Genomic DNA, 56,740 nt, shown 5'->3' on the forward strand with positions numbered 1-56,740 from the left:
GCTCTTGTGCCACGGGGGCCGTCCACATATGGGTCCCGGCTCTGCGCAGCAACGCAAGAGCGTTGCAGCGCGTCCGGGACACGACACCGCCCGGTCACTCCACCGGCTTCGGCGAGCGCTCCAGCAGCACGGTCTGGATGCCGCATGTCCCGCTGCGCACGGTCATGATGCGTGTGCCGGGCTTGCGGCCGTTGCGGACTTCGGTGACATCGAGGCCGGCCGCAATCAGGCGGGCGCGGGTGGCGTCGATGTCGGCGACGCGCCAGCTCAGGCCCCAGAGACGATCGTGCTGGGAATCGCCGCCCGCCACGGGACGGCGCACCACCTCGACGATGAGGTCGCCGCAGCGGAAGAACATCAGCTGGCCCCAATCCTGGTGCGAGCGGTCGAGCGCGAGGTCGAGCCCGAGCCGCGCGCCATAGAGCGCGGCGGCGCGATCGGAATCCTCGGTGGTGATGACGACATGATCGAGCCCGTCGATCGGCGCGATGTCGGTCGCGACGGATTTGGGGCGCTCCTCGGCGAGTTCGAGGAAGAACATGCGCACGCCGCGCGTCAGCTCGGTCGCGGCACGCGTGCGTTTCCAGTGCAGGACAGCGTCGGTCGCGGCATCGCTGCTTTCGACCTCCGCGACCGGATCGGGCCTCAAGGCCACCCGCTCCAGCCGACGGTGCATCTTGCCCATGTCTGCGACACGAAAGCACAGGCTGGCGAGCACGCCCTCCTGATCGTCGAGCAGCGCGCGCATCCGGTCGGCGGTCACGCTGAAACCACTCGGCGCCATCAGCTCGATGGTCATGTTGTCGAGGGTGAACAGCACCCGGTCGGCGCCCTCGCCCGAATTCTGCCAGGCCGGCGCGCGTCCGAGCAGCGTCTGATAGGCCGCCTTCGCCGCGCCGATATCCTTGACCAGAGCAACGACGTGATCGAGGCCGGTGATCATGTTCCCTCCCTCCGATGGGCCGGAACCAGGACGCCCCTAGCGCCCTTGGCTCTGCCCGGGCACTGCCGGCCCTGCCACGGTCGTAATCCGGCCCCCGACCTTCCTCAAGCGCCTATCGCCATGGCTTTGCGATATTTTTGGCGTTGCATGCGCCGAAGCGGTGCTAAGGTAAGTGCGCCGGCCGGGACCATCCAGCGCATCACGGACAACCAATGCAGGCTCTCTTTATCGGACAGACCTATATCGACGTCGTCTTCATCACCGACCATATGCCGACCGGCGACGAGAAGCACGTGGCGACGGACTACGCGGTCTCTTTTGGCGGCAATGCGGTGACGGCGGCGTTCTGCTGCGCCAAGCTCGGCATCGTGCCGGACCTGATCGCCACCGCGGCCAACGACTGGCTGGGCCGCATGTTCCAGGACATGTGCGCTAAATACGCGATCTCGCTGCATGCGCGAAAGGTGAACCAGTCCTCGCTGTCCTTCATCATGCCCAAGGACGGCAAGCGCGCCATCGTCCGCTGTCGCGACGATTCCCACATCCATCCGTTCCCGATCCTCAATCTCGGCAATTGCCGCGCGCTGCATATCGACGGCCATCAGCCGGATGCGGCGATGCACTACGCAAAAGTGTGCCGCGAGGCCGGCATCCTGACTTCGCTCGACGGCGGCGGCCTGCGCACCAACACGCATGAGCTGCTGGAGTTCATCGACGTCGCCATCGTTGCCGAGCGGCTGTGCGAGCAGATGGACCTCACGCCGCCGCAGATGTTGGAATATCTCAAGAGCCGCGGCTGCAAGATCGGCGGCGTCACCATGGGTGAGAAGGGCCTGCTCTGGTACAACGAGACCGGTACGGTCGAGACCATGCCGGCGATGCCGATCCCGCGCGAGCGCGTGATCGACACCAATGGTGCCGGCGACGTGTTCCACGGCGCCTATGTCTATTCGTACCTCGCCCATCCCGGCAAAAGCTGGCGCGAGCATTTCGATTTCGCCCGGGCCGCCTCGACGTTCAAGATCCAGCGGCTCGGCAACGAGGCCGGCCTGCCGACGCTGGTCGACATCGCCAAGGTCAGGCACGAGTTCGAGGTCAGGGTGTAGCTTCGGATGGGGCGCGTCTTCGTCGCCGGCAGCATCAATATGGATGTGGTGGCGACGGCCGATCGCCACCCAAAAGTCGGCGAGACCGTCGCGGGCAAAGAGGTGCTGTATTTTCCGGGCGGCAAGGGCGCGAACCAGGCGGTCGCCGCGGCGCGACTGGGGGCGCGGACCACGCTGATCGGGCGGCTCGGAACGGATGCGTTCGGGGCCGAGTTGCGGACGTTCCTGGGCGCGCAAGGCATCGATCTCGGCTCCGTCCGCGACGCCGACACGCATAGCGGCACCGCGATCATTACAGTCGCGGAATCGGACAACACCATCATCGTCATCCCCGGCAGCAATGCGCTGGTCAGCTTGGAGGATGTCGCGGACGCACCGTTGGCGAAGGGGGATGTCGCCGTCAGCCAGTTCGAGATCCCGCTGCCGACGATTGCTGCGTTCTTTGCGCGGGCGCGCAAGGCTGGCGCTATGACTCTGCTCAACCCGGCACCGGCGCAGAAGATGTCGAGCGAGCTGCTCGCGCTCGTTGATATTCTCGTGCTGAACGAGACCGAGCTCGGCTTCCTCGCCGGTGTGGAGCTCTCCGAGGGCGATAGTGCAGCGCGGATCATCGATGTTGCGCGAAAACTTCAGGCCCGTGCGGACCAGACCATCTGCGTCACCCTCGGCAAGCGCGGCGTGCTGGCGCTCGCGGCCAGCGAGGAGCTTTCCGTCGCCGGCCGCGCGGTGAAGGCGATCGACACCACCGGCGCCGGCGATTGTTTTGTGGGCGCGCTCGCATCGCAACTGGCTGGCGGCGCAGCCTTGCGCACCGCCCTCACCTTCGCCAACGCAGCCGCCTCGATCAGCGTGCAGCGCATGGGCGCGGGGCCATCGATGCCGACGGCCGCGGAGGTTGAGGCTGTTCTCAGCGCCGGTTGATCACGCCAGCGCGCTCTTCAGGTCAAAGCTTTCGTCCGCTGCCTGCTCCGGCGTGATCTGACGGTCCATCGCCTGCAAGCGGCGACCGAACATGTGATCGCCGGCGCGGTTGATCGACTCGATGCCGAGCAGCCTGTCGCCGTGATAGCAGAACGCGGAGAACGCCCGCTTGGCGGGATCGCCGCGCAGCACGACGCGGTCGTAGCCGGTGGTGAGGCCCGAGATCTGGAGCTTGTCGTCGCCCTGGTCGCTCCAGAACCAGGGATGGCTGTCATACGGCTTTTTGTCGCCAGTCAGCCGCGCGGCGAGGCAGCGGGCGTGGTCGGTGGCGTTCTGCACCGATTCCAGCCGCAGCGATCCGCCGAAGCGGGGGCTGGCAAACAGCGCGCAATCGCCGATCGCGGAAATGTCCGGGTCGGCCGTCGCAAGATATTCGTCGACGATGATGCCAGCGGCGACCGGCAGCCCGGCCTCCGCCGCAAGCTCGATATTCGGCAGCACGCCGACGCCGACCACGACGAGATCGGCAGGCAGATGCCTTCCGTCGCTGAGACTGACGCCGGTCACCTTGCCGCCTTCGGCCTCGATCGAGGTCGCCTGCACGCCGAGGTGAATGCGGATGCCGGCCTCGCGATGCCGCGCCTGAAAATAGTCCGAGACCTCCGCCGTCACCGCGCGCGCCATCACGCGCGGAGCGAGCTCAAGCACGTCGACCTCGAGGCCCTTGATCCGCGCGGTCGCCGCGAATTCGAGGCCGATGAAGCCGGCGCCGATCACCACGACGCGCGTTTTCGTCGGCATGACCTTTCGCAGCGCCTCGCTGTCGTCGAGGATGCGTAAGTATTTCACGTCGGGCAGATTGGCATTGGGCAGGTCGAGCAGCCGGTTGCGTGCGCCGGTCGCGAGCACGAGGTGGCCGTAAGGCAGCTTGTCGCCTGAGGCAAGAAGCACCGTGCGCGCCGCGCGGTCGATCGAAACGGCGCGGCCCGCGATCAGCTCGATGGCCTGGTCCTGGTAGAATTTTTCGGGGCGGAACATCAGGCTGTCCGGCCCGGCGGAGCCCTTGATGTAGGCCTTGGACAGCGGCGGGCGCTGATAGGGCAGATGCGCCTCGTCATTGATCAGGCAGACGCGGCCGGCAAAACCAGCCTGGCGCAGGGATGCCGCGACCTGGTAGCCGCCATGGCCGGCCCCGATGATGATGACCACCGGACCGTCGCTCATCGGACAGCCCATTTCTGCAAGACACGAGCGTGACCCATGTCGTCTCCTCTCACTGATATGGCTTGGCTTGCCCAGGAGGAGCCGGCGCTCGTGTCCGTCCCTTCGGCGAAGGTGGCCTATTTGAACCGATCATTCCGCGCGACGCAAGGCCCGTAGGCGGGGATTGTCACCCCTCGCCTTCTGCGATTTAGTTGCAGCAACGAACCTCTAGCCGGGGATTTCAAAGATGCTGCCAGCGCCCGTCTCAAAACCCGACGATCCCGCCCTGCTGCGGATCGACGGCCCGATCGCGACCATCACGCTCAACCGTCCCGCCGCGTTCAATTCGATCAATCTCGCGATCGCGCAAAAGCTCGAACAGCTCGCGGCTTACATCGAGGGCGACGATTCCATCAGGGTCGTGGTGATCGAGGGCGAAGGCCGTGCCTTCTCGGCCGGCGGCGACCTCCAGACCATTGGCGCTGCGGCGGAGGCCAACACTGTGACGCCCATCGTCGGCGAACTCTTGAAGCACTACCACGCCTTCATCGAGATCCTCAGGCGCATGCCAAAGATCTCGCTGTCGAGCGTGCACGGCTCGGCGGCCGGCGCCGGCATGGGCCTCGCCTTCGTCACCGATCTCTGCATCGCCGCCGATGACGCCAAGTTCACGCCGGCTTACGCCAAGATCGGGGTGTCGCCGGACGGCGGCTCGACGGTCGGAATCGTAGGCACGGTCGGCGCCCGCCGCGCGCTGCAGATTTTCCTGTCCGAGGACAATTTCACCGCACAGCAGGCCTGTGAATGGGGCCTCGTCGCCAAAACCGTTCCGGCGACCGAGCTGAAGGCAGCGACGCGGCAGCTCGCCGAACGCCTCGCGCAGAACCCGCCGGCGGCGATATCAGGCACCAAGTCGCTGGTCTATGCGGCCGCCACCACGCCGGTAAAACAGCAGCTCGATGCCGAGGAGCACAAGATCATCATGGCGATGAACACGGAGGAGTTTCGCCTCGCCGTGAAGAAGTTCACGAGCAAGTCGAAGTGACGCCCGCGCGCAGCTTCTACGGCCTGCGCCACGGCGCGACCGACTGGAATCGCAAGGGGCTGTTCCAGGGCCGCACCGACAATCCGCTGAACGAGGACGGACTGCGACAGGCGCACGAAGCCGCCCGCATGCTGCGCGGCGTCGGCATCAGCCGCATCGTCGCAAGCCCGCTGGTGCGCGCGCTGAAGACGGCCGAGATCATCGCGGACGTCATTGCGGTGCCGCTGACGATCGATGCCGGCATCATCGAGTTCGACTTCGGTAGTTTCGAGGGGCGGCCGGTCCGCGACCTCATGATCAAGCATAACGTCAATTCGGCGACGGGCCTCGTCTCGATCCTGCCCGCCGACGGCGAGAACTGGGAGGCCATGACCGAGCGCTCGCTGGCCTGCGTGTCCGCCTGGATCGATCGCTATCCCGGCGACGATCTGCTGTTCGTCTGCCATGACGCGGTGATGCAGGGCATGGCGAAGGCGCTGTCCGGCAGCTATTTCAAGAACAGCCACGGCACGCCGTTCCGCTACGTGTGCGGCGATCCGCAATGGCGGATCGAGCAGGTCGTCATTTAGGGCAGATGTAGCCCGTCCCCGCCGGCGATTTGAAGCAGCCGACCGACTCGGGGAGCACCTTCTGCGGCAGCCACAGCACGACGCTCGGGAAGTAGATCGCGAACGCGATGGTGGCGAAGAACACGACATAGATCGGCAGCGCCGCCCGTAATGCCTTCGCAAAGCTGATGCCGACGAATTTCGACGCCATCAGGAGCACGAGTCCGTAGGGCGGCGTGATCAGGCCGAAGGCAAGGGTTGCGATCAGCACCACGCCCATATGCACCGCATTGATGTCGCCGGCTTCCGTCAGCGTGTTGACCAGCGGCATGAAGATGATGATGGTCGGCACCGGCTCGATGAAATCGCCAACCACGGTGAACAGCAGCACCATCAACAGCATGATCAGATGCGGATCGTTGCCGGCGATCGAGGTGATCATGTCGGCGATGTAGCTGGCGCCGCGCAAGTACGCCAGCATCCAGCCGAAGGCATTGGCGGCGCCGATGGTGATCAGCGGCAGCGAGAAGATGAGGCCCGCGAGGCAAAAATCGTAGGGGATCTTTCGGAAGTGGCCGCGGTTCAGCGCGGGAATCACGACCAGGATGATCCAGACCACGGCGACGACGCCGGCTTCCGTCGGCGTGAACCAGCCGGTGAGGATGCCACCTAACAGGATGACCGGGATCATCAGCGGCAGGGCTGCATCTCCTGCCGCGAACACCACCTGCCGCAGCGGCGCGCGCGGCTTGCGCAGGCCGGACGGGCCGAAGAAGTAACAATAGATCATCAGGCCGAAGCCGATCATCAGCCCGGGCACGACGCCCGCCATGAACAGGCCGGCGATGGAGACATTGCCGACCGCGCCATAAACGACCGCCGTGATGCTCGGCGGCACCAGCGCGGCGATGGTCGAGGCGGAGGCGATGATCGCGGCGATGAAGGCGGGCTCGTAGCCCTCGCGCTTCATCGGACCGCCGAGTGCACGGCTCATCACGGCGACGTCGGCGGTGGTCGAGCCCGACATTTCCGAGAAGAACATGCTGAAGACCACCACGACCTGCGACAGCCCGCCCCTGATGTGCCCGACCAGCGACACCGAGAGATTTGCTATGCGCACCACCACGTTGGCCGAGCTCATGAGCTCGCCGACCAGGAGGAAGAACGGGATCGCCAGCAGCGCTTCGGAATCGACGCCGTCAAAGATCTTCTGGATGATCGCGGCCAGTGAAACGTCGGACAGCAGCGCGCCGATGAAGACGCCGGCCATCAGCGAGAACGGCACGGGCACGCCAAGATAGCCGAACGACAGGAAGCAGATCGACATCAACGCCAGGACAATGGGTGCGCTCACGGCTGCGCCCTCACCTGGGTTTCGGTGACGACGGGCGCTGAGTCCTCCTCCGGCGGCTCGGGATGGTCAAAGCCGTTGCGCAGGCCGTTGACAAGCTGCTCGATGGTGAAGAGGCCGATCAGCACGCCCGAGAGCGGGATGATCGCATAGAGCGAGGCGATCGGCGTGCCCGACGGAAGACGAAAACTGCCGAAGCCGCGCAGGTAATTCTGGTAGCCGTACCAGATCAGGCAGAAGGCGACGCCGAGCACGACGAGGCGGATGATCGATTCGACCACCAGCCGCGAGGTGCCGTGCATCGCCTCAGAGATCGCGGTCAGATAAAGATGGTCATTGCGGCGCGTTGCCGCCGCCGTGCCGACGAAGATCGCATAGATGAACAGCGTCGATGTCACCTCCTGCAGCCACAGCCAGGGATGGCCGATGGTGCGGGTGACGATGTCGGCGGTGACCGACAGCGAGAAACCGAAGCAGAGTACGCCGCACAGGATCATCAGCGCAAGCTCGAGCCAGTCGAGCCAGCGCCATTTGAGGTGGCGCTGACGCTGAACCAGCAGTTTGTCGGCGATGGGCATGGGTGCTCCCGGCTGCAGTTTTCCGTCATGGCCGGGCTTGTCCCGGCCATCCACGCACTTTGGCGCGGGCTCGAAGAACGTGGATGCCCGGGACAAGCCCGGGCATGACGGCTTCGATGGGGGCTAATTCACCGCCCGGATCAAATTCTTGATCTTCTCGGCATGCGGGCCGAGGTCCTTGGCGAGCTTGTCGAGATAGGGATCGGCGATCGCCGTGAAGCTCTTCTTGTCGACGTTATCGACGATCTTCACGCCCATCTTCTTCAGCTTCTCGGCGGCGCTGCGCTCAAGCTCGAACGCCTTGGCCGGCTCCTTCTGGCTGATCTCGTTGGCTGCTGTCTGCACCCAGCCCTTCTGCTCGGCCGACAGGCTCTGCCAGAGCTTGTCGGAGATGAACACCAGCGCGTTGTTAGCCTCGTGCTCGGTGATGTTCAGCACGGGGGCGACCTCGTAATGCTTGTTGACGAGGTAGACATTGATGCTGTTCTCGGCGACGTCGACGACGCCGGTCTGAAGCGAGGTGTAGACGCTGCCGAACGGCATGTGCACGGTCTGGGCGCCATAGGCCGGGAACATGGTATCCTCGGTGGCCGTCGCCTGCACGCGGACCTTCAGGCCCTTGATGTCACCGACATTGTGGATCTCCCGCTTGGAGTACATGTGGCGTACGCCCTGCGAGCCGGTCGCGATCACATGCAGGCCCTGCGTGGTCTCGTCGATCAGGGTCTTGAGCGCTTCGAACACTTTTGGATCGGCGAGCCCCTTGATGACGTGGTTCTCGTCGCGGAACAGGAAGTGCAGCGACATCACGCCGGCTTGCGGCGAGATCGTCGCGGTGTTCGCAGACGAGATGATGGCGAACTCGACGTCGCCGGCCTTAACGAGCTGGAGCACCTGCGGCTCTTGGCCCAGCTGCGCGCCGGGATATTGGTCGATGATCATGGTGCCTTTGCTCAATTCCTTGAGCTTGTCGGCAAAGAGGTCGCCGGCGATGGAATAGCCGGTGTTGCGGGGCTGGTCATAGGCGAAGCGGTAATGCTTGACCTCCTGTGCCCCGGCGCCCGTGACGAACAGCGTGGCGGCCGCAGCCACCAACACACGCATGGATCGTGCCATCATCGTCTCCCCCTGTTTTATCGCCCGCCGCTTATGCGGTCTGAGCGTTCATTGGTTGTCAGCCCTTACTCAGTCTTCTTCCCAGTCCTCTGCATGAAATCGAAATCGCAGCCCTCGTCGGCCTGCATGATGGCCTCGTTGAACAGCCAGGCATAGCCCCGCCGCGTCTCCTCGGGCGCAGCCACCGGCTTGAAGGCGGCACGCCGGCGCTCCAGCTCGGCGGCATCGACCAGCAGCTCGATGCTGCGCTTGGCCACATCCAGCCGGATCATGTCGCCGTTCTTCACCAGCGCCAGCGGCCCGCCGACGGCGGATTCCGGCGTGATGTGGAGAACGATGGTGCCGAACGCGGTGCCGCTCATGCGCGCATCCGAAATGCGCACCATGTCCTTGGTGCCGCCGCGCGCGAGTTTCTTCGGGATCGGCAGGTACCCCGCCTCGGGCATGCCCGGCGCGCCCTTCGGGCCGGCGTTGCGCAGCACCAGCACGTCGTCGGCGGTGACATCGAGCTCGGGGTCGTCGACGCGCAGCGTCATGTCCTCGACGGATTCGAACACCACCGCGCGCCCGGTGTGCTGCAACAGCTTCGGGCTCGCCGCCGACTGCTTGATGACCGCGCCGCGCGGCGCGAGATTGCCGTGCAGGACGGCAAGACCGCCTTCCTTCTTGATCGGATTGTCGCGCGACCGGATCGCGTCTTGGCCGGGCACGTCCTCGGCGTTGGCGACGACATCGCGCAAGGTCTGGCCGCTGACGGTCTTCGCATCGAGGTCGACGAGATCGCCGAGCTGTTTCAGCAATTTCGGCACGCCGCCGGCGTGATGGAAATGCTCCATGTAATGCTCGCCGGACGGCTTGAGGTCGACCAGCACCGGCACCTCGCGGCCGATCTGGTCGAACACCGAGAGATCGAGCCGGTGCGGCGAGCGATGCGCCATCGCGGTGAGATGGATCAGGCCGTTGGTCGAGCCGCCGATCGCCTGCAGCACGACCTGCGCGTTCTTGAACGACGACGGCGTCAAAACCTCGCTCGGCTTCGGTCCCTTGGCCTTGGCCATCTCGGCGGCCACCTTGCCGCTGGCTTCGGCCAGACGAAAACGCTCGGCATGCGGCGCCGGAATCGTCGCGCTCATCGGCAGCGACAGGCCCATCGCTTCGATCATGCAGGCCATGGTCGAGGCCGTACCCATCACCATGCAGGTGCCGACCGACGGGGCGAGACGGCCGTTCACCGCCTCGATCTCGGCATCGTCCATCTCGCCGGCGCGATACTTGCCCCAGAGACGGCGGCAATCGGTGCACGCGCCCAGGACCTCGCCCTTGTGATGGCCGACCACCATGGGGCCGACGGGAATGACCACGGTCGGCAGGTCGGCGCTGATCGCGGCCATCACCTGCGCGGGAAGAGTCTTGTCGCAGCCGCCGATCACGATCACCGAATCCATCGGCTGCGCCCGGATCATCTCCTCGGTGTCCATCGCCATCAGATTGCGCAGATACATCGAGGTCGGATGCGCAAAGCTCTCGGCGATCGAGATGGTCGGGAACACGAACGGCATCGCGCCCGACAGCATCACGCCGCGCTTGGCGGCCTCGATGATCTGGGGGACGTTGCCGTGACAGGGATTGTAGTCGCTATAGGTGTTGGTGATGCCGACGATCGGGCGCTCCAGCGCATCGTCGGAATACCCCATGGCCTTGATGAACGCCTTGCGCAGGAACAGCGAGAAGCCGGCATCGCCATAGCTCGTCAGCCCCTTGCGCAAACCACTCGTCATCATGCCGCTCCTTCTCACTTGCCATTGTGCTACAGCCTGCCCCCTGATTGTCAATAAGATTGGGCTGGACTTGCACCCTTTCTGGGTCCAGACACCGCCGGCGGACACAAATTATTGACAATCGCACCTCGCCCTGCTCCACAAGGCAGGACCGGCAAGGCGGCCGGAGGCCGAGGGCATGTCCGACATTCGCAGCGCAGATGCCGTGGCGATCAGGCGCGACGATCCTGATGACGTCGTCGCGCGGCTGGAGGAGGACATCATCTTCGGCCGCCTCGCGCCCGGCGCGCGGCTCACCGAAGACGCGCTGATGTCGGCCTACGGCACCTCGCGGCATTTCGTGCGGCAGGCGCTGGTGGATGCCGAGCGCCGCGGCATCGTCCGCCGCGAGAAGAATGTCGGCGCCACCGTGCGGTTCTACTCGGCCGAGGAAGTCCGGCAGATCTATGAGGTCCGGGAGATGCTGACGCGGCAGGCCGCGCTGATGATCCCCCTGCCCGCGCCGCAAGCCCTGATCGACGAGTTAACTGCGTTACAACGCGACTATTGCGCGAAGGCCGACATCCGCGATTTGCGCGGCATCCACGAGGCCAACGACGCCTTCCACGTTGCGCTGTTCGCCGCCTGCGGCAATCCCTATCTGGTGCGCTCGCTGCAGGACTACATGAACCTGACGCTGCCGATGCGCGCGAAAAATCTCGCCGACCGCGACGGGCTCGCGCAATCGCGGCGCCAGCACGAATTGATGATCGAGCTCCTGAAAGGCCGTGACAGCTGGGCGCTGGCGCAGCTGTGTGTGGATCACATGCAGTTCAGCAAGGAGGATTATCTGGCGCGGATCGGCGGCGAGACCGCACGCTAGTCCACGCGCGCCAAGACTTCGATGCGATCGCTGTAGCCGCCGTCATCACTTCACGCAGGTGACTTTTCGCCGCGCGAGCAATCGGGTACACGGACCCGGTACTCCCGCTGTGCACATGCGGAAGCTCATAAGGCCTGATGGATGACGGACGCTGAAAAACTCCAACCGGGTGCGCCGGCCTTGGAGAAGGGGCTCGACCTCCTGGAGGCGCTGGCCGCCGAAGCGCGCGGCCTCAACCAGAAGCAGCTTGCCGAGCGCGTCGGCCGCTCCGTCGGCGAGATCTTCCGGATGCTCGTGGCGCTGGAGCGCCGCGGCTATGTCGCGCGCGATCCGGCGACCGGCGAATATACCTTGACGCTGAAGTTGTTCCGGATTGCCTCGCAATTCCCGCCGACCGAGCGGCTGCTCAAGGCCGCGCTGCCGGTGATGGAGCAGCTCGCCTCGCGAGTGCAGCTGTCGTGTCACCTCACCGTGTTGCACGGCGAGCAGTTCATGGTGGTTGCCCGCATCGAGCCGGAATGGCTGATGGGCTGGTCGGTCAAGGTCGGCGCGGTGTTCCCGCTCACCCAGCAATATGCGTCCGCCAAGGTTCTGGCGGCATTTCAGCTGGAAGGCCGGCGGCAGGAGCTCGCGCAGGTCATCGCTGAACATGACCGCGTCAGCGGCAAGAAGGCGCTTGCCGCGCTCGATCGCATCTCCTCGGAAGGAGGAAACTTCTCCAATGACGATGGCTACACGCGCATCCTGGCCTACAGCTGTCCAATCATCGAAGCTTCGGGCCGCGCGGTGGCGGCATTGACGGTGCCGCTGGTCAGGCAGGATCGGATCCCGGAGAAGGAGGCCGGCATGATCGCCACCGAGCTGCGCAGCGCCGCCAGGATTGTGTCCGAAAAGATCGGAGGCGCTTCCTAAAGCGCGACGAGATTTGGATGATTCGTCAACGCGCCTTGGATTTCTGTTTGGTCATAATCTTACCGGAGAGCCGCTTCGCACTTTTCCGGATCATGGCTTCAGCCAACAGTTATTCCGCCGTCAACGACCCAAGCCGCGCCGTTGACATGTGCAGCCTCGTCGGACGCAAGGAAGGCCACGATACTGGCAACATCCTTCGGCTGCCCGCGAGCAACTTCGCCGCTTCGCCGTAGCGCAATGGCGTTATCGCGTGCCTGCCCTTCCAGCTCCCGGATCATGCGGGACTCGACCGGGCCTGGCAGAACCGCATTGACCCGGATCCTCGTGCCACCCACCTCGAGCGCCGCCGTGCGCGTCAGTCCAAGCACTGCGTGCTTGGACGCAACATAGCCGGAAAGCCCAGCCCGTCCGCGGATCGCCGACGTCGATGCGGTATTGACGATCGCCCCCGTTCCACGTTGCCGCATCTTTGCAAGCACATGCTTGAGGCCGAGGAAGACGCCCTTCACATTGACGCCCATCACGCGGTCGAATGTCTCGTCCGGATATTCGTGCAAGGGAGCGACGACGCCTTCGACACCCGCGTTGTTCGCGAAGATACCGATCGGACCCAACCGATCTTCGACCGTTTGGACGAAGGCAGCCGTGTCGAGAGCACTCGAGACGTCGGCACGGACCGCGAGCGCCCTGCGCCCGGCTGCCTCGACGAGGCGTGCAGTTTCCCTGGCTGCGGTCTCGTCGCGATCGACGATCGCGACCGCTTCGCTCATCTGCGCCAACCTCAGTGCGATGGCGCGTCCGATATCGCCCCCGCCGCCGGTGACGAGCGCCACCGGCCGCCGCTCCGTCACGGTCATGACTTCAGGAACTCGCAGCCGCCTTCCTCGACCGGCCGCCATGCCTCGGCGGGAGGAATGGTCTTGATCGTCTTGTAATAATCCCAGGGATATTTGGAGTCGGCCGGCGTCTTCACCTCGAACAGATACATGTTGTGCAGTTTGCGACCGTCGGCGCGCACGCTGCCTTTACCGAACAACGGATCGTCGGTCGGCAGCTTCTTCATCTGCTCGACGACCGCCTTGCCATCGCTGGAGGCGCCGAGCGCGTCGACCGCCTTGAGATAATGCAGGGTCGTCGAATAGGCGCCGGCATGCAGTGCGGTCGGGTAGCGGCCGTTGTTGCGCGGCGCAAATCGCTTGGTCCAGGCGCGGGTATCGTCGTTCAAGTCCCAATAGAAGGCTTCGGTGAACTGCAGCCCTTGCGCGATCTTCAGGCCGAGCGAATGCACGTCGCTCAGATAGAGGACCGTCGCGACGACGCGCTGCCCGCCCTGCGGGATGCCGAATTCGACCGCCTGCTTGATGGAATTGATGGTGTCGCCGCCGGCATTGACGAGCGCGATGATCTCCGCCTTCGACGACTGCGCCTGCAGCAGGAAGGAGGAGAAGTCCTGGGTATTGATCGGCGTGCGAACACCGCCGAGGACTTTTCCGCCGAACTTCTGCACGACGTTCTTGATGTCCCCTTCCATGGCATGGCCGAACGCGTAGTCGGCCGTGAGCAGGAACCAGCTTTTGCCGCCGCTCTCGACAACGGCTCGCGCGACGCCCGACGAAAGGGCATAGGTGTCGTACGTCCAGTGAACCAGGTTGGGCGAGCAAGACTTGCCTGTCAGGTCCGATGATGAAGCGCCAGAAACCAGCAGCGTCTTGTTGTTCTGCTGCACGATGTTGCGTACCGCAAGCGCCACAGCCGAATTCGGCGCATCGACGATCACGTCGACACTTTGGCGATCGATCCATTCGCGTGCGATGTTGGCCCCCACATCGGCCTTGTTCATGTGGTCGCCACTGATGACCTCGATCGGCCTGGTCATCCGGTGGGGCGAGGCCTGAAAATCCTCGACCGCCATTTTGGCTGCCAGCAGCGAGCCCGCGCCGGTGACGTCGGCATAGAGGCTGGACATGTCCGTAAGCACACCGATCCGAAGCGGTTTGGCGTCCTGCGCCTGCGCCCCGAGGCCAGTCATGCCCAGCGCAATTCCGCCGGCACCCGCCAGCAGCCGGCGACGGCTCACCCGATATTGCCCGACCATCTTCAACCTCCCTTGCTTGCCCGTGCTTTTGCGCACGGTGCTTTGCCGCCCGCGCCTGTCTTGCGCGTGGCTGATCGTTTCGTTACGGACTCAGCCGCTCGATCAGCCGCCGGTCCTCAACCTCGAACCCGCCGCCATAGACGTCCGACACCATGAAGTGAGCGCCGAGGATTTCCGGATCAAGCTCGGCGATCGGGTCGTACTCGCTGGCATGCAGCGTCATGGCAGCGCGGCCCGGCAACGGCGCAGAGTATTTCAAGGGCGTGCGGCGGTAGGCGATGTCCGCGTAGGCCGTTCCGAGATGTTCGGGATGCGGCAGGCGGCGCACGTGGATTTCACCGGCCGGTAGCTCATCGCCATCGACGATCCGGACGACCGGTGCGGATGCATCCGGCGTGAAAGCGAAATCAGCCAGCGGAATGCCGCGGCGGCGGACCCATCCGGTGATCGATCCATCCGGGCGCTCGTCGAATGCGTAATCGGTGTCCTTCTTGGTGTAGCCGAACACCTCGCGTCCGGCGCAGATTCCCATGGGATCGCTGCAATACATGAAGATGTGCGTCTCCGTGAACAGCCCCTTGTAACGAACGGGCACGGAAATCATCAGGTCGAACATCTCGCCCGCGTGCACGGCGAGGGAATGGCCAGGCGAACGCATAAAGCGGAAGGCAACGCGATCGCTCGCGATCTCGAACGGCGTGTCGGCAAGCAGCGCTGCGACCTTGCCCGGCGCAACGCGGGTCATGACCTCGATGGTGCGCAGGGTGCAGCCCCATTCCACCGGATAGGCCGGCGAGTAAGGCGGATTGACCCCGCTGTTGGGCTTGAGCCGGTAGTCGCCAAACATGCGCCGACGCGGATCGTTGGGGTTAGTGATCGCATCAGTCATCGGGCTTGGCTCCGCTTATTTTATATATGATTTCATAATTGCATATATGAAATCACGTCCAAGTCAACCCGCTGCCTAAGGCAGCGCAAACCCGACCGCCGGCAGGTCAGCAGGCCGGATCGCGGGCGATCAAGCGGCCGGACCAGGACCTCCTCGCAAGTCAAGCCCGTGCAAAGCTATGGACATGATCAAAACCGTGAGGGAGAACGCGGCATCGTGCCAATTTCAGGATGCCGCACAATGGAATTTGATGATGTCATTCTCGGCCGCCGCAGCATTCGCGGCTACAAGCCCGACCCTGTCCCGCCGGAATTGATCAAGGAAATCCTGGCGCTGGCGATGCGCGCGCCATCGTCGATGAATACTCAGCCGTGGAATTTCTACGTCATCACCGGAGAACCGCTGGACCGTATCCGTCAGGGCAATACCGAGCGCAACCTGGCGGGCGTTCCGCATTCTCGCGAATTTCGAATCGGCCAGCCGTTCGAGGGCGTGCATCGCGAACGCCAGATCGGCGTTGCCAAGCAATTGTTCAGCGCGATGGGAATTGCGCGAGACGACAAGCAGCAGCGACAAGACTGGGTGCTGCGCGGCTTTCGCCAGTTCGACGCGCCCGTGTGCGTGATCATCACCTACGATCGCGTATTGGCCTCCAGCGACGATACCGCCTTCGACTGTGGCGCCGTGGCGACCGCGCTCGTCAACGCGGCCTGGTCGCGCGGGCTTGGCGCCGTGATCAACAGCCAGGGCATCATGCAATCCCCGGTCGTGCGCGAGCATGCCGGGATCGCGGACGATCAGGTGATCATGAAGAGCATCGCGTTGGGCTGGCCGGATCACAGCTTTCCCGCCAATGCCGTCGTATCCGAACGCAAGTCGGTCGACGAAGCGACGACGTTCGTGGGATTTGCGAGCGGAGCGTAGAGGCAGCCCTCGTCAATCAAAACTTGTCACCCGCTCAGTACCGCCTCAACAGACCGCTATCCACGCCGGCATTGCCATAATCCGCACAGGCCCGTTCCGGGTCCCTGATCAAAGCCGTCCGGACGCGCCTGAACGTCTTGGCGGCTGCGTCGGACACTTCGGGGCGGAATTTGCCGGGATCGTAGCTCTCGCCGTCGCGCGCCTTGATGGCGGCAGCATAGGCGTCGATCATGGCCATCGCGGCTTCGGGGCTGCCGAGCAGCCGGGCGCCGCGTTGGACGCCGCCGGTACCGTCGACCTCGTAGCCGTCGCAGCGTTGTTCGAGCACCACGGATGCGGTGACGAGCTGGTCGAGGAAGGTGGCTTCGGCCTCGCTGAGCGCGGCGGCTTGCGCCGGCGCTGACGCGATCAGCGCGAGGAATGCGACAGCTGACAATTTGAGTCTCATTGTCGTGGCTCTCGAACTGCGTCTGCACGAATTGAGAGCCGGAGATGGCCGGAGTGACGTTGATCTAAGTCAATCGGCAGACGCGGGCCCTTCTTCGCCTCTCCCCGCTTGCGGGGAGAGGCCGGAATTCGCGCTGAAAGCGGGAATTCCGGGTGAGGGGGACTCTCCGCGAGTCGTATGCTCACTGGCAGCAACGCGCCTTCAACACGTCATTGCGAGCGCAGCGAAGCAATCCAGGATCTTTCCGCGGAGGGATTCTGGATTGCTTCGCTACGCTCGCAATGACCGGTGTGGTGAGTGGCAGCGAGTCTAACTTCTATCGTCCTCGCGGCAGCCGCCCCTCACCCCAGCCCTCTCCCCGTAAGAACGGGGCGAGGGAGTGCACCTCCGCTGCCGCAACAGCGTGAGCCACGTTATCGCGCCCTACCGCTTGTTCCAATCGATGATCCGGCTCGGATCGGCATCGAACTCCATGCTGCAGAACGTGCCGCCCTGGAAATAATCGCCGACCGGATCCGGCTTCAGCTTGGCCTGCTCGGCCATGGCGTGCTCGCGGAAATCCTCGGAGCGGCCGGTGGGGCGATAGCCGAATTCATAGGCGCGATGGTTGTCCCACCAGGCGCGGTCGTTGAGGGAGGCGCCGTAGAACACCTCGAAATGGATGTCGGGATGCTCTAACCCGATGCGGCAGAGCTGCACGAGGTCGTCGGGCTTGAGCCAGATCGACATCCGGCGCTGGTCGAGCGGCATGTCGCCGAAATTGCCGATGCGCAGACACGTCACCTTCAGCCCGTGCTTGTCGGCATAGAGCGCGCCGACCGCCTCGCCAAAGACCTTGCTGACGCCGTAGCGCCCGTCCGGGCGCGGGGTGACGTCGGTGCCGATCCTGTGGTGGCGCGGATAGAAGCCGACGGCATGGTTCGACGAGGCGAACACCACGCGCTTGACGCCCTTGCGGTACGCGGCCTCGAACAGATTGTAGCCACCGATGATGTTGGCCTGGAGGATCTGGTCCCAGGTGCCTTCGACCGAATAGCCGCCGAAATGGAGGATGCCGTCGATGCCCTCGCAGATCGCCTCGCATTGCGCGAGGTCGGCGAGGTCCGCCGCCCTGAACTGCTCGTTCGCGCCGAGATCGGCCGGCGGCTTGATGTCGGAGAGCAGGAGATCAGGGTAGATCGGCGGCAGCAGTTTTCGCAGGCGCGTGCCGATTCCGCCCGCAGCTCCCGTCATCAAAATACGCGGCATGTCGTTCCTCGCCGTTGGTGACCAATTTGCGGTCACGTGTCTCTAATGATAGCAGGAATGTCCAGAGGGAACGAAACGAGAGAACCGACATGAATGAGGCATCGTCCCAGGAACGGCCAGGCTGGCGGCCGGCGACCTATTACCCTGATCCCGCGATCAAAGCACTGGATCCCCGCTTCGAAAAATACTGGCTGAAACTGTCGGCGGTGGAGCGGCTGGCGACCGGCCTGCGCTGGGCCGAGGGCCCCGTGTGGTTCGGCGACGGGCGCTATCTGCTGTGCAGCGACATTCCGAACCAGCGCATCATCAAATGGGAGGAAGAGACCGGCGCGGTTTCCGTGTTCCGAAAACCGTCGAATTTCGCCAACGGCAATACGCGCGACCGGCAGGGCCGGCTCGTCACCTGCGAGCACGGCGGGCGCCGCGTGACCCGCACCGAATATGACGGCAGCATCACCGTGCTGATGGATCAATTCAACGGCAAGCGGTTGAATTCGCCGAACGACGTCGTCGTCAAATCGGACGGCTCCATCTGGTTCACCGATCCGACCTTCGGCCTGCTCGGCAATTACGAAGGCTACAAGGCCGAGAGCGAGATCGACATGAACGTCTACAGGCTCGACCCGGAGACCCGCAAAGCCACCATCGTCGCCGAGGGCGTGCTCGGGCCGAACGGGCTCGCCTTCTCGCCGGACGAGAAAATCCTCTACGTCATCGAATCCCGCGGCGTGCCGACCCGCAAAATTCTCGCCTATGATGTTTCGCCTTCCGGCGACGAGCTTTCGAATAAGCGCGTCTTCATCGATGCAGGCCCCGGCACGCCGGACGGATTCCGCGTCGACATCGACGGCAATCTCTGGTGCGGCTGGGGCATGGGCGATCCCGAGCTCGACGGCGTCGTGGTGTTCGCGCCCGATGGCGTCATGATCGGGCGTATCGCATTGCCCGAACGCTGTGCCAATCTCTGCTTCGGCGGCGTCAAGCGCAACCGCCTGTTCATGGCCGCGAGCCAGTCGATCTATGCGCTGTATGTGAATACGCAGGGCGCAGTGGGGGGATAGGGTCTCTCGCCTCCATCGTCATTCCGGGGCGCGCCGTCTTCGGCGCGAGCCCGGAATCCATCGTGCGACAGAGTGTGCAGATAAATGGATTCCGGGCTCGTCGCTTCGCGACGCCCCGGAATGACGGCGGAGCAAAACAAAGAAACGCCGGAGCGGTTTCCCGCTCCGGCGTCATGTCGTCCTCGGCTTAAAACTTACGCCGCGTTGAAACCCGCGACCGCCTTCACTTCGAGGAAATCCTCGAGGCCGTACTTGCCCCACTCGCGGCCGTTGCCCGACTGCTTGTAGCCGCCGAACGGCGCGGTGCGGTCGTTGGGCACGCCCTGGAGGTTGACGTTGCCGGCGCGGATCTGGCGGCCGACGCGCTTGGCATCCTCGACCGAGGGACCGTAGACGTAGCCGGCGAGGCCATACGGCGTGTCGTTGGCGATCTTGACGGCGTCGGCTTCGTCCTTGGCGCCGATGATGGTCAGCACCGGTCCGAAGATCTCCTCGCGCGCGATCGTCATGTCGGGCGTGACGTCGGCGAAGATGGTCGGACGGACATAGAAGCCCTTGTTGACGCCCTCGGGCAGACCCGGGCCGCCGGCGACGAGCGTTGCGCCCTCGTCGATGCCCTTCTTGATCAGGCCCTGGATCTTGTCCCACTGGCCGCGGTTGACCACGGGGCCGATCGTGGTGCCCTCGGCGCGCGGATCGCCCGCCTTGGTCTTGTCGGCGACGGCCTTCGCGATCGCGGCGACTTCCTTCATCTTCGAAGCCGGCACGATCATGCGCGAGGGCGCGTTGCAGGACTGGCCGGAGTTGTTGAACATGTGCATCACGCCGCCGGTCACCGCCTTCTGGAGGTCAGCACCTTCGAGGATGACGTTCGGCGACTTGCCGCCGAGCTCCTGGCTGACGCGCTTGACGGTGGGAGCGGCGCGCTTGGCCACATCGATGCCGGCGCGGGTCGAGCCGGTAAACGAGATCATGTCGATGTCGGGGTGCTCGCTCATGGCGGCGCCGACCTCGGGGCCGAGGCCATTGACGAGGTTGAACACGCCCTTCGGCACGCCGGCTTCATGGAGGATTTCCGCGAAGATCAAAGCCGAGGTCGGGGTGAACTCCGAGGGCTTCAGGATCATGGTGCAGCCGGCGGCGAGCGCGGGCGCGACCTTGCAGGCGATCTGGTTGAGCGGCCAGTTCCAGGGCGTGATCATGCCGACCACACCGATCGGCTCGCGCAGCACCATGGCGGTGCCGATAGGTTCTTCGAAATGATAGTTCTTGAGCACGTCGAGCGTGGTCATGAGATGGCCGAGACCGGCGCCGGCCTGCAGCTTTTCCGCCATCGGCAGCGGCGCGCCCATCTCGTCGGAGACGGCGGCGCCGATCTCCTTGAGACGGGTCTTGTAGACCTCGATCACCTTGGTGAGCAGCGCGACGCGCTCCTCGCGGCTGGTCTGGGAGAACGTCGCAAAGGCGCGCTTGGCGGCGGCGACCGCCTTGTCCACGTCAGCCTTGGAGCCCAGCGCAACCTCGTACATCGCCTCTTCCGTCGCGGGGTTGACCACGGCGGTGGACTTCTTGACGGCAGGATCGACCCAGGCGCCGTCGATGTAGAATTGCATGCGATTGACCATCGTTAACCTCTTCTTGGGGGCATGGTGGGGGCGTTTCGGCCGGCATCCTTGCACGAAAGCGCCGGCAATTGAACCCGCCATATGCGGGGCCAGCGTTGCGGCGGACGGAGGTTATATGAGCCGATGGCGGGAACGTGGCAAGGTGGTGCAGCCGTCATTCCGGAGCGCGCATTATCGCTCCGGTTACCCCGACTACACCGCCATCTTGCGATGCACGATCGGCGCGCCCGTGGTGAGGCTTTCGGCCGCATCGATGATGGCGTTGGCATCGATGCCGTAATGGCGATAGAGGTCAGCGATGCTGCCGGTCTGGCCGAACTGCTCGACGCCGAGTGCCTCGACGCGATGGCCGCGGACGCTGCCGAGCCAACCGAGCGCGGAGGGGTGGCCGTCGATCACGGTCACGAGGCCGCAGTCGCGCGGCAACGGCGCCAGCAGCTTTTCGATGTGGCTGAGATGCTGCACGCCGCGCCGGTCGCGCCGCAATTTCCGTGCGGCGGTCCAGCCCGCATGCAGGCGGTCGGCCGAGGTGATCGCGAGCAGGCCGATGTCGCGGCGGCTCTCGCCGATAAAGCCGGTCGCCTCGATCGCTTCCGGCGCCACCGCGCCGGTGTAGGCGATCACGAGCTCGGCATTCGGGCCCGGCTTGCGCAGCCAATAGGCGCCGTCGGTGATGCCCTGCTGCAGTTCCGGCGTCATGATGCGCTGGGCTTGCTCGATGCTGCGCGTCGAGAGCCGCAAATACACCGAGCCGCCCTCGCCCGGCTCGCGCTGCATGTGCCCAAAGCCCCAGCCCATGATCACGGCGAGCTCGTCGACGAAGGCCGGCTCGAACGAGGCAAGCCCGTCCTGCGCCAAGCCGATCAGCGGCGTTGCGATCGACTGATGCGCGCCGCCTTCGGGCGCGAGCGTGATGCCGGAGGGCGTTGCCGCCACCATGAAGCGGGCATCCTGGTAGCAGGCATAGTTCAGCGCATCGAGCCCGCGCTCGATGAAGGGATCGTAGAGCGTACCGACCGGCAGCAGCCGCGCGCCGTTGATCTGGTGCGACAAGCCGAGCGCCGAGAGCATGATGAACAGGTTCATCTCGGCGATGCCGAGCTCGAGATGCTGACCCTTCGGCGAGGCGTCCCAATTGTAGGTCGATGGAATTTTCTCGCTGCGGAATAAGTCCGCCTTTTCGGCGCGCGCGAACAGGCCGCGGCGGTTCACCCACGGACCGAGATTGGTCGAGACTGTGACGTCGGGCGAGGTCGTGACGATGCGTTTTGCCAGTTCACTGTCGCCGCGCGCGATCTCGTTGAGCACGAGGCCAAAGCCCTGCTGCGTCGACATCTGCGGCGATGGCTTGAAGGTGAGCTGGGCGGGCACCTCGACCACGGGCGCACTCAGACGGCGGCCGTCCTGGTTGAACGGCACGCGCGCGAGGAAGGCATCGAGCTCGGCGGCACTTTGCGCGAGACCTTCGTACTTGTCCCATTCGTGGCCGGGACGAATATTCTGGCTCTCGCGATATTTCTCCATCTGCGCGACCGTCATCAGGCCGGCATGGTTGTCCTTGTGGCCCTGAAACGGCAGGCCGACGCCCTTGATGGTGTAGGCGATGAAGCAGACCGGGCGATCGTGGTCGATGGACTCGAAGGCGTCGACCATGCTCGCCATGTCGTGGCCGCCGAGATTCGACATCAGCGCCAGCAGCTCCTCGTCGCTGCGCTTGTCGATCAGTTTTGTGATTGGCCCCTGGTCGCCGATCTCGTCGTGCAGATGTTTTCTGAAGGCGCCGCCGCCCTGAAAGCACAGCGCGGCGTAGAGCGCGTTCGGGCAATTGTCGATCCAGGTCTTCAGCGCCTCGCCGCCGGGTTCGGCAAAGGCCTCGCGCATCAGCCGGCCGTATTTCACGATGACGACGTCCCAGCCGAAATTGCGGAACATGGTCTCGAACTTTTCCCACAGACCTTCGCGCACGACGGCGTCGAGCGACTGGCGGTTGTAGTCGACCACCCACCAGGTGTTGCGCAGGCCGTGCTTCCAGCCCTCGGCTAGCGCCTCCCAGATATTGCCCTCATCCATCTCGGCGTCGCCGACGAGCGCGATCATCCGCCCTTCGCGGCGGTCCTTCATCCAGCCATGCGCCTTGACGTAGTCCTGCACCAGCGAGGCGAACAGCGTCTGCGCGACGCCGAGACCGACCGAGCCGGTCGAGAAATCGACGTCGTCGACGTCCTTGGTGCGCGAGGGATAGGACTGCGCGCCCTTGAAGCCGCGGAAATTCTCCAGCTTCTCGCGGCTCTGCCGGCCGAACAAATACTGGATGGCGTGGAACACCGGGCTCGCATGCGGCTTCACCGCGACGCGATCCTCCGGCCGCAGCACGTGGAAATACAGCGCCGACATGATGGTGGCGAGCGAGGCGGATGAGGCCTGATGTCCCCCGACCTTGAGCCCGTCCGCATTGGGCCGGATGTGGTTGGCGTGGTGGATGGTCCACGACGACAGCCACAGCGCCTTGCGGGCCAGTGCGGTCAGGGTGTCGAGGCGCGCGGAATCGACGGGCATGGCGATGCTCCGGAAAATAAGGCGGATCATACGCCTGCGGGCGGCACCAAACTTCTCAATTTTTCGCGCCATACCTCTCAATATTGGGATAATTTACCAATCGACCGCTCCAGACACAGGTTTCATCCCAATGCCCGAGCTCGACGCCATCGACCGCAAGATTCTCGCTTTGCTCCAGACCGACAGCCGGCTGACCATGCAGGAGCTCGCCGACAAGGTCGGGCTCTCGGTCTCGCCCTGCCATCGCCGGGTCAAGCTGCTGGAACAGCGCGGCGTCATCTCGCGCTACATCGCGACCGTCGACCAGAAGGCGCTGGGGCTGCATGTCAGCGTCTTCATCTCGATCAAGCTGGCGCGGCAGAAGGAGGAGGACCTCAATCGCTTTGCCCGCGCCATCTCGAAATGGGACGAGGTGCTGGAATGCTATCTGATGACCGGCAACCGGGACTACCTCCTGCGCGTCGTCGCCGCCGACCTCGCCTCCTACGAGACCTTCCTGAAGACCAAACTGACCCGGCTCGACGGCATCGCCTCGATCGAGTCCAGCTTTGCGCTCAGCCAGGTCAAATATTCGATCGCGCTGCCGGTGTGACGACCACCCTGCTACCGTTGTCACAAGGGTGCAATAAACCCCGCCGATGGTCACAGCGACAGGCACGTCTGCCTTGAGAAGGACCCATGACCGCATCCGACCGCACCCCTGAAATGGCCAAACGCGAGCGCATCATCCGGGAGATGACAGACGACCTCGACGAAGAGCTGGAGATGGAGCTGGATGACGCTCGTCTCGACGAGCTGCTGAACGAGACCGATACGCCGAGCCCGACGGTGGATCGCAAGCTGTATTTCCGCGAGCTGCTCCGCCTCCAGGGCGAGCTGGTCAAGCTGCAGGACTGGGTGCAAGCCGAGAAGAAGAAGGTCGTGGTGCTGTTCGAGGGCCGGGATTCCGCCGGCAAGGGCGGCGTGATCAAGCGCATCACCCAGCGCCTCAATCCTCGCATCTGTCGCGTCGCGGCGCTGCCCGCGCCGAGCGAGCGCGAGCGCACGCAATGGTATTTCCAGCGCTACGTGTCGCATTTGCCGGCCGGTGGCGAGATCGTGCTGTTCGACCGCAGCTGGTACAACCGCGCCGGCGTCGAGCGCGTGATGGGCTTCTGCACCGAGGAGCAGTACCAGGAGTTCTTCCAGACCGTGCCGGAGTTCGAGCGGATGCTGATCCGCTCCGGCATCATCCTGGTCAAATACTGGTTCTCGATCACCGACGACGAGCAGCAGTTCCGCTTCACCATGCGCATCAAGGATCCGCTCAAGCAGTGGAAGCTGAGCCCGATGGATGTCGAGGCCCGCAGCCGCTGGGAAGCCTACACCAAGGCCAAGGAAACGATGCTGGAGCACACGCATCTGCCTGATAGCCCGTGGTGGATCGTCGATGCCGTCGACAAGAAGCGCGCACGCCTCAACTGCATCGCGCATCTGCTGACGCAGATCCCGTATCAGGAGGTCGCGCGCGTCCCGGTGGTGCTGCCGGCGCGCGTGCGCAATCCCGACTATCACCGCGGCCCGGTGCCGCCGGAGATGTACGTGCCGGCGAAGTATTGAACGAGATTTCGTAGGGTGGGCAAAGCGTAGCGTGCCCACCACCTGTTTCGATCATGAAGAGATCGTGGGCACGGCGCGATGCGCCTTTGCCCACCCTACGGCACTACGGCACCATCATCGCCACGGCTGCACCATGATCTTGGTATGCGCCTCCGGATTGGCAAGTTCGGCGAACGCCTTCGCAACACCGTCGAGGCCCACATCCGCCGTCACCATCGCCCCGGCATCGACCTGCCCCTCCGCGATCAGGCGCAGCGAGCTTGCGAATTCCTCCGGCGTGTAACCGAGCACATACTGGACGTTGAGCTCCTTCATGATGCCGAGCATGGGCTCGCTCCTGTCGCTCTCCATGCAGACGCCGACTACGACGATTTTTGCGTCGCGCGGAGCGCCTTCGAACACCTGCTGCAGCAGGCCGGGCACGCCGACGCATTCGAAGATGATTGCAGGCTTCAGCGCCGGCAGCATCGCCTGGAGCGGAGGACGCGCCGCCTTCTCGGCGTCCGACATCTGCGCGTGCTCGGCCCAGGTCGCATAGGGCTGCGATACCCTGGGATCGACCACTATGTCGGCGCCGAGCTTGGCCGCGAGTGCGCGGCGCGCCGGGGAATAATCGGCGGCGACGATCGGGTGCAGGCCCTTGATCTTCAGCGCGGCAATGACCGCCAGCCCGACCGGGCCGCAGCCGATCACCAGCGGCACCTCGCCGCCGCAGATGTTCGCCTTGGCCACGGCGTGGACGCCGACCGCGAGCGGCTCTGTCAGCGCGGCATGTTCTGGGGGAAGTCCATTGGGCACCTCGAGCAGCAGCGGCTCGCTCAGCAGCATCTGCTCCGCATAGCCGCCGACAAAATCGTTGGAATAGCCGATGCCCTTGACGCCCTCCGGCGTCAGCAGCGCGGGCAGCGAGCAGACATGCGTCCCCGGTTTGAGCCTGCGTTCGGTGCCGGGGCCGTAATCGAGAATCTCGCAACAGAACTCGTGACCGAACACCACGTCGCGCGACAGATCCATCGGCGTTCGCCCGGTCTTCTTCGCCATCTCCACCATCCGTGGAGCATGCTGCCGCGCGTGCAGGTCGGAGCCGCAGATGCCGCAGGCGAGCGTCTTGACCAGCACCTGGCCGGGACCCGGCTTCGGCGCGGCCATCTCGCCGACGACAATCTCACCGTTCCTGAAAATCGCGGCGCGCATCCGGCTCCTCCCTTTTTGTTGGAGCCGTTGATAGCACAATGCGGAAGCTGCGAACTTGCGTCAGGCGTTCGGGGAACGCTCTTCCAGCACCAAGAGCTGGGCGCGGCGGACGCGCTCGCGATGGGCGATATAGAGACCGCTAGCAACGATGAAGGCCGCGCCGATGACAGTCCAGATGCTCGGCACCTCGCCGAAGATGAAGAAGCCGAGAATGCTGACCCACAACAATTGCGAATAGGAGAACGGTGCCAGCACCGAGGCATCGCCATAGCGATAGGCCAGCACGACGATCCACTGGCCCGCGGTCGAGGCGACGCCGATGAAGATGCCGAGTGCGATCGCGGTCCAAGACGGCGTCACCCAGACGAACGGCACGATCGCGGTGAGAATCGCAAGGCCTGTCAACGCGGAATAGGCCATGGTGGTGACGACCGCCTCACGGCCGCTCATCATGCGCGTCAGGATCAGCGTGCCGGCCCAGCAGGCGGCCGAGACGACCGGGAAGAAAGCTGCGGCATGAAACGCGCCGGTGCCCGGCCGCAGGATGATCAGCACGCCGACGAGGCCGAGCGCGGTCGCGAACCAGCGGCGCACGCCGACCTTCTCGCCGAGGAAGAGGATCGAGAGCGCGGTGACGAACAGCGGCGCGACGAAGCCGGTGGCGGACGCCTCCGCGATCGGCAGGAAGCCCAGGCCCGTGATGAAGAACAGCGAGGAGCCAAGCAGCACCGCACCGCGCATCACATGCATGCCGAGGCGCTCGGTGCGCATCGCGTAATACGGCGAGGACCGCAGCATCACCGGCGTGAACATCAGTGCGAAGGTGAGAAAGCGGATCCACGTGATCTCGATCGACGGCAGGCTCGTCGAGAGATATTTTGCAGTGATGTCGGAGCAGCCGAGAAACACCGTCGACAGCAGGATCAGCGCGATTCCCTTGAAGGGATGATCGACGCGCGCAGGCGCGCGGCGCGTCTTCTGCTTCTTCTCCGGCATGGGCATGGGAATACTGTCGAGCCTTGCGGCTGCGGCGGGCGGCGGTGTCACGGCTGGAACCTGGGAAATACGATTCGGGAACGGTTGTAAAAAACGACAAACGCGCCGCTTTCACAACTTCCGAAAACAGGATGCCGATATGCGCTGAGGTCCGCGCGCGTCAATGCTTCATTAAGAATGCAAGCAAAGCAGCGTTTTGCTGCACTACAGCATCGGCAGGCCACGCGGCTTCGGACCGCGTGGAAACGCCGCATCCAGCGCAGAAATCTCTTCTTTCGTCAGCACGAGATCACCAGCCGCCGCATTTTCGCCGGCATGCTCGGCAGACGACGCCTTCGGGATCGCAAGCACCGTAGTCGCACGGGTGAGAAAGCTCAGCGCGACCTGGCGCGGCGTCGCGCGACGCGCATCGGCAATGCGCGCGAGCACGGCGCCGCCCTTGCTGCGCGCATCCGGAAAATCATCGTGGCCGAACGGCGAATACGCGACCACGGCAACACCGTGCTGCTCGCACCATGGGACCACCGCATGCTCGATCGCGCGCTCCTTGAGATGATAGAGCACCTGGTTGCAGGCAATGCGCCCCTCACCGGCAACGTCGAGAATTTCGTCGAGGTCGTCGGCATCGAAATTGGAGACGCCCCAGGACTTGATCTTGCCTGCCTTCACCAGTTCCTCGAACGCGGCGACCGTGTCCTCGAGCGGATAGGAGCCGCGCCAGTGCAGCAGATAGCAATCGAGCCGATCGGTCTTCAGCCGCTTCAGCGAGCGTTCACACGCCGCGATGGTTCCCTTGCGCGAGGCGTTGCTCGGCAGCACTTTCGAGACGAGAAACACCTCGTCGCGGCGGCCCGCGATCGCGTCCGCAATGACGAGCTCGGCATCGCCATACATCTCGGCGGTGTCGATATGCGTCATGCCGAGATCGAGCCCGCGCTGCAGCGCGGCGATCGCGCGCGTGCGATCGCCATGGTCGAGATACCAGGTGCCCTGCCCGATCACGGAGACGCTGGCGCCGGTCTTGCCGAAGGGCTTTATGTTCATGCTTGGCTCCGATCTTCATCTCGTCCCGGCCCAGTTCGCAATTTGCGCGCGGGAGCCGGGACCCATCACCACCGGAGACGTTGTTGCAGTAGATGGTGGCCGCAGCCCGCCTCGACAACACCGACCGGGGTAATGGATCCCGACTTTCGCCCTGATGACGATAGGCAGAAATAGGAGCCCGACGGCATCCACATCGTCAATGCGAGCGTAGCGAAGCAATCCAGAATCCCTCCGTGGAAAGACTCTGGATTGCGTCGCTGCGCTCGCAATGAGGATGGAGAGAGTCGGGCCTATCCCGCTGCGACCTTCGCCGGCTTCGCTGCCACGACCTCCGTGGTCGCGATCAGGCGCTTCAGCTCGGGGATGCAGGAGCCGCAATTGGTGCCGGCCTTGAGCTTGGCGCCGATCTCGGCGGCGGTGCGCGCACCGGCCGCAATCGTCTCGCAGATGGTGCCGCGGCCGACGCCGAAGCAGGCGCAGACGATCGGGCCGGTCGAGGCGGCGCCTTCGCCGGACTTGCCCGACAGCAGCATGCGGCGCTGGTCGTCGGTGACGTGATCGGCGACGAACAAGCTCTTCACCACCTCCCAGTCGCCGGCATCACGCGCGGGGCCCACGAACAAGCAGGTCTCGATGCGATCTCCGGCAAACGACGCCGCACGATACACACCGCCGCCTAAGTCGCGGTACTCGGCAACGTCCTCGCCGGCAACGCTTTCGAGCCAGGCCGGCCAACGCGACAGATCGGCATTGTCGGCGAAGAGATAGCCGAAGCCGCCCGTCACGGTGACACGGGTCCACATCAGATTGGGCGGCAGATCGAGCTGTTTTCGTGACAGTGCAAAGCCGCGGAAGACGTATTCGTAAGGCGCAATCGCGGCCGGCGTCGCCTTCGATTCCGGCTGGCCCGAGAACGGATCGGTGAACGGTGCGACCAGCGCGCCGACGCGACCGTGCGAGGCGTTCATCGCGCTCCAGTGGATCGGCGCGAACAGCGTGCCGCGCTGCTGGCGGTCGCTGACGACGACCTTCAGGATGCACTGGCCGTAGTCGGTGGTGATGCGGGCGAAACCATCATGAACGATGTTGTACTTGTTGGCGTCGTCCGGATGGATCTCGACGAACGGCTCCGGCAGATGCGCGCCAAGCCGCTGGCTGAGGCCCGTGCGGGTCATGGTGTGCCACTGGTCGCGAATGCGCCCGGTGTTGAGCCGCAGGGGGCGCGACGGCCCGGTCTCGCTGCGCAGCGACGGCACCTCCGGCGCGACGAAGCGGCCCTTGCCGTCATTGGTGAAGAAACCGCCGCCCGCGAAGAAGCGATCGCCGGGCGCCTGTCCCTCGCGCGCCGGCCATTGCACGGGCTGCAAGGCATCGAAGGCTTCGTCGGAGAGCGAGGTCAGCGCGCCGATGTCGAAATCGCGGCTGCCATTGTTCTCGAACGCCGAGAGCGCGGCATGCTCGCGAAAGATGTCTGCGGCGGATTTATAATCGAAACTGTCGCCGAAGCCGAGACGCTTGGCGGTCTCGCTGAGGATCCACCAATCGGGCCGCGCTTCGCCCGGCGCCGGCAGGAAGGAGCGTTGGCGCGAGATGCGGCGTTCGGAATTGGTGACGGTCCCCGACTTCTCGCCCCAGGCCAGCGCCGGCAACAGCACATGCGGGCCGGCCTCGACGGTGTCGTTGGAGAGCACGTTCTCGGAGACCACGAACAGTTCGAGCTTCTTCAGCGCCTCGCGCACGACGTCGGCGTCGGGCAGCGACACCGCGGGGTTGGTGCCCATCACCCACAACGCCTTGACCTCGCCGCGGTTGATCGCTTCGAACAGCTGCACCGCCTTCAGCCCCTCGTGAGTCGCGATGCGCGGCGCCTTCCAGAACCGCCTGACGCGGTCGATGTCCGGCGGCGTGAAGTTCATGTGCGCGGCGAGCTGGTTGGCAAGGCCGCCGACCTCACGGCCGCCCATCGCGTTGGGCTGGCCGGTGAGCGAGAACGGCGAGGCGCCCGGCTTGCCGATGCGGCCCGTGGCGAGATGGCAGTTCAGGATCGCGTTGACCTTGTCGGTGCCCTGCGCCGACTGGTTGACGCCTTGCGAATAGAGCGTGACGACGCGTGGCGTGTCGCGAAACATCTTGAAGAAGCTGGCGACGTCCTGCTCGGCGAGGCCGGTGGCGAGTGCGGTCGCGGCGACGCTGCCGGCGATGTTGCGGGCGCGGGCCAGCGCATCGTCAAAGCCGGAGGTGTTGCCGGCGATATAGTCCTGATCGAGCGCGCCACTGTCGGCGAGATGAACGAACAGGCCCGAGAACAGCGCAGTGTCGGTGCCGGGCTTGAGCCCGAGGAACAGATCGACGTCGGTCGCGGTGTCGGTGCGGCGCGGATCGATCACGATCATGCGGGCGCCACGCTCGGCACGGTTCTTCAGCATGCGCTGGAACAGCACGGGATGGCACCAGGCCGCATTCGAGCCGACGAAGACGAGCAGATCGGCCTGGTCGAGATCCTCATAGCAGCCGGGCACGGTGTCGGCGCCGAAGGCACGGCGGTGGCCGGCGACGGAGGACGACATGCACAGCCGCGAATTGGTGTCGACGTTCGCCGTGCCGACAAAGCCCTTCATCAGCTTGTTGGCGACGTAATAGTCCTCGGTCAGCAGCTGGCCGGAGAGATAGAACGCGACCGCATCGGCGCCGTCTCGCGCCACGATATGCTGCATGCGATGGGCGACATGGTCGAGCGCATCGCTCCAGGCGACGCGCTCCAGCACGCCCTTGCAGCGGATCATCGGATAGAGCAGCCGGCTCTCGAGCCCGACGGTCTCGCCGAGCGCGGAGCCCTTGGAGCACAGCCGGCCGAAATTGGCGGGATGGTCGGGATCGCCCGCGATCGCCGCGCCGCCCTTGCCGTCGGGTGTCGCCAGCACGCCGCAGCCGACGCCGCAATAGGGGCATGTCGTCTTGGTGGTGCGGAGCTCTGGATCGATCGCCGTCATAATCAAGCTGCTTTCGAAGGAAGCACAAGGGCGCGGCCGAACATCATGTCGGAGCGGATCGCGGCGACATTCTCGCGATTGCGGATCATCCCGAGATACCAGAGCGCATCGGCGGTATCGCCGATCAGCACGGCGCCGGTGAGCCGGCCCTCGGCGATGACGAGCTTCTTGTAGGTGCCGCGCCTGCGATCGGTGAGAACGAGGCTCTCGCTGCCCTCCCCGCCCATGAAATCGCCGGCGGAGAACACGCCGACGCCGGAGACCTTCAGATTGGTGGAGACCACGCTGCCCTGATAGGACGCCGGCCGCCCGGCGAGATGCCGGGCCAGCACCCGCGCCTGCTCGTAAGCCGGCTCGACCAAGCCATAGCAGGTGCCGCGATGCTCGGCGCATTCGCCGAGCGCGAAAATGTCGGAGGAGGAGGTCTGCATCTGGTCATTGACGACGACGCCGCGGTTGACCGCGATGCCGGCGTCCTTGGCCAGCGTAATGTTGGGCCTGATGCCGGCGGCGAAGATCACCGCGTCTGCCTCGATACGGCTACCGTCGGCAAGCTCGACCGCTTCGACATGACCGTCGCCATGGATGCAGGCGGTCGAGGCATTGAGCACGATGCGAATGCCCTTACGCTCGACCAGCGTCTTCAGGAGATCGGCCGAGGGTGCATCGAGCTGGCGCTCCATCAGCCGGTCCATCAGATGCAGCAGCGTCACCGGCGCGCCGGCCTTGGCGAGGCCGTAAGCCGCCTCGAGCCCAAGCAGGCCGCCACCGACCACGACGACGCGCTTCTTCGCCGCCGCCAGCGTCAGCAACAGGTCGACATCGCGGGTGTCGCGAAAGGTGTGCACGCCGGCAAGGTCGGCGCCTGGAATGTTGAGCCGCAGCGGCGTCGATCCGGTCGCGAGCACGAGCTTTGAATATTCCATGCTTTCTTCGCCAGCGATCTTCAGCTCGCGGCGACCGGTGTCGATCTCGGTGACGCGATAGCCGCAGCGCACGGTGACGCCGCGGTCGCGCCACCAATCCGCCGGTCGCAGTTCGATCTCGTGTGAGCCGGTCTCGCCGGCCAGCACGGAAGAGAGCAGCACGCGGTTGTAAGCAAGCCGCGGCTCCTCGCCGATCACGGCGACCGCATAACGGCCGAGCGCGGTCCTGGCGAGTTCGTCGACCAGACGCGCGGCCGCCATACCGTTTCCGACGATGACGAGTGGCTCACTCACAAGGCATCTCCTATTCGGCGGCCTGCGCCGGCGGGCCATAGGCCTCGGAAATCATGTAGCCGGACAGCACGCCGTAAGCGTCGGTCCAGGCAGCGGCGAGTTCCGGCGTCCAGGCCTCGCCGAGCCCCTTCTCCAGGGTCCATAGCAAGGTCGCGCCGACCACGGGGTAGTGCTCGGCCTTGGCCCCATAGGCGACGTGACGCTTGGCAAGCGCCGAGGCCGCGGGCAGAATCGAGTCCAAATTCGACAGGCCGCCGACGACGGCGGCGAGCATGCCCATCAGCTTCTTGCGCTGCTCGGTCATGTCCTCGGGAAACATCGCGCGCACCGACGGCGCCACTTCGAACAGGCGGTCGTAGAACAGCTGCGAGGCTGCTTCTGAAATCGGCGCGACCTTGGAAAAGCTTTGCTGGATGAGGGTAATCTGTTCGGGCGTCACGATGGTCTCCTGTCTGTTTCGGTCTGCCTTTGTCCGCGCCGTTGCGAACAAGGTTCATGAGTCAAACGTCATCAGAGAATCTTCTCCCCGCGTACGGGGAGAAGCGACATTCGTGCCAAGCATTAGACGCGCGCTTCGGCGAGGCTTGGGGCGCCCTCGCCCTGCGGGCTGCGACGCAGGTAGAACCACCAGGTCAAAGCGAGGCAGGACGCGTAGAAGGCGAGATAGATCGCGAGTGCGAGCTGCGGGCCGCCGGTCATGGCGATCGACTTGCCGAAACCGCTCGGGATCAGATAGCCGCCGACGGCACCGACCGCGCCGATGAAGCCGACTGCCGCACCGCTCTCGATGCTCGCCGTCTTCAGGGCACCGGCACGTGCCGCATCGCCCTTGCCGCGCACCTTGAACAGGTTCTCCTCGCGGAAGATCGAGGGGATCATGCGATAGGTCGAGCCGTTGCCGATGCCCGTTGTCACGAACAGGATCAGGAACATCGCGAGGAAGCCGGTGAAATCCTTGTGCCCGACGAAATAGAGCACGCCGACCGTCGCCGCCGCCATCGCCATGAAATTGAAGAAAGTGAGGATGGAGCCGCCGATCCTGTCGGCGAGCAGGCCGCCGAGCGGCCGCGACAGCGAGCCGACCAGCGGCCCGAGGAACGCGATCGAGATCGTCACGGTCGGAAACTGCGTCTTGATCAGCAGCGGAAACGCCGCGGAGTAGCCGATGAAGGAGCCGAACGTGCCGATATAGAGATACGCCATGATCCAGGTGTGCTTGCGCTTGACGATCGCGAGCTGGTTCCTGATCGACGATTTGGCGGTGGTGAGGTTGTTCATGAAGAACACCGCGCCGAACACCGCAATCGCGATCGGCAGCACCCACATCAGGCCGGCGTTCTGAAGGAACACGCCGTCGACCGGTGTTGCCTGGAACAGGTTGATGACCGCGAGCGTCATCAGTATCGGGGTCAGGAGCTGCACGCTGGAGACGCCGATATTGCCGCCGGCCGCGTTCAGCCCCAGCGCCCATCCCTTCATCCGATCCGGGAAGAAGAACGAGATGTTGGTCATGCTGGAGGCGAAATTGCCGCCGCCGAGACCCGCGGTCGAGGCGATCAGCAGCATCAGCCAGAACGGCGTGTCGGGCTGGCTGACGAACCAGGCCAGCGACAGCGTCGGAATGAACAGGATCGCCGCACTGAAGATGGTCCAGTTGCGGCCGCCGAAGGTCGTCACCGCGAACGTATAGGGGAAGCGCATCAACGCGCCGATCAACCCCGGCACCGCCACGAGCTGGAACAGCTCGTCGGTCGAGTAATGGAAGCCAGCCTGCGGCAGCTTGGTGGCGACGATGCTCCAGATCAGCCACACCGAGAAGCCGATATGCTCGGCGACGATCGACCAGATCAAATTACGCCGGGCGATGGTCTTGCCGCCCGCATTCCAGAACGCCTCGTCTTCGGGGCGCCAGTCGGAAATCCAAGTAGGACTCTTGGTCATTGCTTATCCCTTCCAGGCTCACCGCTGCGTCGTTGCAGGCTCTGCCTCCGGACACGGAGGCGCGCTCCGAGGATTCACCCCCGGTGGCGAGATCACGATGCTGATTGATGATGTTGAGGGACGTCGTCGTTGGCGTCGGACAAGACAATTCAACTTCTGTGCCAACTGTCCGCTATCGGGAAATACAGAGAATTCAGCAGCTTATTCTAATCGCCCGAAATTTTTGCAGGGCCATTTCGCACGCATATTTTGCGATTCGCTCAATCCCTGTGCGACGCACAAGGATTGAGCTCAATGATCCCGCGAGCGCGTTTTCACGCGCCAATGCCCATTTACGCGGCCTCGACGAAGCGATGACGCTCGTAGAGGAACTCGAGCACGCGCTGCCGGCACTTCAAGTACGTCGTGTTGGTCGCAAGCTCGAGCCGCTTGCGGGGACGCGCCAGCGGAACCTCCAGCACCTCGCCGATGCGCGCGGAGGGCCCGTTCGTCATCATCACGATGCGGTCGGACAGCAGCACGGCCTCGTCGACGTCGTGCGTGATCATCAGGATCGTATTGCCGAGCTTCTGATGCAGCGCCATCACGGAGTCCTGCAAGTGAGCCCGGGTCAGCGCGTCGAGCGCGCCGAAGGGTTCGTCGAGCAGCAGCACCTTCGGCTCCATTGCCAGCGCCCGAGCGATGCCGACACGCTGCTTCATGCCGCCGGAGATTTCGGACGGACGCTTGTCCCTGGCATGGGCCATCTGCACCAGGTTGAGATTGTGCATCACCCAGGCGTCGCGCTCGGCTTTGGTCTTGGTCTTGGCAAAGACCTTGTCGACGCCGAGCTTGACGTTCTCGTACACGGTGAGCCAGGGCAGCAGGCTGTGGTTCTGGAACACCACGGCGCGATCGGGCCCCGGCGAGTTCACCTCGCGGTTCTCCAGCAGCACGCCGCCGGTGGTGGCGTTGGTCAATCCTGCGATGATGTTGAGCAGGGTCGACTTGCCGCAGCCGGAATGGCCGATGATCGAGACGTATTCGCCCTTCTCGATGGTGAGGTTGATGTCCTTCAGCACCTCGGTGGTGGCCGCGCCGCGGGTAAAAATCTTGTCGATGTGGTCGAGCTTCAGATATGCGGTCATAGGCTCTTCTCCCTCAGTTCTGCGCGGTGCCGCGGGTGACGACCTTGCCGAGGCCTGCGATCAGGCGGTCGAGCACGAAGCCGACGATGCCGACATAGAACAGCGCCAGGATGATCTCGCTGATATGCGAGGAGTTCCAGGCGTCCCAGATGAAGAAGCCGATGCCGACGCCGCCGATCAGCATTTCCGCCGCAACGATCGCAAGCCATGACAGGCCGATGCCGATCCGCAGGCCCGTGAAGATGTAGGGCGCGGCCGCCGGGATCATGATCTTGGTGAAGAACTCGAGCGGATTGAGCTGCACCACCGCGGCCACGTTGCGATAGTCCTGCGGGATGTTGCGGATGCCGACCGCGGTGTTGATGATGATCGGCCAGATCGAGGTGATGAAGATGACGAAGATCGCGCTCGGCTGGCCGTCACGGAACGCAGCGAGCGACAGCGGCAGCCAGGCCAGCGGCGGAATGGTGCGCAGCACCTGGAACAGGGGATCGAGTCCGCGCATCGCCCAGACCGACTGCCCGACCAGCACGCCGAGCCCGATGCCGGCGATCGCGGAGAGCGAATAGCCGAAGGCGACGCGCTGCAGACTGGCGGAGAGATGCCAGAACAAGCCCTTGTCGATGCCGCCATGGTCGAAGAACGGATCGAGGATCAGCTCCTTGGTGTCCTTGAACACTTTTGACGGCGGCGGCAGCGCCGATCCGGCGCGGCGGCAGACCAGCTCCCACACCAGCGTCAGCAGCGCGATCACGACCAGCGGCGGGATCACGCGCACCGCGGTCTCCCGCGCCATGCGGGCATAGGCTTCGCTGCGCGGCGGACGTTTCGGCGTCATCGCGACGACCGGCGCGGCAACGGTCGCCGCGGGCGCTGCGGTCTCAACCTCGATCTTGGTGGCAGGCATGTTCATCGCAATATCTCTCCGGCTTAAAAAGACGAAGCGGCCGCCTCGCGGGCGACCGCAGGGCTCCATCAGACCTCGACACGCTTGATCGCGAGCGACTTCAGATAGGCCGCCGGATTTTCGGGGTCGAACACCTTGCCATCGAAGAAGGTCTCCTTGCCGCGCGAGGTCGAGGCCGGGATGTCCGCGGCCGCCACACCGAGCGTCTTGGCTGCATCTTTCCAGAGGTCCTCGCGGTTGACCTTGGCGATCAGCGCCTTGGTGTCGAAGCCCGCCTCATATTTGCCCCAGCGGATGTCCTCGGTGAGGAACCAGAGATCGTGGCTCTGGAACGGATAGGAGGCCTGGTCCTTCCAGAACCGCATCTGCTGCGGCGAGTTGTCGACGACGCGGCCGGTACCGTAGTCGAACTTGCCTTTCATGCGGTCGGTGATGTCCTCGACCGGGCAGTTGATCCACTGACGCTTGGCGCAGATCACGGCCGCTTCCTCGCGGTTCTCCGCCTTCTCGGACCATTGCTGGGCTTCCATCACCGCCATCAGCAGCGCCTTCGCGGCCTTCGGGTACTTGTCCACCCAGGCCGCGCGCATGCCGAACGATTTTTCGGGATGCTTGTCCCAGAGCTCGCCGGTGGTGATCGCGGTGTAGCCGATGTCCTGATGAATGAGCTGGAGATTCCAGGGCTCGCAGACGCAGAAGCAGTCCATGGTGCCAACCTTCATGTTGGCAACCATCTGCGGCGGCGGCACCACGATGGTTTCGATGTCCTTGTCCGGATCGATGCCGCCGGCAGCGAGCCAGTAACGGATCCACAGGTCGTGCGTGCCGCCCGGGAAAGTCATCGCCGCCTTCACGGCCTTGCCGCCGGCCTTCTTCTTCTCCAGCGCGGCCTTGAAGGGCGTGGTGTCGATTCCGATCTTGAGGTCGGCATATTCCTTGGCGACCGAGATGCACTGACCGTTCAGGTTCAACCGCGCCAGGATGTACATCGGCGTCGGCTGGTTGTTCTGCGTCACCTTGCCGGCCGAGATCAGATACGGCATCGGGGTGAGGATGTGCGCGCCGTCGATGCCGTTACCTTCGGAGCCGAGCACGAGGTTGTCGCGCGTGGTGCCCCAGGAGGCCTGCTTCTGCACCTCGACGTCGGGCATGCCATACTTGGCGAAGATGCCTTTCTCCTTGGCGACGAACAGCGGCGTCGCGTCGGTGAGCGCAATGAAACCGAGCTTGGCGCCCTTGACCTCGGGGCCTGCATCCTGCGCGAAGGCGCCGGCGGGAAAATTCAGCTTAGCGGCGGCGAGAAGAGCGGCGGTGCCGCTTGCAGCTTTCAACAATTGACGGCGGCTGAGGCCAGTCTCCGAAGGCCGGCGAATGCGCTTGGTCATGGGCGGTGTCGTCCTTTGCGTCGTTGCGAATGATTGCGTCAGTGCGCACGAGCAGCCCGTCCGTCCGTGACGCCCGAAAAAGGCGCATGCGAACGCGCGACGGGAGAGACCCCCGCCTGGGTGGCGTCAGCAAATTCGGATGAGAAGTCTCGCGGGACGGCTTCAATGGCGTCGGCTTGGAACCATTCAAGCTTCATGCCAAGGCCCCTATCGAAAAACTATAAGTGAAATCAAACCACTAGGCACGCCGCGCCAGTCTGTCGCAGGCCTGTCCCGCACGCGAAATTTGCGGACTGCTCATTCCGTGTGCGACGCACAAACCTTATGCAATCGCCTGCACAACGGGCCGCAGAGCCCGCCCAAGACGGCGCGATCCCTTTGATATCGCTTGTATTTTCGTGAGAACGTGCACGGCACGCAACTTGCTTCTGGATCAATGTCAACGAAGACTGCGGCTTGCCGCATCGTTGCAGCCTCTGGCGGCTGCATCAGGAAGCTCCACTGCTTCGCAGCCTTACCGGCTCAGTCCTCGTGATGCGATTCCCACGGCTTCCAGACCTCCCATAGCCCTCGTGCGCGGCAGAACCGCCCGCACCGCCCAAGCGTTCAGTCACGATCAGTCGCGCACGCCTGGTGCGTGTGCCGATCTCACTCACGAAGCAAAAGGAATCATTGATGTCGTATCTCGCGCCTTCGGAATTCGTCACCAAGATGGTGGATGCAGGCGAGTCCAAGATCTTCATGTCCACCCGGGATACCATCATCCGGGCCTATATGGCTGGTGCCATCCTGGCCCTCGCCGCCTGGTTCGCCGTCACCATCAACGTCAACACCGGCCAGCCGCTGGTCGGCGCGCTGTTGTTCCCGGTCGGCTTCGTGATGCTCTATCTCCTGGGCTTCGACCTCCTCACCGGCGTTTTCGTGCTGTCGCCGCTCGCGCTGATCGACAAGCGCCCAGGCGTCACCCTCGGTGGCGTGCTGCGCAACTGGGGCCTGGTCTTCGCCGGCAATTTCGCCGGCGCCTTCACCGTCGCCTTCATGATGGCCTTCGTCACCACGTTCGGCTTCACGCAAGACCCCGACAAGATCGGCACCGCCATCGGCAATATCGGCGAGGGCCGAACGCTCGGCTATGCCGCGCACGGTGCGGCCGGCATGGCGACGCTGTTCATGCGCGGCATGCTCTGCAACTGGATGGTCTCGACCGGCGTCGTCGGTGCCATGATCTCGACTTCCGTCCCCGGCAAGGTCATCGCGATGTGGATGCCAATCCTGGTGTTCTTCTACATGGTGTTCGAGCATTCGGTGGTGAACATGTTCCTGTTCCCATCCGGCCTGATGCTGCACGCAAAGTTCTCGATCCTGGACTACCTGATCTGGAACGAGATTCCGACCGTGCTCGGCAACCTCGTCGGCGGCCTCGCCTTCACCGGCATGACGCTCTACGCCACGCACGTCATGACCCTGCCGAAGCGCGAGCCCGTTGCGAAGTCGCGAACCCGCGCCGCGGCCTGATCACAGGCACCTCAACACGAGAGCCTCGCCCGATGAGGATGAGGCTCTCATTGCCCTGGTGGTGACGACGATGACGCGCGGGCTGCGGATTTCGATCGGGCAGCACTCCGACAGGGGTCGCAAAGCCGTCAACCAGGATTTTCACGGCATCCTCATTCCCGAAGAGCCCCAGCTCAGTCTCAAGGGCATCGCGGCCGTCCTCGCCGACGGCATCTCCTCCAGCACGGTGAGCCAGATCGCCAGCGAGTCCGCGGTCAAGAGTTTTCTGATGGACTATTACTGCACGGCGGAATCCTGGACGGTGAAGACCTCCGCCCGCCGCGTGCTGGAGGCGACCAATTCCTGGCTGCACGCGCAGACGCGCAAGAGCCAATATGCCTATGACCGCGACAAGGGCTACGTCTGCACCCTCAGCGCCATGGTCATCAAGGCGACGACGGCGCACATCTTCCATGTCGGCGACTGCCGCATCTACCGTGTCGCCGGCAAGGCGCTGGAGCAGCTGACCGACGATCATCGCATCATCGTGTCGTCCGAGCAGACCTATCTCGGCCGCGCGCTCGGCATCAACCCGCAGCTCGAGATCGACTATCAGAGCGTCGATATCCAGGCCGGCGACACCTTCGTGCTCGCAACGGACGGTGCCTATGAATTCGTCGAGCCGCGCTTCGTGGCCGGAACGATCGATGAGCATGCCGGCAATCTCGACGACGCCGCAAAAGCCATCGTCGAGGAAGCCTATCGCCGCGGCAGCGACGACAACATCACGGTGCAGATCCTGCGGATCGACGAAACCCCGGACGCGGATTCCGGCGTCTTCGATCAGCCCGCCGCACTGCCGCTGCCGCCGCTGCTGGAGCCGCGGGCGATGTTCGACGGCTACCGGATCATCCGCGAGGTCCATGGCAGCAGCCGCAGCCATATCTATCTCGCGCTCGACGCCGAGACGGACGAGCCGGTTGCACTGAAGATTCCGTCGATCGACCTGCGCGACAACCAGGCCTATCTGAAACGCTTCCTGATGGAGGAATGGATCGCGCGGCGGATCGACAGTCCTTACGTGCTCAAGCCGCGGTCAAGAGCCGCGCGGCGCAACTATCTCTACGTCGCGACCGAGTTCGTCGAGGGGCAGACGCTGCGGCAGTGGATGCTCGACAATCCGCGCCCCGACCTGGAAACGGTGCGCGGAATCGTCGAGCAGATCGCCACCGGGCTGCGCGCTTTCCACCGGATGGAGATGCTGCACCAGGACCTCCGGCCCGACAACGTCCTGATCGACAAGACCGGCACGGCGAAGATCATCGATTTCGGATCGGTCAGGGTCGCAGGCGTCGCCGAAGCGGCGCCGAAATCGGCAGACGCGGAGATCCTCGGCACGGTCCAATACACCGCGCCCGAATATTTCCTCGGCGAAGGCGGCTCGCCCCGCTCCGACATGTTTTCACTGGCCGCGATCTGCTACCACATGCTGACCGGACACCTTCCCTACGGTGCGCAGCTTGCGAAGATCCGGGGCAGATCGGACGCGCGGAAATTGCAATACCGTCCGGCCATCGATCCCGAGCGCGGCATTCCCGGCTGGATCGACGGCGCGCTCAGGAAGGCGCTGCATCCTGATCCCTACAAGCGCCACGAGGATGTCTCCGAGTTCGTCTACGAGCTCAGGAATCCGAATCCGGCCTACCTCGCCACGCGGACCACGCCCCTGCTGGAGCGCAACCCGCTGCTGTTCTGGAAGCTGACCACGGCAATCCTCGCCTGCGCCGTCATCGTGCTGCTCGCGGCGCTTCGGTTGCGATAGCCGGACGAGATCACGCCGGCTCCGCCGCCTTCGTTCCCAGCGGCTTCGGCGCCATGCCGCCGCCCGGCTTGAGATGGAATTCGTAGGTCATCAGGTGCCACTGCCCGTTCGCCTTGCTGCCGTCGGGCATCGCGGGATCGTTGCGCGGCTCGATCTTGGCGACGAGGTCGTCCTTGACGCCGAACACCACGTCGGAATCGAGATATTTGTCGCCGTCCATGAAGACGTGGGTGATCAGCGGCTCATAGCCCTTGGCGTTGACCAGGAAGTGCACATGCGCAGGCCGCATCGGATGGCGCTTGGTCTGCAGGATCATCTCGCCGACCGGGCCGTCGGTCGGGATCGGATAGCTGCACGGCAGGATGGTGCGGAAGAAGAAACGGCCGTCGCTGTCGGTGATGAAGCGCGCCCGCGCCGAGGCGCCGACCTCGTCGTAATTGGCCTTCTGTGAATCATAGAAGCCGTCGTCGTCGGCGTGCCAGACGTCCACCGGCACATTCGCGAGCGGCTTGCCCTTGAGATCGGTCACGCGGCTCTGCACGAACATCCGCTCGCCGGTGTGGTTGTTCGGCGAGATGTCGGTGCCGTGCGCGGTCACCTTGTGCTCGCCGACATAGAACGGGCCGAGCACCGTGGTCTGGGTCGCACCGTCCCGGTCGCGGTGGTTGACCGCGTCGACCAGCATGGAGACGCCGAGCACGTCGGAGAGCAGGATGAATTCCTGGCGCGTATCGGTGCATTTCTGGCCGGTGCGGGTCAGGAAATCGACGGCGTATTCCCATTCCTCGAAGGTGAGACCGGTCTTGCTCACGTAATCGTGCAACGACTTCACCAATTCCTGGAGCAGGAATTTCGCACGCGCGTTCGGCGTGTTGTCGAAGCTGCGGACGACGGCTTCGGTGAGCTCGGTCTCGTTGAACTGGGTCATAAGCGTCTGCCCTCGCGTTTTTTCGTTGGCCCGGACGGGCTCCCTGGAAGCGTTTCAAGGTGCAGCCTACACCAGTCGGCGGGGCAACGTTAAGCGCAACCGGCTTGGAATGAGGCCGCCATTTCGGTATCAACTTCCCGACAAAATGCCCGGAGGAACCGATGCTCGCCCCCACCCCTGCCTCGCCCGAATCCGTGGGCATGTCCAAGGCCGCGCTCGACCGCGTCGATGCGCATCTGAAGGCCCGGTACATCGATGCCGGCCGTTTCCCGGGCGCGCATCTTTTGGTCTACCGCCGCGGCAAGATCGCCCACAGCTCGGTGCAGGGTCTTGCCGACGTCGAGCGCAAGGTGCCGGTCAAGGACGACACCATCTACCGCATCTATTCCATGACCAAGCCGCTCACCAGCGTTGCCTTCATGATGCTGGTCGAGCAAGGCCTCGTCGCGATCGACGAGCCCGTCGCGAGATACATCCCGGAATGGAAGGATCTCGGCGTGTTCGTCGCCGGCACCGCGCCGGCCTTCCTGACCCGGCCACCGACCCGGCCAATGCTGATCGTCGACCTGCTGCGCCACACCTCCGGTCTGACTTACGGCTTTCAGCAGCGCTCCAATGTCGATGCCGCCTACCGCGCCGAGAAGATCGGCGAGGTCGAGAAGTCAGGCACGCTCCAGGGCATGATCGAGGGCCTCGCAAGAATCCCGCTGGAGTTCTCGCCGGGCGAGGCCTGGAACTACTCGGTCTCGACCGACGTGCTCGGCTATCTCGTCGGCAAGATTTCCGGCATGCCGTTCGAGCAGTTCCTGAAAGCCCGGATCCTCGATCCGCTGGGAATGACCGACACCGACTTCCATGTGCCGGCATTGAAGGCCCATCGTTTCGCCGCCTGCTACTCGGCCGATCCGGGCGGCGGCATGACCTTCCACGCCGGCCAGCGCCGCGAGGGCCTGACGCTCCAGGACGACCCGACCACGAGCTCGTTCCTGTCGCCGCCCTCCTTCATCTCTGGCGGCGGCGGGCTGTGCTCGACTGTCGCCGACTATCTCACCTTCTGCCGCGCGATGCTGAATGGCGGCGAGCTCGGCGGCGTCAGGTTGATCGGGCCGAAGACGCTGGCGCTGATGACGACCAACCACATTCCGGGCGGGCGTTCGCTGCCGGACGTATCACGCTCGCTGTTCTCGGAGGCGACCTACAACGGCATCGGCTTCGGTCTCGGCTTCGCCGTGACCATGCGCCCGGCAGAGACGCTGATCGCCGGCAGTCCCGGCGAATACAATTGGGGCGGCGCGGCCACGACCTCGTTCTGGATCGATCCGGCCGAGGAACTCATCACCATCTTCATGACGCAGGTTCTGCCGTCGAGCGCATATCCGATCCGGCGCGAGCTTCGCAGCATGGTCTACGCCGCGATCACCGAGAGCAATCTCTGAGGATCCCAACATATGTTGCAATGGGCTCCGCGTGATCGCGGAGCCCATTGTCGTCGTGGCCTAGTGGAAGTGGCCGATCAGATAGATGCCGCCGCCGATCACCAGCACGGCGGGCACGGCCCACAGAATCAGGACTGGCATTGGTCATCCTCCTCAGTTTGACGTGCAGACCTTGACGGTCTTCATGCCGCTTTCAGCTTCGGTGCGCGACTTGTAGATCGTGCCCGACGGGCTGACGACGGTCATGGACGTGTCCGTCGGCTTCTTGTCGACGATCGTGCACTTCTTCGTCTTGACGTCCTGGACGACGTAGAACTCGTCGGCCGCGAACGCCGGCAGGGAAAACGCAGCAATCATCACCGCTGCAGTCGCAATCTTTGCTTTCATTATCATCTCCTCCCAATGGCCCGATTTCCAGCCGGGCTGAGTCAGAAACGGGAAAAAGCGGCAATTTGTTCCAGGCACCGGGAACGCCGCTCCCGATGAAATGTTGATGCCGCGCTTATCCCTGTAAGGAGAACGAAATGAAGAAGCTGTTCCTGCTGTCCGCCGCCGCCGTCATGCTATCGACCGGCGCTTTCGCGCAATCCACCGTGGTCACCACGACCGGAACCGGTCATGCAGCCGCGGTTCAGATCGAACCGCAGTACCGCACCAAGATCCATTCCTATGTCACCGAGCGCCGCGTTCGGCCCGTGACGACCAAGGAGAAGATCGTGGTCGGCGCAACGGTACCGAGCGATGTCGAGCTTGAAGCCGTGCCTTCCGACTGGGGCCCGTCCCTCACGAAGTATCGTTACGTTTATTCCGGCGAGCGCGTGATGCTGGTGGATCCCGGTACGCGGACCGTCGTCCAGGAAATCGACTGATCAGGATCTGACGGATGGGGCGGCCGCGGCGGAGGCGGTCGCCCTTGACGGAGCTGACTTCATGACATCGCATCGACAAGCGCAGATTGCAGGGCTCAGCCTGGCGGCCGTCTACGCCATGTGTCTATTGCTGACCGCAATCAGCATGGGCTGAACCGCAGGCGTCTCGCACTGCGCTGCAAAATGCTTCCGGACCACGCGCCGCATGCGAAAACCGTGGCGCGATGCAAGTCCTGCCCTTATGGTTCTCGGCAAAATCATAATCCGGCGCCCTCGCGCTGGAACCGGGACGCCTCCGTTTGTCCAAATTCACCCTGCCGGTCCGACTCGCTCTCCTGGTCACGGGAACGACGTTGCCCATGATCGTGTTCGCGGCCGGCATCGCGTTCTACCATTACAAGCAGGACCGCAACGTTGCGACCCGCCGCGTGCTGGAGACCGTGCGCAGCCTGCGGCTGGTGCTGGATTCCGAGGTGCAGCGCATGACCGGCAGCCTGCAGGTGCTCGCGCTGACGAACTCGCTTCGTAACGACGACTTCACCAATTTTCGCCGCATCGCGCTCGGCTTCATAGATCAGTATGGCAAGGACGGCCTGTTGCTGATCTCCGACCGAAAAGGCCGCCTCTTGTTCTCCTCGGCGACGGAGGATCCTGCCAGCCTGCCGCCGCGCGGCAATCTGGACATCGTCGGGAAAGTGTTTGCGGCGAAAGCGCCGCAATATTCCGACCTATTCACCGGGGCGATCAACGGACGCCAGGTGGTGACCGTCGAAGTGCCGGTGTTCCGCAACGGCGAAGCGATCTTCGACCTCTGCTTCAGCCCGCCCGTCCGCCTTTTCCAGGAGTTGATCGAGAAGCAGCGGCCCGACCCGCAATGGACGGTGTCCCTGCTCGATGCCAAAGGCACCGTCATCGCGCGCGTGCCGAACCCCGGCGAGACGTTCGGCAAACGCGCATCGCCCTCGCTCTACGAAGAGATGTTCCGCGCGCCCGAGGCGACACTTTCGACGGTCTCGCTCGACGGCATCGCGCTCGCATCCGCCTACACGCGCTCGCAGCTGACCGGCTGGACCGTGGCTGCGGGCGTCCCCGAAAGCTCGCTGATCGCGCCGCTGTGGCGCAACATCGCGATCACCGGCCTGATCGGCGGCATCCTGCTGCTGATCGGACTCACCTTTGCTGTCCGGATGGCGACCACGATCGCGCGCGGCGAGATGCTGCACGATCTCCTGATCGAGGAGCTCAACCACCGCGTCAAGAACACGCTGGCCCTGATGCAGGCGATCGCTGTGCAGACCTTCCGCAGCGCAAGCCGCGACGAGCGGACCAAGTTCGAGGGCCGCCTCGGCGCGCTGGCCGAAGCGCATAATCTGCTCAGCCAGGAGAAATGGGCCGGCTCCGAGCTGAAGGACGTGGTCGCGCGCGTGCTCCAGCCTTTCCTGCTCAACGCGCCCGAACGCATCCGGATGGACGGTCCCGCGGTGCCGCTGTCGCCGCGCCTTGCCGTGGTGCTGTCGATGATCGTGCACGAGATCGCCACCAACGCCGCGAAATACGGCGCGCTGTCCAACGAGACCGGCCGGGTCACGCTGGAATGGGAGGTCATCGCCGACACACCCAAACCGCGGCTGCGGCTGATCTGGACCGAGATCGGCGGGCCGCCCGTGACCGAGCCGGTACGGCGCGGCTTCGGCTCCCGCCTGATCGAGCGCAGTGCCCGCGACCAGCTCGGTGGCGAGGCGACGGTCGATTTCCTGCCGCGCGGCGTCGTCTGCACGGTCACTTGCGCGCTCGACGAGGCGCATTAGACGGGGGCACCGATAATGAAGATCAAAGCCGTCCGCACGCACATCCTCGAAGCAAAGCTCTCGCAGCCCTTCGCCTATTCGCGCGCCTGGTACGACACTCGCACTGCGATGCTGGTCGAGATCGAGACCGATGCGGGCCCCACCGGCTGGGGCGAATGCTACGGCCCGGCGCGGATGACGGCGGCCGTCGTGCAGAGCGTCGCACCCTGGCTGATCGGCGAGGATCCGCTGCGCACCGACGTGCTGTGGCAGATGATCTACGCGCGCCTGCGCGATCACGGCCAGAAGGGCGTCGTGATCCAGGGGCTGAGCGGCATCGACATCGCGCTGTGGGACATCAAGGGCAAGCATTTCGGCGTGCCGGCGTACCAGCTTCTCGGCGGCGCTGCCCGCAAGGAGGTGCAGGCCTATGCAACCGGGCTCTACCGGCGCAAATCGGGCGATCCGCTGAAATACCTGCCAGAGGAAGCCGCCGGTTATGCCGCGGAAGGTTTTGGCGCGGTGAAGCTGAAGGTCGGCTTCGGCATCGACGAGGACGCTGCGGTCACGCGTGCGGTGCGCGAAGCGATCGGCGGCGATGTCGCGCTGATGGTCGACGCCAACCACGCCTATGATGCGCTCGCGGCGATGCAGCTTGGCCGCATGATCGAGCAGTACGACATCGGCTGGTTCGAGGAGCCGGTGCCGCCGGAAGACATCGTCGGCTATCGCGCGGTGAAAGCCGCGCTCACGATTCCGATCGCAGGCGGCGAATGCGAGTTCACGCGCTTCGGCTTCCGGGATCTGTTCGCCTCGCACGCGCTCGATATCGCCCAGCCCGACACTTGCGCGGCCGGGGGCCTCTCCGAATGCAAGAAGATCGCCGACATGAGCGAGACATTCGGCATCCGCTACAACCCCCATGTCTGGGGCACAGGCATTGCGATCGCGGCCTCGCTCCAGCTTCTCGCCGTGCTGCCGACGCACACGCCGACCTCGCTCGCACCGCTCGAGCCGCTGCTGGAATTCGACCGCACCGAACATCCGATCCGGCAAGCGATTTTGAAAGAGCCGATCGAGCACGCGAACGGCGTGGTGCGCGTGCCTGAAGGTCCCGGGCTCGGCATCGACATCGATCGCGGGGCACTCGCACGCTTTGCCGCAAGTTGATGCAGATCATCTGTGATCAAGCAGCGGTCCTGGCCTGCTAGGCCAATTCAGCCCCTGACCCTTCATCCAAGATCATCGCAGCCTCGCCTGGCGCGCGTCTGGAAACCGCGCGCGGCCCAGGTTTGGCCGTCGACCACGGCCAAAAGAAGCGGCCCTACCCGATCGTCTGCAACGCCGGAAACGTCTCGAGCAGCCAGATGCTCACATTCGAGACCGCGCCGGTGAGAAAGCCGATGCCGGTGATCACCATCAAGACGCCCATGGCGCGTTCGACATTGACGAGGTGGCCCTTCATGCGCGCGAACAGATTTGAGAACTGCTCGATCATCAGCGCTGCGATCAGGAAGGGAATGCCGAGGCCTGCGGAATAGACCGCGAGCAGACCCGCGCCCTTCGTCACGGTCGCTTCGGCGGCGGCGATCGAGAGGATCGCGGCGAGGATCGGACCGATGCAGGGCGTCCAGCCGAAGGCGAAGGCGAGGCCCATAATGTAGGCGCCCCAGAGGCCGACCGGTTTCGGGATCGGCAGCCGTCCCTCGCGCATCAACAGGCCGATCCGCGTCAATCCGAGGAAGTGCAGGCCCATGATGATGATGACGATACCGGCGAGGATCGACAGCTCGGCCGACCAGGCGCGGATCAGGCCGCCGATCAGCGAGGCGCTGGCGCCGAGCGCCACGAACACCGTGGAGAAGCCCAGCACGAACAGCAGCGCCGACATCATGATCGCACGCTTGGAGGCCGAGGCCTCCTCGTCGCTCTCGACATGCTCGATCGTCGCCCCCGTCAGATAGATCAGATAGGGCGGGACCAGCGGCAGGACGCAAGGGGAGAGGAAGCTGACGAGGCCGGCAATCAGCGCCGCCGGTATCGAGACATTTTGCATGATGCAGTCGGAGCCATCTCAGGCCCCGGAGCGGCGCGCGGGGAGCGCGCGCGAACCGGGACATCGGCTCTGATGTAGCCGATGCCGGGGAATGCGCAACAGAGGCGCACAAAACCAGGGCTCCTCCCTACGCCGTCCGTGATCACAGATGCGGCATCGGGACGCGCACAAACCTCGCCACAAAGCGAGATTCGGCGGCGCGGCTACTTCACCACGCGGAGCAGCGGACGCCGGGGCTGGTCCTGCGTCTGCTTGGAGGGGGGCTGCGGTTCGTTTCCTGCGCTCCGCAGCATTTCGTCGCACAGCGCCTTGAGATCGGCGCCGTCAATTCCTTTGATTTTCATCCGCACGTCGAGGATGACGATGGACAGCAGCTCGGCCGACTCACGGCTGTTCATCTCGTTGAGCGCCCGGCGGCACTCCTCGAGCGTTTCCAGCACCGACTGCAACTGTTCGTCTGAATGCGACACCGGCGTTCTTTCCGTTAATTCGGCCTGCGAGACGTGATCGTGGGGATCCCTTCGGCCCCCATCGGGACCTGAGGATAGCACGAGGCTCCTGCGCCTCTGAGCATGATTTCAGTATGTTTCTGCGCTGAAACCGCAGTTCCCGCGAGCATCGCGCGGCGATCCGGGAAGCAGCCAGAGGCAAAACGTCTGACGCGCTGTGATTGATCCATCCGGGACGACAGCGTCGCATCACGCGCAACAACGTCCATTGCGGACAGCGCCGACAATCCCGCAGCCATATCAAGGCTCGCAACGGAACTCACGCGACACCCCTCATACGGGCGATAATCTACCCGATTCCACTTCATTCCCCGGCTCTGACGGCACCTAAATACCACTCGTGAGGCAGTAAGGATGACGTTCAAAACTCGTCGTTCCCCAACCCGCCGTGGTTGTGGTTTGCGCCAGATTCTGCCAGTTTAGCGGCCCGAAGGGACTTGTATGCACTCCTTGGCGGAAAGGGGCGTTCCTCTGGAGGAACGCCCAAGAACAAATCTCAGCGGGCTCTCGGATTGGGATGCCGCCCGGATATTCTTGGAGGTCGTGCGATGCGGCAGTTTCCGCTCGGCGGCCGAACGCCTGTCGCTGTCGATCAACGCCGTCCGCCGCCGGATCGACGATTTCGAGCGCCAGACCGGCACCACCCTGTTCACCCGCGACGTCCATGGCACCCATCTGACCGATGAGGGCGCGATGGTGGTCTCCGCGGTCGAGCGCATGGAGGCGGCTGCCTTCGACGTGCTGCGCACCAGCGATTCGACCGCCAACGCCCTGGCCGGCGAGGTTCGCGTCGCCGTGACGGAAGGGTTGGGTACGTTCTGGCTCGCCCCGCGCCTCGTCGAATTCCAGCAGGCCTACCCGAAGGTCCTGGTCGATCTGCATTGCGCGATGCGCCCGGCCGACGTCTCCCGCCAGGAGGCCGACGTCGCCATCCACCTGTCGCGCCCCTCCGCGCTCGACGTCAAGCTGGTGCGGCTCGGCCGCATGCATCTGATGTTCTGGGCGTCGGAAAAGTACCTCGCGAAATACGGCACGCCGCGCTCGGCCCACGAATTGATCAAGCACCGCCTGGTGCTGCAATTCGCCGACCAGCTCGCGGCCAAGGAAACATTTGAGAGCTTCTTCCCGGGCGTTTCGGAGCGTGACCTGCTGGTCATGAAGACCAACGTCTCGAGCGCCAACTACTGGGCGGTCGCGAACGGCGCCGGCATCGGCGTCTTCCCGAGCTACGCCATTGCGCTTGGCGGGAAGTTGATTCCACTGGAGGTCGAATTGAACCGACCGCTGGATATCTGGTTGTCCTACCACCCCGGTAGCGGCCGGATTCCCCGCGTGAGGCACATGATTGACTGGCTGATCGAAGCTTTCGATCCGACTCGCTTCCCGTGGTTTAAGGAAGAGTTCGTGCATCCGCATGAATTCAAGGACTCGTATATGGGCGAACCCCTGACCCAGCTCTTCGGGGGATTTTCAACCGAAGAACAAAGGTGAAAACAAAGATGAAAGCAGCGGCGAAAAGAATGAAGCAGCGCAGTGCCGGCAAGCCGGACATTGAGCTTGGCAAGCGGATCCGTCTGCGGCGCGTCGAGATGAAGATCTCGCAGGCCGAACTCGGCGAAAAGCTCGGCGTCAGCTTCCAGCAGGTCCAGAAATACGAGAAGGGCGTCAATCGCGTCGGCGCGGCTCGGCTTCAGCAGATCGCCTCCGCCCTCGACGTGCCTGTGACCTTCTTCTATGACGGCGACAACAAGGCCCGCGAAGTCGAAAGCCTCCTGTTCCTGGACTCGGCTTTCAGCCTCCGCCTGCTGCGCGCCTACAGCAAGATCAAGGATCAGACGGTGCAGCGTCAGCTCGTCTCGCTGATGGAATCGATTGCGGCGAACGAAGGCTGAGCCGATCGACGGTCCGGCCGTTACGGCCAATGTTCAATCCGCCGCGTCGCGGGGACGCGGCCGGATTGGACGAGACCGACCTGATCAGAAATAGGCTCGCGCGCGTGCGCGCGGTCTTTCTCGGGGCGGCTTGGCCGCCCTTTTTTCTGCCGGTTTTCCTGGCCGTTTTGCAGTCATCCGTCGCGAATTTCGCGAACCCATTCCACCCCTGCTGCGACCCAATCGAGAGCCTCCGCACCGAGCGTGCGGGTTTTCGCCTGCCGTACTTAATGGGACCTCAACACTGGTGCCGTAATTTGCCTCCGATTTTGCGAATCGGCGCGCGTAGCGCGGCGGCCGGGAATTGCCAATGCGAGGGCCCTGCGGGCCTCGTTCTCGTGGGGAAGATGGGACAGATGTCGAAACGCCATGCGATGATGATCATTGCCGTCGGTGTGCTCGCGAGCGCCTCGGCGCTGGCGCAGACCGAGACCGTGGGGCAGGCCGGGCCCAAGCCGGCGACGGCCGGCACGGTCCCGGCGGCGGCGAACCCTGCTCACGCGCCTGCGCCGAAGGCAGCCGCTACAGCGGCATCGACGGCCGAGAGCCGCTCGGCCGCAGCGCTCGCGATGACGCACGAGCCGACCTATGACGAGGGCACGGCCCAGCGTATCAAGGATGCCGCGCTCAGCTATTCCGACCTCGCGGTGCGCGGGGGATGGCCGACGATCCCGACGGACGCGAAATTTGCTCTCGGCGTGCCGGGTGCCAACGACGACCTCTTGCGCAAGCGCCTGATCGTCTCCGGCGACCTCGCCGCCGACAAGGCCACCGGCGCCTACGATCAGGATCTCGCGGACGCGGTGAAGCGCTTCCAGGCCCGTCATGGCCTCGCGCCGACCGGCACGGTGACACCGCGCACGCTCGTGGCGATGAACGTCTCCGTGCAGAAACGCATCCGTCAGCTCGAGGCCTCGCTGGAGCGGCTCGAGAACATGAATTTCAGCTTCGGCCAGCGCTATGTCGTGGTCAACATTCCCGCCGCCTTCGCCGAAGCGGTCGAGAACGACGTGGTGGTGCGGCGCTATCGCGTCATCGTCGGCAAGACCGAAAAGCCCTCGCCGACGCTGACCGCCCAGATCACCAGCGTCGTGCTCAACCCGACCTGGACGGTGCCCTCCTCGATCGCCAAGACCGAGATCTCCGCGCATATGCGGAAAGATCCGACTTACCTGGCGCGCATGCACATGGAGGTGCTCGACAGCCACGACAATCCGATCGATCCGCATTCGGTCGACTGGTCGGGCACGCACACGCCGAACTTCACGGTGCGCCAGCACAACGGCACCTTCAACGCGCTCGGCGCGGTGAAGATCGACATGCCAAACGCCTATTCGGTCTACATGCACGACACCAACCAGCGCAATCTGTTCAGCGACGACTACCGCTTCGATTCCCACGGCTGCTCGCGTGTCGACAATGTGCGCGATCTCGCGGCGTGGCTGCTCAAGGACCAGCCGAAATGGAGCCGCGCCGCGATCGACGCGGAGATCGCCACCGGCCAGCATCTCGAGGTCGCCATGGCGAAGAAAGTGCCGGTGGCCTGGATCTATCTCACGGCGTGGATGACCAGGGACCAGACCATCCAGTTCCGCAACGACGTCTATAATCAGGACGAGCAGTTGCTGGAAGCGACCGCGGAAGAAGCCGCGTTCTTCGGCAAGGCCGCCGGCCATCCGCTGACCGCGCATATGGCGCAGTAGGCATGCAATCGCGCTAGAGGCGGATGCAAAGCCACCTCCCTCGCCGCGATTGACCCGGGCCGCAGGCGGGCCGCACATTGCGCATCGCAAACGACCAGCGAGCACGCGATGCCTGATCTTTCAAACGAAAAATCCTACGCCGACGGCAAGATCCTCGAGCACACCGCCAGCGGGGTCGGAATCATCACCTTCAACAATCCCGACAAGCGCAACGCGATGTCGCTGGAGATGTGGGAGGGATTTGGCGAGGCGTTGACGTCCCTGCGCGACGACGATGCGGTCCGCGTCGTGATCCTGCGCGGCGCCGGCGGCAAGGCGTTCGTCTCAGGCGCCGACATCAGCCAGTTCGAGAAGACGCGCCACAACGCAGCGGCCTCCGAGGAATACGCCAAGCGCAGCGCCGCCCAGCGCGCGCTGCTCGCCGACTATCCCAAGCCGACGATCGCCTGCATCGACGGCTTTTGCCTCGGCGGCGGCTTGCAGGTCGCGATGCTCGCCGACATCCGCCTCGCCGCGCATGGCAGCCAGTTCGGCATTCCCGCGGCAAAACTCGGCATCGCCTACGGCTATGACGGCTTGAAGCATCTGGTGTCGCTGGTCGGCCCGTCCTGGGCGCGGCTTCTGATGTACACCGGCATGCGCATCGATTCCTCTGAGGCGCTGCGCATCGGATTGATCGAACGCGTCTTCCCGGCCGACCAGCTCTGGGGCGAGACCATGATGATCGCCGAGACCATCTCGCAAAACGCACCGCTCGCGATCAAGGCCGCCAAGATCACCATCGCAGAGGTGCTGAAGGACGAAAGCGGACGCGACATGGACGCGATCAAGGCGGTCGGCGCGGCCTGCATGGACAGCGCCGATTTCCGCGAGGGCCGGCAGGCTTTCATGGAAAAGCGCAAGCCGCAATTCCAGGGGAAGTAGCCTCAGGAAGCCCCAGCGGTTCGCATTCGTCTCGGATCTGCAGATCGCGGGCTCTGCAAGATCTCCTTCAAGGCCTGAACGTTCGCGGATCCCGCCCCCTTGCGCCAGATGAGCACAGTCCAAGCCCGGTCTTCGGTTCTTCCCAACGGATGGACGCTCAAGAGCCGCCTGTCAGGAAAGGTCGTCAGAACGCTCTTCGGGATCAGCGCGACGCCCATGCCGGCAACGACGCAGCCCAGCATAGCATGATATGATGCAAGTTCGATCATGCGCTCCGGCATTTCGCCTCGCTTTGCATACCAGTCTTCAAGCCGCTTGCGATGCGGGCATCCGTGCTCGAAGACGATGATGGTGCGCGGCAGGTCGTTGCCTTTGCCGATCGGCGGATGATGGGCGGCCGCGACCATCACCAGCTCTTCCTCGAAAGCATGTGCCTTTTCGAAGGGATCATCAGCGATCGGTTCGGCGACGAGCGCCGCATCGAGATCACCGGCGAGAATGGCGCTCGCGAGAACCTGCGGATTGCCGGTGCGAAGCTCCAGAACGACCTCTGGATGACGCCGGTGATATTGATTGAGTAGTCTAGGCAGCCTGACAGCTGCCGTGCTTTCCATCGCGCCGAGGCGGAACGTACCGCGAGGCTTTGCATCTTTCAGAGCCTCGCGTGTTTCGTCCGCGAGCGCGAGCAGGCGGCTGGCGTAGCCAAGCAGGACCTGCCCCTGGGGCGCCAGATGAAGACGTTTCCCTTCTCGAATGAAGAGGGACACGCCGAGATCCTCTTCCAGCTGCCGGATGCGTGTTGTGACGTTGGACTGAACACGGTGCAGCCGCTCCGCCGCCCTGGTCACGCCGCCTTCGCGAACCACAGCGAGGAATATTCGCAGATCAGACAGGTCCATACATCTCGCCCGGTGATCAACTAGATCATAATTATTCATTATATGTGATAATCGGCCTGCGGTAAACATGACGGCAGTCCCCACACAGGAGCCCACCCGATGATCGTCACCGTATTTCGCACGCGCATGAACCCCGGCGTGCAGGATGAATATGGGCCGATGGCGAGACGCATGAGCGAATTGGCGCGGACGATACCCGGCTACATCTCGCACAAGGGGTTCGTCGCCGATGATGGAGAGCGCGTGACGATCGTCGAATTCGAGACCGAGGAGGCGCTTCATCAATGGCGAATTAATCCCGAGCACGGCAACGCAAAGAAACGGGGAGTGGAGGCTTTCTTCAGCGAGTTCAAATTCCAGATTTGCAACGTGATCCGGGAGCGGATCTGGACTTCAAAGGCGGCGCGGCACTTGAACCCGCGTTGAGAGATGCCGGCCGACCTGAACTGCTGTTCAGGAAGATTAAATTCCTTGCTTCCGTGCGCTGCGATAGCAACCAATTGATCCGCTGCAGGTTCTCCCGCCACCAACGAGGGAGATCGCGATGAAACTCAAGTTTGCTGTTCTTGGACTGGCTGCCCTGGGCGGCGCGGCGCTGGCGTCGGGACAAGCGCTCGCGGCGATGCCGAACGGCATTCCGCAAGCTGACAAGGTCGCAAGCGGCCCGGCCGCGAATGTCGATCAGGTGCGGATGGTCTGCAACGCCTGGGGCCGCTGCTGGTGGCGTCCGAACTACTACGGTGCTTACGGCTATTACGGCCCGCGGCGCTACTATGGCGGCCCGCGCCCATGGGGCTGGGGCCATCGCCACTGGCACCGCTGGTGAAAGACGAAGGGGCCGCAAGGCCCCTTTTTCTTGCGCGCTCTGACTAAAGTGCCGCCAGCACCGCCTTGGTAATATCCGCCGTGCCGTTGCTGCCGCCGAACTCCATGGGCTTGAGACCGCCGGCATAGACCTGATCGACGGCGCGCTCGATCATCTCGCCGGCTTCCGCCGCGCTCTCGACGCCGTGCTTCTCGGCGAGCCAGTCCAGCATCATTGCCGCCGACAGGATCATGCCAGTGGGATTGGCCTTGCCCTGCCCCATGATGTCAGGCGCGGTGCCGTGGCACGGCTGGAACACCGCGTATTTATCGCCGATGTCGGCCGACGGCGCCATGCCGAGGCCGCCGATCAGGCTCGCGGTGATGTCGGAGACGATGTCGCCGAACATGTTCTCCATCACCATCACGTCGAAATCCCACGGGCGCTTGACCAGCATCGCCGAGCACGCATCGACATAGAGATGATCCGTCTTCACATCCGGATGACGCTTGGCGGCCTCGTCAAAGATCCGGCGAAAGAAGGCAAACGCCTTGAACACATTCGCCTTGTCGACGCAGGCAAGCGACCCCGGCTTGCCGCGCGCCTTGCGCCGCTCGGCGAGGCGGAAGGAGAACTCGAACAACCGCTCCGAGGTCTTGCGCGTGATGACCAGCGTCTCGCGCGCGTCTTCATGCGTGACGACGCCCTTGCCCATCGAGGCGAACAGGCCTTCGGTGGATTCACGGATCACGACGAGATCGATGCCGCGCGTGTCCGCGCCGACGATCGGGCTCGGCACGCCCGGGATCAGCCGCGCCGGGCGCACGCCGGCATAGAGATCGAAGATGAAGCGCAGCTCGATCTGCGGCGCGATCTCGGTATTATCGGGATAGCGCACCGACGGCAGGCCGCAGGCGCCGAGCAGGATCGCGTCCGCCTCTTCGCAGAGCTTGATGGTGGAGTCGGGCATCGACTTGCCGGTCGCAAGATAATTGTTGGCACCGGCCGGCGCCTCGGTGAAGCGGAAGCTCAAGCCGGATTTTTGTTCGATCTTGCGCAGCACCTCGAGAGCCGGTGCCATGACCTCGGGGCCGATGCCGTCACCGGCGAGCACGGCAATGTGGAAGGCGTTGTTTGCGGACATGAATAGTTCCTACTCTCAACCGTCATGCCCGGGCTTGTCCCGGGCATCCACGTCTAAATACAGTTTCAGCGCTAAGACGTGGATGGCCGGGACAAGCCCGGCCATGACGGGAAACAAACAACGCTCGTTACGGCGTCAGCACCGTGCGCCCGACCACCGCGCCCTGCTGCAACTGCACGAGCGCGTCGTTGGCCTTGGCGAGCGGCGCCGTCGTCACCGGGATCGGCGGCACCTTCTTGGTGCGGACGAGATCGAGCAGCTCCTGCGTCTCGCGCAAGTTTCCGACGTAGCTGCCCTGGATGGTCACCGCCTTGATCGGGATCAGCGGCAATGCCCAGGTCGCACCACCGCCGAACAGACCGACGATGACGAGCTTGCCGCCCTTGGTCAGGCAATCGAAGCCGAGCTGCGTCGTCGCGGCATTGCCGACGAGGTCGATCACGGCGCGGATCGGCCCGCCGGCTTTCTTCGCCAGTTGCTCCAGCGCATCCGGTGCCTTGGGATCGACGGTCGCGAGCGCGCCCGCCTTCTCGGCGGCCTCGCGCTTCCTGGCGTCGATGTCGACCATGATCGCGCCTTTGCCGCCCATCGCCTTGAGCAGCGACAGCGCCATCAGGCCGAGGCCGCCGGCGCCGAACATCACGATCGGCGTATCGAAATGCTGCTCGACCTTCTTCAGCGCGCTGTAGGTGGTGACGCCCGAGCAGGCGTAAGGCGCGGTCGTCGCGGGATCGAGGCCCTTCAGATTGAGCAGATAGCGCGGATGCGGCACCAGCATGTGGTCGGAATAGCCGCCGTCGCAATAGACGCCGAGCGAGCGC

Annotated in this window: 52 protein-coding genes (1 of these 52 cut by a window edge); 22 read left to right on the forward strand and 30 right to left on the reverse strand. The window is 64.3% G+C overall.

The genetic code is table 11. The features are described 5' to 3' along the window. Positions 1-94: 94 nt before the first annotated feature. Positions 95-943 carry a VOC family protein gene (locus HYH08_RS23860; protein WP_220012273.1) on the reverse strand — a complete coding sequence of 283 codons (849 nt, stop codon included), beginning with the start codon at positions 941-943 and terminating at the stop codon, positions 95-97. A 212-nt stretch (positions 944-1,155) separates the two neighbouring features. On the opposite strand from HYH08_RS23860, the gene HYH08_RS23865 reads away from it, so the two are divergent. Beyond that, positions 1,156-2,049 (forward strand): sugar kinase, encoded by an 894-nt coding sequence (locus HYH08_RS23865; protein WP_220012274.1) that lies wholly within the window; start codon positions 1,156-1,158, stop codon positions 2,047-2,049. A gap of 6 nt (positions 2,050-2,055) precedes the next feature. Then, entirely contained in the window at positions 2,056-2,970 is a 915-nt protein-coding gene (gene rbsK / locus HYH08_RS23870; protein ID WP_220012275.1) for a ribokinase, read from the forward strand. Here the strand turns inward: rbsK and HYH08_RS23875 are convergent, their stop codons facing one another. Further along, entirely contained in the window at positions 2,971-4,194 is a 1,224-nt protein-coding gene (locus HYH08_RS23875; RefSeq protein WP_220012276.1) for an NAD(P)/FAD-dependent oxidoreductase, read from the reverse strand. 229 nt (positions 4,195-4,423) lie between these two features. On the opposite strand from HYH08_RS23875, the gene HYH08_RS23880 reads away from it, so the two are divergent. Both HYH08_RS23880 and HYH08_RS23885 read left to right on the forward strand, forming a co-directional pair. After that, on the forward strand, positions 4,424-5,218 hold the full coding sequence (locus HYH08_RS23880; RefSeq protein ID WP_220012427.1) for an enoyl-CoA hydratase/isomerase family protein: 795 nt from the start codon (positions 4,424-4,426) through the stop codon (positions 5,216-5,218). Next, positions 5,215-5,787, forward strand: coding sequence for a histidine phosphatase family protein (locus tag HYH08_RS23885; RefSeq protein ID WP_220012277.1), 573 nt, complete (start codon positions 5,215-5,217; stop codon positions 5,785-5,787). The genes HYH08_RS23880 and HYH08_RS23885 overlap by 4 nt, the downstream gene beginning before the upstream one ends. On the opposite strand, the gene HYH08_RS23890 is transcribed toward HYH08_RS23885, so the two are convergent. The 4 genes from HYH08_RS23890 to HYH08_RS23905 form a co-directional block, all read right to left on the reverse strand. Further along, a complete protein-coding gene (locus HYH08_RS23890) occupies positions 5,780-7,120 on the reverse strand; it encodes a TRAP transporter large permease (RefSeq protein WP_220012278.1) in 1,341 nt (446 codons plus the stop codon). The genes HYH08_RS23885 and HYH08_RS23890 overlap by 8 nt on opposite strands. Beyond that, the gene (locus tag HYH08_RS23895) at positions 7,117-7,695 is read right to left on the reverse strand and encodes a TRAP transporter small permease (RefSeq protein ID WP_220012279.1); all 579 of its coding nucleotides are present in this window, start codon (positions 7,693-7,695) and stop codon (positions 7,117-7,119) included. Before HYH08_RS23895 ends, HYH08_RS23890 begins: the two co-directional genes overlap by 4 nt. 123 nt (positions 7,696-7,818) lie before the next feature. Then, the gene (locus HYH08_RS23900) at positions 7,819-8,814 is read right to left on the reverse strand and encodes a TRAP transporter substrate-binding protein (RefSeq protein WP_220012280.1); all 996 of its coding nucleotides are present in this window, start codon (positions 8,812-8,814) and stop codon (positions 7,819-7,821) included. A 62-nt stretch (positions 8,815-8,876) separates the two neighbouring features. Next, positions 8,877-10,589: an IlvD/Edd family dehydratase gene (locus HYH08_RS23905; protein ID WP_220012428.1), complete on the reverse strand. Its 1,713-nt coding sequence runs from the start codon at positions 10,587-10,589 to the stop codon at positions 8,877-8,879. Between the two features lie 178 nt (positions 10,590-10,767). On the opposite strand from HYH08_RS23905, the gene HYH08_RS23910 reads away from it, so the two are divergent. Both HYH08_RS23910 and HYH08_RS23915 read left to right on the forward strand, forming a co-directional pair. Beyond that, a complete protein-coding gene (locus tag HYH08_RS23910) occupies positions 10,768-11,451 on the forward strand; it encodes a GntR family transcriptional regulator (protein ID WP_220012281.1) in 684 nt (227 codons plus the stop codon). Positions 11,452-11,592: 141 nt separating this feature from the next. Further along, on the forward strand, positions 11,593-12,363 hold the full coding sequence (locus tag HYH08_RS23915; protein WP_220012282.1) for an IclR family transcriptional regulator: 771 nt from the start codon (positions 11,593-11,595) through the stop codon (positions 12,361-12,363). Positions 12,364-12,461: 98 nt separating this feature from the next. Here HYH08_RS23915 and HYH08_RS23920 read toward each other — a convergent pair whose 3' ends face one another. The 3 genes from HYH08_RS23920 to HYH08_RS23930 all read right to left on the reverse strand — a co-directional run bounded on the left by HYH08_RS23920 (position 12,462) and on the right by HYH08_RS23930 (position 15,347). Continuing rightward, positions 12,462-13,220 (reverse strand): SDR family NAD(P)-dependent oxidoreductase, encoded by a 759-nt coding sequence (locus HYH08_RS23920; RefSeq protein WP_220012283.1) that lies wholly within the window; start codon positions 13,218-13,220, stop codon positions 12,462-12,464. Beyond that, the gene (locus tag HYH08_RS23925; RefSeq protein WP_502788665.1) at positions 13,217-14,458 is read right to left on the reverse strand and encodes an ABC transporter substrate-binding protein; all 1,242 of its coding nucleotides are present in this window, start codon (positions 14,456-14,458) and stop codon (positions 13,217-13,219) included. The genes HYH08_RS23920 and HYH08_RS23925 overlap by 4 nt, the downstream gene beginning before the upstream one ends. 82 nt (positions 14,459-14,540) lie before the next feature. Then, entirely contained in the window at positions 14,541-15,347 is an 807-nt protein-coding gene (locus HYH08_RS23930) for an acetoacetate decarboxylase family protein (protein ID WP_220012284.1), read from the reverse strand. Between the two features lie 240 nt (positions 15,348-15,587). On the opposite strand from HYH08_RS23930, the gene HYH08_RS23935 reads away from it, so the two are divergent. Continuing rightward, complete coding sequence (locus HYH08_RS23935; protein ID WP_220012285.1) at positions 15,588-16,271, forward strand: nitroreductase; 684 nt, start codon at positions 15,588-15,590, stop codon at positions 16,269-16,271. A gap of 34 nt (positions 16,272-16,305) precedes the next feature. On the opposite strand, the gene HYH08_RS23940 is transcribed toward HYH08_RS23935, so the two are convergent. Both HYH08_RS23940 and HYH08_RS23945 read right to left on the reverse strand, forming a co-directional pair. After that, entirely contained in the window at positions 16,306-16,719 is a 414-nt protein-coding gene (locus tag HYH08_RS23940) for a hypothetical protein (RefSeq protein WP_220012286.1), read from the reverse strand. 423 nt (positions 16,720-17,142) lie between these two features. After that, positions 17,143-17,967 (reverse strand): NAD-dependent epimerase/dehydratase family protein, encoded by an 825-nt coding sequence (locus tag HYH08_RS23945; protein WP_220012287.1) that lies wholly within the window; start codon positions 17,965-17,967, stop codon positions 17,143-17,145. An 89-nt stretch (positions 17,968-18,056) separates the two neighbouring features. Here HYH08_RS23945 and HYH08_RS23950 point away from each other — a divergent pair, with 89 nt between their 5' ends. Then, positions 18,057-19,028: an SMP-30/gluconolactonase/LRE family protein gene (locus HYH08_RS23950; RefSeq protein ID WP_220012288.1), complete on the forward strand. Its 972-nt coding sequence runs from the start codon at positions 18,057-18,059 to the stop codon at positions 19,026-19,028. 194 nt (positions 19,029-19,222) lie between these two features. Here HYH08_RS23950 and HYH08_RS23955 read toward each other — a convergent pair whose 3' ends face one another. Then, positions 19,223-20,653, reverse strand: coding sequence for an aldehyde dehydrogenase family protein (locus HYH08_RS23955; RefSeq protein WP_220012289.1), 1,431 nt, complete (start codon positions 20,651-20,653; stop codon positions 19,223-19,225). 192 nt (positions 20,654-20,845) lie between these two features. Next, positions 20,846-23,209, reverse strand: a complete 2,364-nt coding sequence (locus tag HYH08_RS23960; protein WP_220012290.1) for a thiamine pyrophosphate-binding protein — start codon at positions 23,207-23,209, stop codon at positions 20,846-20,848. 130 nt (positions 23,210-23,339) lie between these two features. On the opposite strand from HYH08_RS23960, the gene HYH08_RS23965 reads away from it, so the two are divergent. Beyond that, entirely contained in the window at positions 23,340-23,801 is a 462-nt protein-coding gene (locus tag HYH08_RS23965; RefSeq protein ID WP_220012291.1) for an Lrp/AsnC family transcriptional regulator, read from the forward strand. Positions 23,802-23,887: 86 nt separating this feature from the next. Continuing rightward, on the forward strand, positions 23,888-24,808 hold the full coding sequence (gene ppk2, locus HYH08_RS23970) for a polyphosphate kinase 2 (protein ID WP_220012292.1): 921 nt from the start codon (positions 23,888-23,890) through the stop codon (positions 24,806-24,808). A gap of 114 nt (positions 24,809-24,922) precedes the next feature. On the opposite strand, the gene HYH08_RS23975 is transcribed toward ppk2, so the two are convergent. The 10 genes from HYH08_RS23975 to HYH08_RS24020 all read right to left on the reverse strand — a co-directional run bounded on the left by HYH08_RS23975 (position 24,923) and on the right by HYH08_RS24020 (position 37,612). Continuing rightward, positions 24,923-26,002 carry a zinc-binding dehydrogenase gene (locus HYH08_RS23975; RefSeq protein ID WP_220012293.1) on the reverse strand — a complete coding sequence of 360 codons (1,080 nt, stop codon included), beginning with the start codon at positions 26,000-26,002 and terminating at the stop codon, positions 24,923-24,925. Between the two features lie 60 nt (positions 26,003-26,062). Next, positions 26,063-27,004: a DMT family transporter gene (locus tag HYH08_RS23980; RefSeq protein WP_220012430.1), complete on the reverse strand. Its 942-nt coding sequence runs from the start codon at positions 27,002-27,004 to the stop codon at positions 26,063-26,065. A gap of 198 nt (positions 27,005-27,202) precedes the next feature. Further along, complete coding sequence (locus tag HYH08_RS23985; protein ID WP_220012294.1) at positions 27,203-28,042, reverse strand: aldo/keto reductase; 840 nt, start codon at positions 28,040-28,042, stop codon at positions 27,203-27,205. 290 nt (positions 28,043-28,332) lie between these two features. Continuing rightward, on the reverse strand, positions 28,333-31,032 hold the full coding sequence (locus HYH08_RS23990; RefSeq protein WP_220012295.1) for a nitrate reductase: 2,700 nt from the start codon (positions 31,030-31,032) through the stop codon (positions 28,333-28,335). Positions 31,033-31,034: 2 nt separating this feature from the next. After that, complete coding sequence (locus HYH08_RS23995) at positions 31,035-32,252, reverse strand: NAD(P)/FAD-dependent oxidoreductase (protein WP_220012296.1); 1,218 nt, start codon at positions 32,250-32,252, stop codon at positions 31,035-31,037. A 10-nt stretch (positions 32,253-32,262) separates the two neighbouring features. Further along, on the reverse strand, positions 32,263-32,691 hold the full coding sequence (locus HYH08_RS24000; RefSeq protein ID WP_220012297.1) for a globin family protein: 429 nt from the start codon (positions 32,689-32,691) through the stop codon (positions 32,263-32,265). 122 nt (positions 32,692-32,813) lie between these two features. Continuing rightward, positions 32,814-34,193 carry an MFS transporter gene (locus tag HYH08_RS24005; RefSeq protein ID WP_220012298.1) on the reverse strand — a complete coding sequence of 460 codons (1,380 nt, stop codon included), beginning with the start codon at positions 34,191-34,193 and terminating at the stop codon, positions 32,814-32,816. A 332-nt stretch (positions 34,194-34,525) separates the two neighbouring features. Beyond that, the gene (locus HYH08_RS24010; RefSeq protein ID WP_220012299.1) at positions 34,526-35,320 is read right to left on the reverse strand and encodes an ABC transporter ATP-binding protein; all 795 of its coding nucleotides are present in this window, start codon (positions 35,318-35,320) and stop codon (positions 34,526-34,528) included. A 13-nt stretch (positions 35,321-35,333) separates the two neighbouring features. Next, the gene (gene ntrB / locus HYH08_RS24015) at positions 35,334-36,233 is read right to left on the reverse strand and encodes a nitrate ABC transporter permease (RefSeq protein ID WP_220012300.1); all 900 of its coding nucleotides are present in this window, start codon (positions 36,231-36,233) and stop codon (positions 35,334-35,336) included. A 62-nt stretch (positions 36,234-36,295) separates the two neighbouring features. After that, positions 36,296-37,612, reverse strand: a complete 1,317-nt coding sequence (locus HYH08_RS24020) for a CmpA/NrtA family ABC transporter substrate-binding protein (RefSeq protein ID WP_220012301.1) — start codon at positions 37,610-37,612, stop codon at positions 36,296-36,298. A 675-nt stretch (positions 37,613-38,287) separates the two neighbouring features. Here HYH08_RS24020 and HYH08_RS24025 point away from each other — a divergent pair. Together HYH08_RS24025 and HYH08_RS24030 are read left to right on the forward strand one after the other, a co-directional pair. Further along, positions 38,288-39,127, forward strand: a complete 840-nt coding sequence (locus tag HYH08_RS24025; RefSeq protein ID WP_220012302.1) for a formate/nitrite transporter family protein — start codon at positions 38,288-38,290, stop codon at positions 39,125-39,127. A gap of 70 nt (positions 39,128-39,197) precedes the next feature. Further along, positions 39,198-40,928 (forward strand): bifunctional protein-serine/threonine kinase/phosphatase, encoded by a 1,731-nt coding sequence (locus HYH08_RS24030; RefSeq protein ID WP_220012303.1) that lies wholly within the window; start codon positions 39,198-39,200, stop codon positions 40,926-40,928. Positions 40,929-40,938: 10 nt separating this feature from the next. On the opposite strand, the gene HYH08_RS24035 is transcribed toward HYH08_RS24030, so the two are convergent. Continuing rightward, positions 40,939-41,856 (reverse strand): intradiol ring-cleavage dioxygenase, encoded by a 918-nt coding sequence (locus tag HYH08_RS24035; RefSeq protein ID WP_220012304.1) that lies wholly within the window; start codon positions 41,854-41,856, stop codon positions 40,939-40,941. Positions 41,857-42,017: 161 nt separating this feature from the next. Between HYH08_RS24035 and HYH08_RS24040 the strand changes: the two genes are divergently transcribed. Next, a complete protein-coding gene (locus HYH08_RS24040; RefSeq protein ID WP_220012305.1) occupies positions 42,018-43,292 on the forward strand; it encodes a serine hydrolase domain-containing protein in 1,275 nt (424 codons plus the stop codon). A 153-nt stretch (positions 43,293-43,445) separates the two neighbouring features. On the opposite strand, the gene HYH08_RS24045 is transcribed toward HYH08_RS24040, so the two are convergent. Continuing rightward, on the reverse strand, positions 43,446-43,679 hold the full coding sequence (locus HYH08_RS24045) for a hypothetical protein (protein ID WP_220012306.1): 234 nt from the start codon (positions 43,677-43,679) through the stop codon (positions 43,446-43,448). A 137-nt stretch (positions 43,680-43,816) separates the two neighbouring features. Here HYH08_RS24045 and HYH08_RS24050 point away from each other — a divergent pair, with 137 nt between their 5' ends. The 3 genes from HYH08_RS24050 (at position 43,817) to HYH08_RS24060 (ending at position 47,118) form a co-directional block, all read left to right on the forward strand. Then, complete coding sequence (locus tag HYH08_RS24050; RefSeq protein WP_220012307.1) at positions 43,817-44,161, forward strand: DUF1236 domain-containing protein; 345 nt, start codon at positions 43,817-43,819, stop codon at positions 44,159-44,161. Between the two features lie 299 nt (positions 44,162-44,460). Further along, on the forward strand, positions 44,461-45,969 hold the full coding sequence (locus tag HYH08_RS24055; protein WP_220012308.1) for a sensor histidine kinase: 1,509 nt from the start codon (positions 44,461-44,463) through the stop codon (positions 45,967-45,969). Positions 45,970-45,984: 15 nt separating this feature from the next. After that, the gene (locus HYH08_RS24060; protein ID WP_220012309.1) at positions 45,985-47,118 is read left to right on the forward strand and encodes a mandelate racemase/muconate lactonizing enzyme family protein; all 1,134 of its coding nucleotides are present in this window, start codon (positions 45,985-45,987) and stop codon (positions 47,116-47,118) included. A gap of 154 nt (positions 47,119-47,272) precedes the next feature. Here the strand turns inward: HYH08_RS24060 and HYH08_RS24065 are convergent, their stop codons facing one another. Together HYH08_RS24065 and HYH08_RS24070 are read right to left on the reverse strand one after the other, a co-directional pair. Further along, positions 47,273-48,004 (reverse strand): cytochrome c biogenesis CcdA family protein, encoded by a 732-nt coding sequence (locus HYH08_RS24065; RefSeq protein ID WP_220012310.1) that lies wholly within the window; start codon positions 48,002-48,004, stop codon positions 47,273-47,275. Between the two features lie 203 nt (positions 48,005-48,207). Beyond that, on the reverse strand, positions 48,208-48,474 hold the full coding sequence (locus HYH08_RS24070; protein WP_220012311.1) for a hypothetical protein: 267 nt from the start codon (positions 48,472-48,474) through the stop codon (positions 48,208-48,210). A gap of 480 nt (positions 48,475-48,954) precedes the next feature. Here HYH08_RS24070 and HYH08_RS24075 point away from each other — a divergent pair, with 480 nt between their 5' ends. The 4 genes from HYH08_RS24075 to HYH08_RS24090 all read left to right on the forward strand — a co-directional run bounded on the left by HYH08_RS24075 (position 48,955) and on the right by HYH08_RS24090 (position 53,071). Beyond that, positions 48,955-50,004 carry a LysR family transcriptional regulator gene (locus HYH08_RS24075; protein ID WP_220012312.1) on the forward strand — a complete coding sequence of 350 codons (1,050 nt, stop codon included), beginning with the start codon at positions 48,955-48,957 and terminating at the stop codon, positions 50,002-50,004. 29 nt (positions 50,005-50,033) lie between these two features. Continuing rightward, positions 50,034-50,405: a helix-turn-helix domain-containing protein gene (locus HYH08_RS24080; protein WP_027558475.1), complete on the forward strand. Its 372-nt coding sequence runs from the start codon at positions 50,034-50,036 to the stop codon at positions 50,403-50,405. A 395-nt stretch (positions 50,406-50,800) separates the two neighbouring features. Then, the gene (locus tag HYH08_RS24085; RefSeq protein WP_220012313.1) at positions 50,801-52,147 is read left to right on the forward strand and encodes a L,D-transpeptidase family protein; all 1,347 of its coding nucleotides are present in this window, start codon (positions 50,801-50,803) and stop codon (positions 52,145-52,147) included. Between the two features lie 108 nt (positions 52,148-52,255). After that, positions 52,256-53,071 carry an enoyl-CoA hydratase gene (locus HYH08_RS24090; protein ID WP_220012314.1) on the forward strand — a complete coding sequence of 272 codons (816 nt, stop codon included), beginning with the start codon at positions 52,256-52,258 and terminating at the stop codon, positions 53,069-53,071. 2 nt (positions 53,072-53,073) lie between these two features. Here HYH08_RS24090 and HYH08_RS24095 read toward each other — a convergent pair whose 3' ends face one another. Continuing rightward, positions 53,074-53,970, reverse strand: coding sequence for a LysR family transcriptional regulator (locus tag HYH08_RS24095; RefSeq protein WP_220012315.1), 897 nt, complete (start codon positions 53,968-53,970; stop codon positions 53,074-53,076). Positions 53,971-54,069: 99 nt separating this feature from the next. Between HYH08_RS24095 and HYH08_RS24100 the strand changes: the two genes are divergently transcribed. Together HYH08_RS24100 and HYH08_RS24105 are read left to right on the forward strand one after the other, a co-directional pair. After that, entirely contained in the window at positions 54,070-54,396 is a 327-nt protein-coding gene (locus HYH08_RS24100) for an antibiotic biosynthesis monooxygenase family protein (protein WP_220012316.1), read from the forward strand. A gap of 118 nt (positions 54,397-54,514) precedes the next feature. Further along, positions 54,515-54,796, forward strand: coding sequence for a hypothetical protein (locus HYH08_RS24105; RefSeq protein ID WP_220012317.1), 282 nt, complete (start codon positions 54,515-54,517; stop codon positions 54,794-54,796). Positions 54,797-54,839: 43 nt separating this feature from the next. Here the strand turns inward: HYH08_RS24105 and HYH08_RS24110 are convergent, their stop codons facing one another. Together HYH08_RS24110 and HYH08_RS24115 are read right to left on the reverse strand one after the other, a co-directional pair. Further along, on the reverse strand, positions 54,840-55,919 hold the full coding sequence (locus tag HYH08_RS24110; RefSeq protein WP_220012318.1) for an isocitrate/isopropylmalate dehydrogenase family protein: 1,080 nt from the start codon (positions 55,917-55,919) through the stop codon (positions 54,840-54,842). Between the two features lie 127 nt (positions 55,920-56,046). Then, positions 56,047-56,740, reverse strand: the 3' portion of a protein-coding gene (locus HYH08_RS24115) for an alcohol dehydrogenase (protein ID WP_220012319.1). Its footprint extends 374 nt past the window's final position; only the last 694 of its 1,068 coding nucleotides appear in the window; the start codon falls outside the window, past its right edge; the stop codon is at positions 56,047-56,049.

Origin of the sequence: Bradyrhizobium sp. BR 10289 (assembly GCF_019455385.1) — a bacterium.
GTDB lineage: Bacteria > Pseudomonadota > Alphaproteobacteria > Rhizobiales > Xanthobacteraceae > Bradyrhizobium.

What these genes read in the sequence shown, in the direction of transcription:
- HYH08_RS23860 (WP_220012273.1), bottom strand. Translation starts at nt 943, where the DNA reads ATGATCACCGGCCTCGATCACGTCGTTGCTCTGGTCAAGGATATCGGC.
- HYH08_RS23865 (WP_220012274.1), top strand. Translation starts at nt 1,156, where the DNA reads ATGCAGGCTCTCTTTATCGGACAGACCTATATCGACGTCGTCTTCATC.
- rbsK (WP_220012275.1), top strand. Translation starts at nt 2,056, where the DNA reads ATGGGGCGCGTCTTCGTCGCCGGCAGCATCAATATGGATGTGGTGGCG.
- HYH08_RS23875 (WP_220012276.1), bottom strand. Translation starts at nt 4,194, where the DNA reads ATGAGCGACGGTCCGGTGGTCATCATCATCGGGGCCGGCCATGGCGGC.
- HYH08_RS23895 (WP_220012279.1), bottom strand. Translation starts at nt 7,695, where the DNA reads ATGCCCATCGCCGACAAACTGCTGGTTCAGCGTCAGCGCCACCTCAAA.
- HYH08_RS23900 (WP_220012280.1), bottom strand. Translation starts at nt 8,814, where the DNA reads ATGATGGCACGATCCATGCGTGTGTTGGTGGCTGCGGCCGCCACGCTG.
- HYH08_RS23905 (WP_220012428.1), bottom strand. Translation starts at nt 10,589, where the DNA reads ATGACGAGTGGTTTGCGCAAGGGGCTGACGAGCTATGGCGATGCCGGC.
- HYH08_RS23910 (WP_220012281.1), top strand. Translation starts at nt 10,768, where the DNA reads ATGTCCGACATTCGCAGCGCAGATGCCGTGGCGATCAGGCGCGACGAT.
- HYH08_RS23915 (WP_220012282.1), top strand. Translation starts at nt 11,593, where the DNA reads ATGACGGACGCTGAAAAACTCCAACCGGGTGCGCCGGCCTTGGAGAAG.
- HYH08_RS23920 (WP_220012283.1), bottom strand. Translation starts at nt 13,220, where the DNA reads ATGACCGTGACGGAGCGGCGGCCGGTGGCGCTCGTCACCGGCGGCGGG.
- HYH08_RS23925 (WP_502788665.1), bottom strand. Translation starts at nt 14,458, where the DNA reads ATGGTCGGGCAATATCGGGTGAGCCGTCGCCGGCTGCTGGCGGGTGCC.
- HYH08_RS23930 (WP_220012284.1), bottom strand. Translation starts at nt 15,347, where the DNA reads ATGACTGATGCGATCACTAACCCCAACGATCCGCGTCGGCGCATGTTT.
- HYH08_RS23935 (WP_220012285.1), top strand. Translation starts at nt 15,588, where the DNA reads ATGGAATTTGATGATGTCATTCTCGGCCGCCGCAGCATTCGCGGCTAC.
- HYH08_RS23940 (WP_220012286.1), bottom strand. Translation starts at nt 16,719, where the DNA reads ATGAGACTCAAATTGTCAGCTGTCGCATTCCTCGCGCTGATCGCGTCA.
- HYH08_RS23945 (WP_220012287.1), bottom strand. Translation starts at nt 17,967, where the DNA reads ATGCCGCGTATTTTGATGACGGGAGCTGCGGGCGGAATCGGCACGCGC.
- HYH08_RS23950 (WP_220012288.1), top strand. Translation starts at nt 18,057, where the DNA reads ATGAATGAGGCATCGTCCCAGGAACGGCCAGGCTGGCGGCCGGCGACC.
- HYH08_RS23955 (WP_220012289.1), bottom strand. Translation starts at nt 20,653, where the DNA reads ATGGTCAATCGCATGCAATTCTACATCGACGGCGCCTGGGTCGATCCT.
- HYH08_RS23960 (WP_220012290.1), bottom strand. Translation starts at nt 23,209, where the DNA reads ATGCCCGTCGATTCCGCGCGCCTCGACACCCTGACCGCACTGGCCCGC.
- HYH08_RS23965 (WP_220012291.1), top strand. Translation starts at nt 23,340, where the DNA reads ATGCCCGAGCTCGACGCCATCGACCGCAAGATTCTCGCTTTGCTCCAG.
- ppk2 (WP_220012292.1), top strand. Translation starts at nt 23,888, where the DNA reads ATGACCGCATCCGACCGCACCCCTGAAATGGCCAAACGCGAGCGCATC.
- HYH08_RS23975 (WP_220012293.1), bottom strand. Translation starts at nt 26,002, where the DNA reads ATGCGCGCCGCGATTTTCAGGAACGGTGAGATTGTCGTCGGCGAGATG.
- HYH08_RS23980 (WP_220012430.1), bottom strand. Translation starts at nt 27,004, where the DNA reads ATGCCCATGCCGGAGAAGAAGCAGAAGACGCGCCGCGCGCCTGCGCGC.
- HYH08_RS23985 (WP_220012294.1), bottom strand. Translation starts at nt 28,042, where the DNA reads ATGAACATAAAGCCCTTCGGCAAGACCGGCGCCAGCGTCTCCGTGATC.
- HYH08_RS23990 (WP_220012295.1), bottom strand. Translation starts at nt 31,032, where the DNA reads ATGACGGCGATCGATCCAGAGCTCCGCACCACCAAGACGACATGCCCC.
- HYH08_RS24005 (WP_220012298.1), bottom strand. Translation starts at nt 34,193, where the DNA reads ATGACCAAGAGTCCTACTTGGATTTCCGACTGGCGCCCCGAAGACGAG.
- HYH08_RS24010 (WP_220012299.1), bottom strand. Translation starts at nt 35,320, where the DNA reads ATGACCGCATATCTGAAGCTCGACCACATCGACAAGATTTTTACCCGC.
- ntrB (WP_220012300.1), bottom strand. Translation starts at nt 36,233, where the DNA reads ATGAACATGCCTGCCACCAAGATCGAGGTTGAGACCGCAGCGCCCGCG.
- HYH08_RS24020 (WP_220012301.1), bottom strand. Translation starts at nt 37,612, where the DNA reads ATGACCAAGCGCATTCGCCGGCCTTCGGAGACTGGCCTCAGCCGCCGT.
- HYH08_RS24025 (WP_220012302.1), top strand. Translation starts at nt 38,288, where the DNA reads ATGTCGTATCTCGCGCCTTCGGAATTCGTCACCAAGATGGTGGATGCA.
- HYH08_RS24030 (WP_220012303.1), top strand. Translation starts at nt 39,198, where the DNA reads ATGACGCGCGGGCTGCGGATTTCGATCGGGCAGCACTCCGACAGGGGT.
- HYH08_RS24035 (WP_220012304.1), bottom strand. Translation starts at nt 41,856, where the DNA reads ATGACCCAGTTCAACGAGACCGAGCTCACCGAAGCCGTCGTCCGCAGC.
- HYH08_RS24040 (WP_220012305.1), top strand. Translation starts at nt 42,018, where the DNA reads ATGCTCGCCCCCACCCCTGCCTCGCCCGAATCCGTGGGCATGTCCAAG.
- HYH08_RS24045 (WP_220012306.1), bottom strand. Translation starts at nt 43,679, where the DNA reads ATGAAAGCAAAGATTGCGACTGCAGCGGTGATGATTGCTGCGTTTTCC.
- HYH08_RS24050 (WP_220012307.1), top strand. Translation starts at nt 43,817, where the DNA reads ATGAAGAAGCTGTTCCTGCTGTCCGCCGCCGCCGTCATGCTATCGACC.
- HYH08_RS24060 (WP_220012309.1), top strand. Translation starts at nt 45,985, where the DNA reads ATGAAGATCAAAGCCGTCCGCACGCACATCCTCGAAGCAAAGCTCTCG.
- HYH08_RS24065 (WP_220012310.1), bottom strand. Translation starts at nt 48,004, where the DNA reads ATGCAAAATGTCTCGATACCGGCGGCGCTGATTGCCGGCCTCGTCAGC.
- HYH08_RS24075 (WP_220012312.1), top strand. Translation starts at nt 48,955, where the DNA reads ATGCACTCCTTGGCGGAAAGGGGCGTTCCTCTGGAGGAACGCCCAAGA.
- HYH08_RS24080 (WP_027558475.1), top strand. Translation starts at nt 50,034, where the DNA reads ATGAAGCAGCGCAGTGCCGGCAAGCCGGACATTGAGCTTGGCAAGCGG.
- HYH08_RS24085 (WP_220012313.1), top strand. Translation starts at nt 50,801, where the DNA reads ATGTCGAAACGCCATGCGATGATGATCATTGCCGTCGGTGTGCTCGCG.
- HYH08_RS24090 (WP_220012314.1), top strand. Translation starts at nt 52,256, where the DNA reads ATGCCTGATCTTTCAAACGAAAAATCCTACGCCGACGGCAAGATCCTC.
- HYH08_RS24095 (WP_220012315.1), bottom strand. Translation starts at nt 53,970, where the DNA reads ATGGACCTGTCTGATCTGCGAATATTCCTCGCTGTGGTTCGCGAAGGC.
- HYH08_RS24100 (WP_220012316.1), top strand. Translation starts at nt 54,070, where the DNA reads ATGATCGTCACCGTATTTCGCACGCGCATGAACCCCGGCGTGCAGGAT.
- HYH08_RS24105 (WP_220012317.1), top strand. Translation starts at nt 54,515, where the DNA reads ATGAAACTCAAGTTTGCTGTTCTTGGACTGGCTGCCCTGGGCGGCGCG.
- HYH08_RS24110 (WP_220012318.1), bottom strand. Translation starts at nt 55,919, where the DNA reads ATGTCCGCAAACAACGCCTTCCACATTGCCGTGCTCGCCGGTGACGGC.